Source organism: Streptomyces sp. 8N114 (assembly GCF_052245835.1).
Lineage (GTDB): Bacteria > Actinomycetota > Actinomycetes > Streptomycetales > Streptomycetaceae > Streptomyces.
On sequence record NZ_JBQQBT010000003.1, the window covers coordinates 225,516 to 279,363 of the forward strand.

Consider the following 53,848-nt stretch of genomic DNA (forward strand, 5'->3'; position numbering starts at 1 on the left):
TTCCTGGACTACACGACGGTGACGGCTCGCCGGGTCGCGTGCGAGCGCGAGATCGCCCTCAACCGCCGCTTCGCCCCCGATGTCTATCCGGGCCTCGGCGAGATCCACACCCCCGGTGCTGAGGCGCCCGAACCGCTCGTGGTGATGCGCCGCATGCCTGCGGACCGCCGCCTCTCCCGGCTGGTACGAGAGGGGGCCGCTGTCGATGACGTCCTCCGGGCCGTGGCACGGCAGCTCGCCGCGTGGCACACGAAGGCGCCCCGCGGCCGGGAGGTGGCTGAACAGGGCACGCGGGACGCGCTGTCCTCGCGCTGGGAGGCCGGCTTCGCGCAGGTCCGCCCAATGGCCGCCGAGGGTCTCGTTCCCGAAGGAGTGGAGGAGATCGAGCGGCTGGTACGCCGCTATCTCGCCGGCCGCAGAAGGCTGTTCGACTCCCGTATCGAGCAGGGGCGGGTGGTCGACGGCCACGGCGATCTGCTCGCCGAGGACATCTTCTGCCTCGCCGACGGCCCCCGTATCCTCGACTGCCTGGAGTTCGACGATCAACTCCGCTACGTCGACGGCCTGGATGACGCCGCCTTCCTCGCCATGGACCTGGAACAGCTCGGCGCCCCGGAGGCCGCGGCGTACTTTCTCGCCCAGTACAGCGAGTACTCCGGCGACTCCGCGCCCTCTTCCCTGCGGCATCACTACGTCGCCTATCGCGCGTTCGTCCGCGTCAAGGTCTCCCTGATCCAGGCACGCCAGGGCGCGCCTGGCGCGGAGGGGGCGGCACGACGGCTGGCCGCGGCTGCGCTGCGTCACCTGCGCACCTCCGCCGTCTGCCTGACGCTTGTGGGCGGACTGCCGGGCAGCGGGAAGTCCACCCTCTCCGGTGCACTGGCGGACCGGTTGGGGGTCACGCTGCTGAGCAGCGACCGCCTCCGCAAGGAGCTGGCGGGTATCCCCGCGGAGCAGTCCGCTGCCGCCGACTACGGCGAGGGCCTGTACACGCCGGAGTGGACAGCCAGGACTTACGCCACCCTGCTCGACCACGCAGCCACCCTGCTGTCCTCCGGCGAGTCCGTCGTGCTGGACGCCACCTGGTCCGATCCGGGACAGCGCGAGGCGGCACTGCGGGTGGCCGAACGTACCAGCGCCGACCTGGTGGCCCTGCACTGCCACGTGCCGGACGACGTGTCAGCGGCCCGCCTCAGCACCCGCACCGCCGGACCGTCCGACGCCGACCTCGACGTGGCCACCGCCATGGCGGCCGGGGAAGCGCCGTGGCCCGAAGCGGTCGCGATCGACACCAGCGGTCCGCTGGAGTCCGCAGTCGCCCAGGCCCTGGCAGCCGTACGCCTATGGGGCACCAGCCAGGCCCCGGTCTTCCGCCGCCCCTACATGGAACCGGACTGAGGCAGCCGGACCACGACCGGGCCCCTGAGCGCGCGCCCGCCCTCGGCGGCCTCGGCACCGGTCGGCAGAGTCGGCAAAGGAAAAGGCAAGGAGAGCTCTCTCCTTGCCACTCTCAACGTATAGCGCGCTGGGGGACTTGCCGCAAGACCCGGGTCACGGAGCAGAATCGTCGGCCGATGCCACAACCTGCGGCAATGGGGGAACGACGTGCGTGAGTTGTTGTCGACGTATGAGGGACGCGGTGACGTCGAACCAGCGGTGGGACCGGCAGTGCAGTTGCGGGTGCTCGGCGCGGAGGTGGAGGGGTGCGCGCCGCCCAAGAGGGCGGAGCGGCCGGCCGACTCGTCAGAGGGAAGGCCACCAGGCGTGAGGACGTGCCCGACACGAGGTTCGGCAGAGTTGGAGGCGCCGGTTGTTCGATCGGCCACCGCAGTGCAACGGAGGACGGCGGCCGCGGAGGTAGCGCAATGATCGAGCAGTACGTGTTGGATCTTCAAGAGCTTGACGAGGCGCAGGTCGCGGTCGTTGGCGGCAAGGGCGCGCAACTGGGCGGGCTGTCGCGGATCGAAGGCATCCGCGTGCCGGGTGGCTTTTGCGTGACGACGGACGCCTTCCGGCGGATCATGGCGGAAGCGCCGTCGATCGACGATCGGCTCGATCAGTTGTCGCGCTTGAACCCGGACGACCGGGAGGCGATCCGCACGCTCAGCGCGCAGATTCGCCGGACCATCGAGGGGGTCGCTGTCCCGGGCGATCTCGCGGCGGCGATCACCGGCGCGCTCGCCCAGCTCGGCGAACAAGCCGCCTACGCCGTACGGTCCAGCGCGACGGCAGAGGACCTGCCGACGGCCTCCTTCGCCGGCCAGCAGGACACGTACCTGAACGTCGTGGGGCCGACGGCGATCCTCCAGCACGTCAGCCGGTGCTGGGCCTCGCTGTTCACCGAGCGGGCCGTGACCTACCGACGGCGGAACGGCATCGACCACCGTGCGGTCCACATGGCCGTGGTCGTGCAGCAGATGGTCTTCCCGCATGCGGCCGGCATCCTGTTCACGGCCGACCCCGTCACGGGCAACCGGAAGGTCGCCACCGTGGACGCCGGCTTCGGCCTCGGTGAGGCATCGGTCTCCGGCCTGGTGAACCCGGACGTCTTCAAGGTCCGACACGGCGAAGTCGTCGCCAAGTCGATCGCCGCCAAACAGCGTGCCGTTCGCGCCCTGCCGGCCGGCGGTACGCAGGAAGTAGTGATCGACTCGCAGCGGCAGGAGCAGCCGGCGCTGACGGATGCGCAGGTCATGCAACTCGTGCAGCTCGGGCAGCGGATCGAAGCGCACTTCGGCCGCCCGCAGGACATCGAATGGTGCCTGGTCGACGATGGCTTCCGGATCGTTCAGAGCCGGCCGATCACGACGCTGTTCCCCATCCCCGAGACCGGCGACCAGGAGAATCACGTCTACGTCTCCGTCGGCCATCAGCAGATGATGACCGACCCCATGAAGCCCTTGGGGCTCTCCATATGGCAGCTGACGGCCATGGCGCCGATGCACGAGGCCGGTGGGAGGCTGTTCGTCGACGTCACCCGGCGCCTGGCCTCGCCAGCGAGCCGCGCCGGCCTCCTGGACGTCATGGGGAGAGGCGATCCGCTGGTCAGGAACGCGCTGGAGACCGTCCTCGACCGCGACGATTTCCTCCCGTCGCTCCCGGACGCGGGTCCCGGCGGGCCTCCCCCAGGCCCGGGGGGCCAGGGAGGTACCCCCACCAGCGGTGCGTCCGCCCCGATCGAGACCGATCCGGCCCTCGTCGCAGAGCTGATCGAGCGCAGTCGGGCGTCCATCGCCGCCCTGGAGCGCGACATCCGGACGAAGACCGGACCGGCGCTGTTCGACTTCCTGCTGGAGGCCTTCGAGGAGCACAAGCGAGTCCTCAGTGATCCGCCGAACCTTCAGGCGATCACGGCGGGGATGGAGGCCACATGGTGGCTCAACGACAAGCTGCAGGAGTGGCTGGGGGAGAAGAACGCGGCTGACACGCTCACGCTGTCCGCCCCCGACAACGTCACTTCGGAGATGGGACTGGTGCTGCTCGACGTCGCGGATGTGATCCGCCCGCATCCGGAGGTGGTGGCGTTCCTGCAGAGCGTCGAGTACGTCGAGGACGAGGACTTCCTGGACGAGCTGGCGAAGCTCGCGGGCGGGACCGAAGCGCGCGACGCCATCGAGACCTACCTCGACCGGTACGGCATGCGCTGCGTCGGCGAGATCGACATCACGAGACCACGTTGGCGCGAGCGCCCCACCACGCTCGTGCCCGTGATCCTCGACAACGTCAGGAACTTCGAACCGGGCGCCGCCGAGCGGCACTTCGAGCAAGGACGGCAGAAGGCGCAGAAGAAGGAACAGGACGTGCTGTCACGCCTGCGGGCCCTGCCGGACGGGGGCCGGAAAGCCGACGAGACCAAGCGGATGATCGACCGGGTCCGAACCTTCATCGGGTACCGGGAGTACCCGAAGTACGGCATCGTCAGCCGCTACTTCGTCTACAAGCAGGCCCTGCTGGCGGAGGCCGAGCGCCTCGTGCAGGCAGGCGTGCTTCCGGCGAAGGAGGACATCTTCTACCTCACGTTCCAGGAACTCCACGACGTCGTACGCTCGAACCAGGTGGACGACCAGCTCATCCAGCAGCGCAAGGACGCGTTCCGGTCGTACCACGCACTCACACCGCCCCGGGTGCTCACATCGGACGGTGAGGCCGTCACCGGGGCGTACCGGCGCGACGACGTGCCGGCCGGCGCCCTGATCGGCCTACCGGTTTCCGCCGGGACCATCGAGGGAAGGGCCCGCGTCATCCTTGACATGGCGGAGGCCGATCTCGAAGCGGGCGACATCCTGGTCACGACCTTCACGGACCCCAGCTGGTCGCCGCTGTTCGTCGGGATCGCGGGCCTGGTGACGGAGGTGGGCGGCCTGATGACCCATGGCGCAGTGATCGCCCGGGAGTACGGCTTGCCGGCCGTCGTCGGCGTGGAGCAGGCCACCCGGCTGATCCGGGACGGGCAGCGGATCCGCGTGCACGGAACCGACGGGTACGTCGAGATCCTGCCTTGACCGACCACACCGAGAAGCCGAGGGACGGCGGTTGGACGTCCACGGTCGCACGACGACCTGCACCCCGGCGTGCCGAGGCCGGCGGCTGTTCCACCGCGGTGTCCCATGCGGTCTGCGGCGGCGGGCTCCGCAACATCTCCCGCGGGTAGGCTTTGCCTGATCAGGCAAAGTCGGCGGGGACGAGGCATGGGCGGGGTCGAGAAGACGCGGGGTGGCGGGGCTGAGCGGGCGACCTCGCGGGATGTCGCCCGGCTTGCCGGGGTGTCGCACACGGCCGTGTCCTTCGTCTTCAACGGGCGTGCCCAGGGCAACCTCTCCGCCGAGACGCAGGAGAAGATCCGCAAGGCAGCCGCACAGCTCGGCTACCGGCCGAACGCGGTCGCCCGTGGCCTGCGCCGACGTCGTACCGCCGTGATCGGTCTGGTCACGGACCAGATCGCCACATCGCCGTTCGCCGGGCGGCTGCTGCGCGGGGCCATGGACATGGCGTGGAACAGCGAGCATCTGGTGCTCACCGTCGACTCCGGGCAGGACCCGGTCACCGAGGACGCGGCCGTCGCCGAACTGCTCGACCGGAGGGTCGACGGGATCATCTACGCCGCGCTGTCGTTGCGCCGCGCCCGAGTCCCCGAAGGGCTGCACCGCACGTTCGCCGTGCTCGCCAACTGTCTCCCCGAGGACGGCTCCCTCCCGGCCGTCATCCCCGCCGAGCGGGCCGGTGGCCGCAGCGCCGCGCGCGTCCTCCTCGACGCGGGCCACCGCCGTGTCGCTGTGGTGGGTGGTCTGGACGACATCGCAACCGCAGAGCGGCTGCGCGGCTTCCGGGACGCGCTGCGGGCGGTGGGGCTGACCGCCGAGAAGGACTGGATCCTGCGGACGGGAGGGGAGATCGCCGCCGGGTACGAGGGAGCGCTGCGGTTGCTGGACCGTGTTCCCGCCGACCGGCGGCCCTCGGGGATCGTCTGTTACAACGACCGGGTCGCCGCGGGCGTCCTCCACGCTGCCGCGCGCCTGGGCCTTGATGTGCCCGCCGATCTGTCCGTCGTCGGCTACGACGACCAGGAGCACATGGCCGCATTCCTCAGCCCGCCCCTCACCACGGTCGCGCTGCCCCATCGCGCGATGGGAGAGACGGCCGCCCGCCTGCTCCTGGACGCCATCGACAGCGGGACCTCGCCGCCCCTCACCACCCGGCGGCTGGAGTGCCCCGTCGTCATGCGGGGCTCGGTGGGGCCAGCGCCCAGCCCGTGACCTCGACGTCCGTCCCCGACACGGCCAGCTCCGCGACGTCGTCGTCGCGTCGGTACACCCGTTCCGTGGCCATCGCCCGGTCGCCCGCGAACAGTTCCAGAAGGGAGCCGTCCACGAGGATCCGTACGGTGAGGGTCTCGCCCGGCGGGGTCGGCAGGATAAGGGGGGCCGTGCCGTCCGGGCGGGAGCGTGGCCAGGCCGTGCGGTCCAGGGTCACCACGCCGGACACCGGGTCGAGTCGCACGGTCAGTTCGGCTCCGGACGCGGCCCGCAGCAGACTCACGTTCGCCGCCGACCGGGCGGTCACCAGCAGATCGTACGAGAGGGGGAGCGGGTGCGGTCCGGGTGCGGACGTGAACGGGACGGCCGCTCGAAGCAGTTCGAGCTCCGCGGCCGGTGCGACTCGCAGCGTGCCGTCCTCATGGGTGTCCACCACGCGTGGCGCCGTGAGAACTCCGGACCAGCCCACGCGGTCCACGTCCTCGCGAGGGCGTGACTCCCAGGACCAGCCCCAGAGCAGGGTGCGGCCGGACTCCGTGTCCTGGAGGACGGAGGGGGCGTAGAAGTCACGGCCGAGGTCCAGAGGGCCGCCCGTACCGGCCAGGAACCTCAATCCGCCGTCCCCCTCCTCCACCAGATGCCCCGTAAGGTACGCGGTGCTCAGCGGGTCGCCGTCCCACAGCGCCACCGCCAGCACCAAGTCACCCCCGGCGGTCTCCCACATCTGCGGGCACTCCCAGCCGATCGCCCGCGTACCGAAGGCGCGGGCCGCCGCCGCGTCCCGGCCGTCCAGCAGGACCCCGGCGAACCGCCATGCGTACAGGTCCTCACAGTCGTACACCAGGACGGATGGGGTGCCGTCGGCGTGGCCGGAACCCACCAGCGCCCAGCGGCGTCCGGCGAAGCGGAAGACGAACGGGTCCCGGAACATCGTCACGTCCAGGCCGGGTGGCGGGCCGACGACCACCGGCACCGGCAGTTGCTTCCACTCCTGAAGGCCATCGTCCTCCGCCACGGCGAGACAGATCGCGCTCAGGGCCTGGCGGTCGTGGTCGATCCCGGAGTACACCGCTGTCGGTACACCACCGTCGTCCACCACGCAGCCGGACCAGCAGCCCGCCTCGTCCGGGCCGCCGGGCGTCGGCCGCAGGGCGATCCCGTGGTCGTCCCAGTGGGCGAGGTCGGGGCTGGAGGCGTGGCCCCAGTGGACGTTCGCATGGACGGGGGCGTCGGGGTTGTGCTGGTAGAAGAGGTGGTATCGACCGCCCCAGCGGAACGGCCCGTTCGGGTCGTTCATCCAGTTGGCCGGCGGGCGGACCCGGAAGCGCGGGCTGTGGGCGTCGGTCGACCGGCTCACGGAACTCAACGATTGACTCCTGCGGATGTGATGCCCTCGCGCAGAGGGCGTTGGCCGACGACGAACACGACGACGGCGGGAATCATGGAGAGAACGACTCCGGCGAGAACGACGGAGACCGAGCCGGTGCCGAGGTTGCCCTGGAGGGAGACCAGGCCCAGTGGCAGCGTGAGGTTCTCGGTGGAGGTTTCGAGGATCAGCGGCCGGAAGAACTCGTTCCAGTGGTAGTTGAAGGCCAGTACGCCGACGATGGCGAGACCGGGTGCCGCCAAGGGGGCGTACACGGACCGGAAGACGCGCCACGGGCCCGCGCCGTCGATCATCGCCGCCTCGCCCAGATCCTTCGGCATGCCCAGGAAGTACTGACGCATCAGAAAGGTGCCGAAGGCCGTCGGGAAGGCCGGGACGATGAGGCCGAGCAGGGTGTCGGTCAGACCCATCGCCTTCAGTTCCAGGAAGACCGGGACGATCGTGACCTGCAAGGGAACCATCATCGTGGCCAGGACCAGCGCGAACAGCGGCTTCTTGAAGCGGAATTCGAGGCGGGCGAAGGCATAACCCGCCAGGCCCGCAGTGATCATCTGACCGACCGCGATCAGCGCGGTCACCAAGGTGGAGTTCAGCGCGTACAGCCAGACGTCGATCTGGTCGAAAACCCCGCGGTAGGCGTCGACGGTGGGGTCCGCGGGGATGATCTTCGGCGGCAGGTCGAAGGACTCCGCCGGCGTGCGCAGTGACGTCGACACCGTCCAGATGACCGGGCCGAGCGTCAACAGGGCGCACAGCGCCAGGCCGGCGATCCGGGCCCAGAGCGCCAGGCCGTGCCGTACGCGTGACGCGGTGGGGCTCGTGCGGGGACCCGGCATCGAATCCGATGCCAAGCCCGACGTCGAACCCGAGAGGGAACTCGTACTCATTGGGGCTCTCCTTCGTGGATACTCCCGGCTCCAGCCTGGGGAGGAAACGTGGCTCCCGCGGAGCGGGGCAGGGGAAGGTGAATCGCCTTCAGGGTGGTTCGGCGTCCGCCGACCGCTACCCGACCCTTTCGCTCACATGGAACCTGATAAAATGTGAGACATGACGCAGCAGGTCAAGCGGGCGTTCAAGTACCGCTTTTACCCCTCGAATGAGCAGGCAGCTGAGCTGTTGCGCACGTTCGGCTGCGCTCGTCTCGTGTACAACAAGGCTCTGGAGGAGCGCACTCGGGCGTGGTACGGCGAGCAGCGCCGGGTCTCCTACGTGCAGTCCTCCGCCGCGCTGACGGAGTGGAAGAAGACGGAAGAGCTGGCCTTCCTGACGGAGGTCTCCTCCGTCCCGCTCCAGCAGGCGCTCCGCCATCTTCAGACGGCGTTCGGGAACTTCTTCGCCAAGCGGGCCAAGTACCCCCGGTACAAGTCGCGGAAGAAGTCCCGTGCGTCGGCCGAGTACACGCGCAGCGCGTTCAAGTGGCGTGACGGGCAGCTGACGCTGGCGAAGATGGCGGAGCCTCTGGACATCCGCTGGTCGCGTCCCCTGCCTGCGGGTGCGGAGCCGACCACGGCGACCGTCTCGCGTGACGCGGCGGGCCGCTGGTTCGTCTCGATGCTCGTCGAGGACACCATCACTCCGTCCCCCGCCACGGACTCGGCGGTCGGCCTGGACGCCGGGATCACATCCCTGGTGACCCTGTCCACCGGGGAGAAGGTCGCCAACCCGAAGCACGAGCGCCGTGACCGCGCCCGCTTGGCCCGCGCGCAGCGGGAGCTGTCCCGCAAGGCGAAGGGCTCGGCGAACCGGGAGAAGGCCCGCTGCAACGTGGCCCGCGTGCACGCGCGTATCGCCGACCGGCGCCGGGACTTCCTCCACAAGCTTTCGACTCGTCTCGTCCGTGAGAACCAAACGGTCGTGATCGAGGACCTCACCGTCCGTAACCTGCTGAAGAACGGCAAGCTCGCGCGCGCCATCTCCGACGCGGCCTGGACGGACCTCCGCATGATGCTGGAGTACAAGTGCGCCTGGTACGGGCGCGAACTCGTCGTGATCGACCGCTGGTTCCCCAGTTCCAAGCTGTGCGGGAACTGCGGCACGGTCCGCGGGAAACTGCCGCTGAATGTCCGCGAGTGGACGTGCGGCTGCGGCACCGTGCATGACCGCGACGTGAACGCGGCACGCAACATCCTGGCCGCCGGGCTGGCGGCGTCTGCCTGTGGAGACGGTGTAAGACCTCAACGGGAGTCCTCCCGGACGGGGCAATCGTCGGTGAAGCAGGAAACCCAGCGGGCGACCGCTGGAATCCCCCGCCTTTAGGCAGGGGAGGAAGCCAACTGACTCACCCGGCTCACTGGTAGTGGACGTAACGCCGGCTGAGCCGGAACTGGAGTGCGGTAACCGCCATGATCAGGGCGAAGAGCAGGACGCCGACGGCGGACGCCTCGCCGAAGCGGAGCTGCTCGAAGGCCGTCTCGTAGATGACCATCACGACCGTGCGCGTCGAGTTGCCGGGACCACCGGCCGTGAGAACGTACGGCTGCTCGAAGACCTGGAGGGCGTTGATGATGCCGACCACGGACGCCACCAGCAGCGTGGGCGACAGCAGCGGCAGGGTGATGGAGAGGTGCTTGCGCACCCCGCTCGCACCGTCCAGCGAAGCCGCCTCGTGCACCTCTCTCGGGATGTTGTTCAGTCCGCCGACGAACAGCAGGAACGAAAAGCCGAACTGCTGCCAGACGTACGCCACGACCACGGCCGCCATCGCCCCGTTCTCCGAGGTCAGCCAGGGGACCGAGGGGATACCGACCGTGCCCAGCAGCCAGTTCACGGGGCCGAAGTCCTGATTGAACAGGTACTTCATCACCACCGAGATGGACGCGGCGGACAGCACCAGAGGGAAGAAGAACGCCGAACGGAACACGGACCGCAGCCACTTGGGCATCCGGCCGTTCACCGTGATCGCCAGCACGAGCGCGATCAGCAGCTGCAGCGCGACCGCGAGCACCATGAAGACTAGCGTGTTGCGGAAGGAGACAAGGACCGTCGAGTCGGTCAGGATCTCACGGTAGTTGGTCCCTCCGGCCCACCGCGGGTCCTCGATCACGTCCCACTGGAAGAGGCTGAGGACGACCGAGCCGACGATCGGTACGACCGTGAAGACGACGATGCCGACGACGGTGGGCGCGAGGAACAGTATGGCGAGCAGGCGGGCGCCCCGGGTGCGGGCGGTGGGGGCCATGGACTCGGACGACTTACGGGTCTGACGGGTCGTGCGGGTACGGGCGGGCTCCGGTCTTACGGGCCTGATCTCGGTGTTCGTCACACTTCACGCTCCATGGCCTTCTCCAGGTCCCCCTGCAGCCGGCGCAGCGCGGGGCGCACCGCGCCGGGGCTCGCAAGGGCGGTTCCGGTGTGCTTGATCAGCAGCTGCTCGACTTCGTTGACCTGCGGCGGGGCCGGGATCGGGCCGGTGGTGGGGATCTTGTCGAGGGTGTCGTAGAAGACCTTCCAGTGGGCCGGGCCGGTCTCCCGGTAGCGGGCCCCGTCGACCATGGAGCGGCGGGCCGGAGTGGTCTGGTTGGCTGCGAAGAGCCGGGTCATCGCGTCCTTGCGGACGGTGTACTTGATGAACTCCCATGCCTCGTCCCGCATCTTCGACGTGCGCAGCAGCGCGTACCCGGCGGCGCCGAACTGGTGACGTCGCGTGCGCCAGCGCGGGAAGTACCGGACGTCGTAGTCGGTCGGTTTCATGCCGGCCTGATGCAGGCCGCCCGCCCAGAAGCCGCCCGCGGGCGTGACACCGACGCGGCCGGTGGAGAAGACGCCGACGAGGTTCCGGCCGTCGCCGCCCTCCGGCCGGGTGCACAGGTCCTCCTGGATGAGGGAGGCGAGGTAGTCGTAGACCTCCGCGACGCGGTCGGAGTCGGCCTGGGGTGCCGTCCACCGGTAGCCGCCACCCCGGCCGCGCCGCTCCGCCTCGGGGTAGAAGGAGTTCCAGAGCCAGTCGCCCCCGGGGGCCTTGGACTCGGCGAGGAGGTTGGTGCCGTTGGCGAAGAGCCAGGGGACCACTCCGCCCCACAGACGGTTGGTCCAGAAGTACGGGGTGAACCGGGCGCCGTTGCTGCGTTTCATCCCTCTCAGCAGCGCGGTGAAGTCGTCGCGGGTCCAGTCGTCGTCGGGGAGGTCGGCGCCCGCGCGTTCGAGTACCCGGTTGTTGAGGTACATGTCGGCCGCGTTGAACTCGACCGGCAGCTGGTAGAGGCTCCCCTCGTACATCATCGACTCGACCAGCGAGGGATGGACGTCGGCGAAGTACGCGCGCAGCTCGGCCGCATCCCGCTTCGCCCACCCGTCCAGCGGTACGCCGAGCCGCCGGGCGAAGAGCTGCACGCCCTCGGTGGCGACGTACACGAGGTCGGGTGCTGTGCCCGCGGCGATCTGAGTGAGGATCTTGGAGAAGAAGTCCGCCCAGTCGTAGGCCTGTACGGGGTTGATACGGATCTTGATGTCGGGGTGGACCTCGCGGAATCCGTCGCGCAGGGCGCGTTGCGCCTCGGGGTTGAAGGCGGAGCCCATGGTGGCGATGACGAGCGAGCCGTCGTCGCGGCCGGGGATGTCGGCGGCGGTGAGGCGGTCCCAGCCGGCCGCGACACCGGCGAGAGCGGCGGCTCCGGCGCCGTACGCGCCGTAGCGCATCAGGGCCCGGCGGGGGAGGAGCGAGTCGGTCATCGACGTGCCTAACTCGTGTTAGCCGAAGTTTTGTTCCCCGATGATGAGAACCCCGTCAGGGCTCTGTCAAGGGAGGTGTGCCGATGGGAAGTTACGTGGACGGACGGTGCACGAGGGCTTGACCTTTAACGAGTTAGGTATACGGTCCGGTCCACATGAGCCGCGTCCCGACGACGACGTCGGGGAAGGGAGCCACACATGCGTGGCATGAAGAGGAGTTCGCTGGGTCCAGGAGGGACTCTGTCCAGGCGGTCGCTGCTGACGGCCTCGGCTGTCGGCGCCGCCGGTGCTCTGCTGCCGGATCTCGTGAGACCGGCGGTGGCGGTGCCCCGCGAGGCGACGGCCGCGTGCACGGGCAGCTACCGCGCCGAGTACCACTTCACGGTCCCCGATCAGTGGATGAACGACCCGCAGCGCCCGATCTGGATCAACGGCGAGTACCACTACTACTACCTCTACAACCCCGACTACTTGACGGGCGGCACGACGGCCGGCACCACCTGGCGCCTGGCCACCAGCACCGACCTCGTCTCCTTCACCGACCGAGGCGTCGCCGTGCCGAAGGACACGACCCCCAACGGCGATGTCTGGTCCGGCTCGGCGGTGGTCGACACGGACGACACGGCGGGCTTCGGCGCCGGCGCGGTGATCGTCATCGCCACCATGGCGCCCGACGAGATCAACCAGGCGCAGTACCTGTACTACTCGACGGACGGCGGCCGCACCTTCACGAATCACGGCACCGCCCCGGTCCTCCCCAACCCCGGCGTACGGGACTTCCGCGACCCCAAGGTGATCCGCGACGAGGAGCGCGGGCGGTGGGTGATGGCGCTTGCCGAGAACGACAAAGTGGGCTTCTACCACTCCGCCGACCTCAAGGCGTGGACGTACGTCAGCGGCTTCATCAAGGGCGGCATCGGCGTCCTGGAGTGCCCCGACCTGTTCCGCATCAGGGCGGACGACGGGACCTGGAAGTGGGTACTGGGCGTCAGCGCCAATGGCAAGGGTTCCGGGCTGCCGAGCACGTTCGCGTACTGGACGGGTTCCTTCGACGGCGCGACCTTCACCGCCGACGCGTCCGATCCCCAGTGGCTGGACCACGGCTGGGATTGGTATGCGGCGGTCACCTTCGACAAACGTGACGCGAACGGGGTCCTGGACCCGGCCGCACGGTACGCGATCGGATGGATGAACCACTGGGACTACGCGAACACCACACCCACGATCGAGTGCGACGGCTTCAACGGCACCGACTCGATCGTCCGCGAGGTGCGGCTGAGGCACGCGTCGTCGGATACGTACTACCTGGCGTCCCAGCCGGTGGCGGCCCTGGATGACCATGCGTCGCGCACGGTGAACCTCGGCGACATCACGGTCGACGGCACGCGGCTGCTCGACTACACGGGTACCGCGTACGAGCTGACCTGTGAGATCAGCTGGGACCAACTGGTCGGCGCCGGGATCCAGTTGCGGCGGTCATCGGACGGAGAGCGGCACATCGACGCGGGGATCTACGGCGACTACGCGTTCGTCAACCGCGGTTACACCGTCAGTCCCGACACCTCCGGCCGCTGGCAGGAGAGCCGGACGCCCTTCGACCTGTCTGCCCGTACGGTCCGCCTGCGTATCCTCGTCGACCGCACGTCCGTCGAGATGTTCGTCGGCGACGGCCGGTACGTGCACTCGACCGAGGCTTTCCCCGACCCGTCCGACACAGAACTGGCGCTGTTCACGATCGACGGGCAGGCGGTATTCCGGAACACGGTGATCCGGGAGTTCACGGTCTGATCCGACGTGAGGTGGCCGGGGGGACAATGACGGAGGCCCGGCGTACCCGCCTGACCAGCAAAGACGATCAGGTTGGATGCATATGCGACGCCGGGCGACAGCGACCGCTACCCAAATACCCCCTCGACGAGAAGAAGCCGCCGTTCCGGGGCTGCCTTCCGGACCTCAAGCGCCTCCGCATGCTTGGAAGACGCGTACCACTCCTTGACCCGATCGGTATCCGGGAACTCGACGACGACCACTCGCTGAGAAGAGGGCCAGGTACCCTCCACGGCTTCGGGCAAAGCACCGCGGACGGCAGAGCGACCGCCGTAGCGACGAATGGAATCCTCCGCCAACCTCCGGTAGCTGTCCGCGAGTTCCTCGTCCAGCACCTCAACCTCAGAGATCTCAAAGCGCTGGCTGATCACGGGAGTACTCGGGTGCACCGGGCGAAGGTTTCGCCTGGGCGGCTCGCCCCTCGGCGAGAGTGACTGTGGTGGCGACCACCGCCAGCACGGCAGCGGGAAGGCCTAGCAGGGTGACCGACAGCCAGTCCTGGGAGAAGCCGCCAAGTACGCCACCCACCGCGACGCCCACGTAGATTGCGGAGGAGTTGAGGCCAAAGAGCATTGGTGCTGAGGCCGGCGCGATCGAGATCAGCCGGTGTTGTTGAACCACCGAAGCCATTCCATCAGTTGCTCCCCAGACGGCGGCCCAGACGGACGCGATCGTCAGGTGACTCACGGTGAGTGGGCTGATCGCGAGCAGCACTGTGCCGCCGGCGAGCGCGGCGATTGCGACCCCGAGCGCCGGGCGCTTGTCCACCAGGTAGCCGGCGAAGAAGTTGCCGGCCAGGACTCCGTCGCCCCAGGCGAACAGGATCAGGGTGAGGGCCTGGGGGAACGATCCTGTCGTGGCTTCGGCGGTCATTGCGCCGATATAGGTGTAGACGGTGTAGTGGCCGGCCATCACGAGAAGCGTCGCCACCAAGATGGTGAGCACCTTGGGCTGCCGCAGTGGAGCCAGGCGGGCGGTCAGGCTCGTCGCGGGCAGCACCACCGTGGGCAACGACACTGAGATGCCGATCGCAGCAACGACGCCCAGAGCGGCCACAGCCCACAGCGTGAGGCGCCAGTCGACGCTACCGATCAAGTTGCCCAGTGGCATGCCCAGCGCGGTGGACAGGGTCAATCCACCGATGACCAGCGCCATCGCACGCCCCCGACGCTCCGCGGGCGTGATCGCGACGGCTGCGCTCGAGGCGGTGGCCGTGATCGTGGCCGCCCCGAGCGCGGCGAGAATCCGGGCCGACAGCGCGATCGGATAGTTCGGGCTCAGTGCGGTCGCGACATTGCCAAGGACGAACACGATGAGCGCCAGCTGCAAAGCCTTACGGCGATCCAGCGGGCTCAGAAGCCAGCTCAGAACCGGCGCCGCGACAGCAAGCGTCAACGCGAATGCCGTCACCAGCTGCCCAGCAGCCGGGACGCTCACCCCTAGGTCACCGGCAATGGCAGGCAGGAGCCCGGCCATCACGAACGCGTCGGTACCCACCGCGAAAGTGGCTAACGCCAGTGGAAGCAACAGCCTCACCGCGTGACGGGACCCCTGTTGCACCGCCACACCGTCATCGGTGCGATTCACGCTTGGTCCCCTGCCTCTTGGGACAGGCTGAACTTCACGCCCTGAACATCGGTGCAGTGAGCGTACGCACCGGATGGGATGGTGACCGGGTCCTCTGCCGTACCGCCGAGTTCGCGTACCCGGGCGACGGCGGCCTCGATGTCGTCGACGGCGAAGAAGATCCGCGGGTGTCGTGACGAGTCATCGTGCGGGGAGCCGCCCATCGGCTCGGGCCCCTGGATCATCGAGTAACCCGGGAAGTTGCCCTCGTAGAACGTCCAGCCGAACAGCGAGCCCCAGAACCGCTGGGTCGCTGCGATGTCGCTGCTCGGCAGCTCGAAGTACGTGACTTGTCCACTCATGCCTGTGCCCCTCATGTCAGTGTTCTGACATCCACCGTATGTCAGACTGCTGACATGGAGCAAGCAGAGACGGTTGGCGACCTTGAACTGTCGGTGGGCTACGTCCTCAAGCAGGTGCACGCCTCACTGCGCACCGCGATGGACGAGGCCCTGCGGCCGCTGGACCTGACCGTCCCCCAATACGCATGCCTCGAACTGCTCGGCCGGCATCCTGGGCTGTCCAACTCCGAACTCGCCCGCCGCGCATTCGTCACCCGCCAGTCGATGAACCTCGTCGTTCGCCGACTACAAGAACGCGAGCTGCTCACGCGGCCTGATCAGGCGCCCCAAGGACGAACACTGCCGACCACGCTTACTCAGGACGGACAGACGACGCTGCGCAAGGCCAGCGTTGCCGTGCGCGCCGCAGAAAAGCAGCTGTTCTCGCCGTTGTCCCATGAGCAGCAACGCCGACTCCGCGAGGACCTCGCCGCCTGCGTCTCCACTCCCACCACCTAACCCCTGACAGGACCACGTCTTCACACCGCCGGTGTCGAAACTCGCCGACATTCCCCTGCGCGGATGTTCTCCTGGTGTCGAAACTGATCGACACTCGGTGTCACACCTGACCGATACCTGCACGTCATGGACGCGCGGGGCGACGTGGAGATGCCGGAGTACAACGGCCGCGAGGAACTGAACCTCACCAACGCCGAAATGCTGCTTACCGGCGTCGGCGAGGAAGCGCGCGCCGCCGTCCACGGCCGCGAAGACGCCCGCTGCTGGACGCGCGCTCCAGCTGGACATGCGGTCCAGGCCGGTCTGCGGTTCGCCCCTGGGGCAGTGACGGGGCCCTGCTTGATCGTTAACGTTTGGCGCCATGGGAGCGATGGGGGTAGCTGAGGAACTGTACGGGCGGGTGCTGGACGCAGTTGCTGGGACGCCGTACCGGATGGTCCGAACAGAGCGAGGGTTCGATCTGACGGTGGACGTCCACGAGCCGCGGCGGACCGAGAAACAGTGGACGTATCGTGTCCAGTTGCGTGCGGAGGGAAAGGTCTACACGTTGACGGACGTGGTGCGCACAGTTGAGTACGGGCCGGGGGGAATGCGGAAGCGAACGGAGACGTCCGTCGGGCGCAGCCTGTACAAGACCAGATACAGAGCGGTGGACGGAACCGAGTACAGCTTCTCGTCGGCCGATGGGCACCGCCTGATCCGGGGTATCGCCGAGGAGTTGGGGTGGCAGGAACAGCGGCCGGCGAGCGTGACGGGTGCTCTTTGGGCCGGGGTCGCCGGCGGGGTGGTGGCGTTGGGCGTCCTGATTGCCCTCGCGGTCGCTTACCTTCTCGGGATGTTCTGATGGGCAGGTCTGCCTGAGACGGTCCGCTCTTCGACTTCCCACCCGGCTCGAAGAACCGCCGCTCAGCGAACCGCCACGACGTGGGCCGCGTCCTCGCGGCGGCGAAGCAACCCTCACCCGGCCGCCGACTGCCTTCCAGGACTTCCTGGACCAGCACGCAGATCCCTCGACCGAAGTTCAGGTGAGCCGGCAGCCGCTGACATCGACAGATTCAAGGTCCCCGACAGAGTCAAGCTCAGTGCCGAGTGTGTTTTGTGTCCTCACCAGCGATCAGGGCCGCGCGCAGTCGTTCGTATGTGGGAGCCAGTCGACGCAGACCAGCCGCGAGCGCCTTGTCGTCGCCTGACACGAGCGCCCCTTGCAGGCCACCGACGATACGAGCCTGCTCTGCGGCGATGGCCGCGCCGGCGTCGAGGTCGAGGGAAAACAGGCAGGCTGCCAGGTCGTTGTGACGGCGGGCGCCTACCCGCACCGCGAATGCCTGCCACAGTAGCCTGATCTCGGGATCCAACCCGTCCTCCACCAGCCGGGCGGTGCGCTCGGCGGCCTCGGCCTGTCCCAGCGTGCCGGGAGTGGTCTCCACGTCCGTCCGTCCGGCCAGCCAGGCCAGCCCGCCGGGAAGGGCGCGCAGCAACGCCTCCTTCGGGGTGACCTGCTGGCGCCGCGTGAACCTGTGCCGCATCCGGAAGGGCCGCCCCAGATAGGGGATCAACTCCCCGCGCCATGCCTGGGTGAAGGCATCGACCGGAAGCGTGGCATACGGGTAACCCTGCGGGTCGTGTACGAGCACGGTGTCGTCGCCCACCTCCAACACCACCAGGTAGTGGTCGGCGCCAACTGCCTTGCCCGACCCGGGTTGGTATGACAGCAGTCCGAGCTCAAGCGGCCCGGCCAGCACAGGGCCGTCCTGACAGGCCTGCCGCAGCCGATCGAGAGCATCCGAGACCGTCCCCCCGTCCACGCGATCGCACTCCCAGCCGAGTAGGCCGATTGCGTCGCCGAGCCCAATCTCGGGGTCCCAGCCGAATGAGTCGAACAGTGGCAGCCGCCCACCGATCAACTGCATCCCGTACGGGGAGCCCGTCAGGACCTCGATCACAGCCGGAGGCGGCGCCTGGCCGGCGAGGATCATCGCCAGGGAGTTGGCGTAGCAGTACGGACCGGACCCAACATAGGTGAAAGACATGCCCCGCACTGTGGCGCCTGACGTTGTGTGAGGGTCAAGCCGTCCACCTTTCACGATGTCGATTTGGGAGGTGCGGGTATCGGCGAAGCACACGGCATCTACGCCCCGCTCGCCCACGAGGTCCACGCCTTGGCCCGGACCCGCACGGAGGCGACGAAAGGCGCGGTGCACCCGGCGTCCGTCAGTCGGCGTCGGTGCCGTCTGCGAACTGCCGGATGACCTCACGCCGCTCGGATACGAGACGGTCGCCGCACGGCCACGCTGACCACACCCGGTGCGGTCCGGATGTGGCGGTCGGCCTCCAACTCGTAGAACTCTGCATCGATCGACGACTCCGGCAGGCACTCCGCGTCGGGAGACAATCGTGCCCCTCAGCCCTTGGACGGGCACTGATGATCTCGCAGAGAATTCCGCCCACTTACGGAAACTCGCCTTCCGGCACACCTGGTGTCCCGGAGTCGAATGACCGGCATTCCATGCCTCCTTCTCAGCGGAGCGATGAGTCGACTCCGAGAAACCCTGGATGCTTCGAACTGTCACTCTTTCAGGAGTCGCCGATGCAACCCCCGATCGCGACGTTGATTGACTGATATGGCATGGTCAGGAGGAGAGCAACCCCGTAAAATATGAGTCATGGCTAACGATTTCTGCGAAGTCATGCTCCTTCCGTCTTCCCAGTGCGACCACTGCCGCTCAGCCCAGTCGAACCTTCCGCGAAGGGTGTACGTCACCAAGGGCGGCAGTGTTTATCACCGCACACCAAACTGCGAGGGACTCAAGGACGGGCAACAGTACGCCCGATGGAAAGGGCACGATATTCACGACATCGAGTGCGTTCCGCGCAGCGACGTCCAGGCCAAGCTCGGCGCCTGCGAGGTATGCCGCCCCGACCTGCCACCATCCTCTGTTGCTGGCCGGCCTTTCTGAGGAGTGGGGGTGACAGGCGCCATCTGTATTTCCACTGGGGTGCACCATCTGCTGCAGGGCTGTTGTGCTGGGGGATTGGGATTGAGATTGAGGGTGCTGGTGGCGGGGTGGTGAAGTCGGGTGTGGCTTCACGGTGTAGGGGGACGACGCTCGTGTAGCTGCGAGCGTACGAAAGGCTGGCTGCACCGGGCGGCCGCTGCTGTACCGCCGAAGTGGCCGAGCAGTTGGAGGTGCGCGAGACCGACTTGAGGCATCTAGACCATGCCGGCTACCTGACCCCCGCGCAGGTATGTCCTCAGTAGCTGGCAGCGCCGAGAAGTCCCCCCAGTTCCGCTCTACCGGCTCGGCGACGTCCTCGCGCTCCGCGGCCTCGGATGAGCGTGAACCGGACATCACGCGACTACATCGAAGCCCTGGCTCCCGGACCAGTGATGACAGGAACCACGGCTGCGGTGTCAGTCTGCTGAAGTATCCTTCCCGCCGCCGCACATCGACTGGGAGGACCAAGAGAATTGACTGGCCTGTCTGCTTTCCCGCTGCCCTTTCATGCTTCCCGTTCCATATCGTTCGCGACCCCCCGAACGCTGCGGGAACTTCAGATGATGCAGTGCAGCTCACACATTCGGGCGAAGCCGGGGTGGTTCGACAAGATGAACGATGCCGACATCGTCGCCAGGTGGACGCAAGAGGCGGTCGCCCAGGGCCTCACCGAAGCGCAGGTTCGTTACGTGCTTGCCGAACTCGCGCATTACGCCGCACTGCGGGACGGACGAACCGGCGTCGAGGTGTCCGCCGTCGACGGGGTGTGGCAGTCGGACACACTGGTCGACGACGAGCTCAGATCCCGGCTGCGTGAGGCGGTTCGGGTTCTGGAACAGGTCCCCGAAGCGGAACAGGACTGGCATCCCGGATCCGACGGCCAGGTACTGGATCTGGTTCATCCCTCACTGTTCTGCCTGGTGAGAGAGGTGAGCGGGGCGCCGGAGCGAGCTTGGCAGAACCCGACGGACCGCTATTCGCGGTACGAATTCTCGGAGAAGTTCCAGTGGCTGCCCACGGACGTCGACGTCAGTGACGACGGCGATGTCGCCTTCCGTTCGTACGTCAACAACGTCCACCCCGAGGCTCATCGCGAACTAGCCTCCGTCCTGCCGGACTTGTTCGCGCGCATGCGCCCACTGCTGGAGAACGTGCTCACCGATCTGCGCCATCCGCGGCCCCTGCGGATCGAGGCCGATCCTTACGGGTGGTACGACTCGGAGCCGGAGTATCCGGACGACTCCTCCTACAGTGATGATGAGGCCTACGAAGAAGCCTTCCATGCATGGGAACAGGCCCGAAACGACTGGTGGGAAAACCGCCGCCCGGTCATCCCGGACGCCCCGGCCTTCACCCCGCCCGAGTTGCCCGATGACTCCGCCCGAGTCGACCTGCGCGGCCGCCGTCTCCAGGTCATCGTCAAGCTCGCCACCATTCATCTCACCCCGGAGAAGCCCGAATACCCCGGCGGTTCCTGGCATGTCGAGGGGATGATGAACGAGCGGATCGTCTCGACCGGCATCTACTACTGGGACAGCGACAACATCACCGAAAGCCGGCTGAGTTTCCGGGCGGCACTCGACGACCCAGGGTATGAACAGAACGACGACAACGGCATGCGTGAGGTCTACGGCCTGGAGGACGAAGACGCACTGAACCAGGTGCTGGGATCGGCATCGACCCCAGCTGGCCGCTGCCTGGCGTTCCCGAACATTCTGCAACACCGCGTCGGCTCATTCCGCCTCACGGACCCCACCCGCCCGGGATACCGCAAAATTCTCGCGTTCTTCCTGGTCGACCCGTCGGAAAAGATCGTCTCGACATCCGATGTGCCACCGCAACAGCCATGGTCCGACACCTCGACCATGACCCTGGAGCAGGCCAAGAGCTACCGCGAACAACTCATGCAGGAACGCAAGTTCTTCGTCGACGAACACAACGAGCAGCTCTACGAACGAGAGTTCTCCCTCTGCGAGCACTGAACCTCTTCTATCCTGAATACGTGCAGGTCAGGAGGGTGCGTACGGCCTGGACGATGGTGCCGATGCGGCGGGTGGGCGCCTGGGGCCGACGCCCCGAGCGCCCCGCTGTCATCGACGGCCTCCTTGCCGGGCCTCCGATCGCGGGACGGAATGCATACAAAGCCGTGGGGCGGGGTCGTTGCTGTAGCTGAAGTCCCACTTCTCGACGCCTGCTCGGCCCACTGTCGCGGCTGGACCTGACTCGTCCGTGCGTGCGCTTGCCGTAGGGCGGTGAGGTGACCACCAGCGCGACGCGGCCGTGTTGTTCGGGTGGGATCAGAGTGGTGAGGTTACGGGCGTCGGCGCAGATGACCTGGCCAGTGCCGGTAGCGCCACCGTGCAGGGGAGTGGCGGCGTTGGGGCGGCGAGGTGGGCCCGGCGCGGCTCGTGTTCGATGCCGATTGCGTGCCGTCCGAGGTGCTGGGCTCCTACGAGGGTGGTGCCGATCCCGCACATCGGGTCGAGCACTGTCCCGCCAGGCTGGGAGTAGGTGGCGATGGCGTGTGCGGCCAGGGCGGAGAGCATCTTGGCGGGGTGGGCGGCGGATCCGGGCACGTAGCGGCGGGCGCGGCGCTGGTGCGGGGCGGAGGTGGGCGCGGTGTTCCAGACCGAGTGGGCCAGGCGCGGGGGCCACGGTTCATGCGGCTCTGGCGTCAGCCCGCGGCGATAACCTCGATTTCGACAAGCCAGTCGCTGACAAGGTGGTGGCGATGATCGCGGTTGTTGGGACGGGCCTGCCGCCGAGTGCGGCCATGCGGGCGGCGGCGTTGGCCTCGGCGTAGTCCGGGTCTCGCAGGTAGCTGGTCAGGCGCACGATGTTGTCGACGGTCATGTCGGCAGAGGCGAGGATGGCGCGGATGTTCGACCAGATCAGTTCGAGCTGTTCCTCCAGGCCGGTCCCGGGCTTTCCGGCCGGGTCCAGGCCCATGGTGCCGGCGACGAACAGCAGCCGCGCGGCGCCTTGGACCTCCATGGCGTGCACGTAGTCGTCAGTGGCTGCGTAGATGCCTTCGGTCGGGTTGTGGGGCACGAAGTTCCATCGACTGCCTGGCCTCGCTCTCTGGACGGTCGCGCACGACTGCGGGCCATCATCGGGCACGCTCGGGGTGTGGGCGTAGCGATTTCTGGGTGCACCTCATCAACCGTGGCGTCCCCACCCGTGCACATTCCAACAGCAGTTGGGCCGCCCCGGTCACAGCAACTGCGGCTGCAGTATGCAGTATTAGGCCAGGGCGAGCGCGGTGCACAACGCGGCAACGGCGATCGCCTGCAGGGAGAGGCGGAACGGAACCACGCTGTCCCAGCGGCGTTGCAGAGTATGGGCGTTGGGCAATGCCGTTTTCTCGGCGGCTGCGGCCCTGAAGGCACGATTGATCGGCGCGCTGACTCGGAGGTAGATGCTGATCCAGCAGAGGAGGGCCGCCACCGCGAGCATGCTTGCCAACGCGACCGCCGTGCGCCCGGCCACCAGCGCCGCTACCGCACTGAGGACGCTTGTGGCGACGCTGAGGACGAACGGGACAGGCAGCCGCTGGTCGCCGTACTTGTGAACGCGGCCCATCATGGTGGTGAGGGTCCGATCATCGACTTCGGACAGCGCAGACCGAAGGACAACGGCCGCGAACAGATCGGCTCCGTATACGGCCGAACAGGTGAGCACGGCGATACCCGGGAGCACCTGTATCAGGATGTTCATGCTTGACCAACCCAAATCGTGTCAGATGACTGGACTACAGCTTGCCCGTCCGCGTACATGTGTTCCGGTCGGCCGGTTGCTGCCCGAACTGCACCGCCAGCTGGGCCCGTTCGTGCGCGACGAGCGCAGGCCCTCAGCTTTCACCACTGACGACGGGGAGCACCCCGGAGCATCGTCAGGCAGGCAGTACGGCTTCGACGGCGCTGATCACTTCGGCCGCGTCGGGCTCGGTCCGGGGGCCGAAGCGGGCGGCGACGGTGCCGTCGGGAGCGATGAGGAACTTCTCGAAGTTCCACCGGATGTCGCCGGAGTGGCCCTCCGCGTCCGGGGTGTCGACGAGCGCGGCGTAGAGGGAGTGCCGGTGTTCGCCGTTGACGTCGATCTTCTCGGTCAGTGGAAAGGTCACCCCGTAGGTCGTCGAGCAGAAGTCGGCGATCTCCTCGGCGGTGCCCGGTTCCTGGCCCATGAACTGGTTGCACGGGACGCCCAGTACGGTGAACCCGCGCGGGGCGTACTGCTCGTGGAGCTTCTCCAGGGCCGCGTACTGCGGGGTCAGGCCGCACCGCGAGGCGACGTTGACGACGAGGACGGCCTTGCCGCGGTACTGGGGGAGGTTCGCCGGGCCGCCGGTGAGCGCGTCGATCTCCACGTTGTGGAAGGACATGTGGGCTCCTTGCGTAGGTGCGTAGGTGCGTAGGTGCGTAGGTGCGTAGGTGCGTAGGTGCGTAGGTGCGTAGGTCATCGGTGCAACGGCTGGTTCTCACGCAGGGTAGTGCGTCGTCATGGCGAGGCGTCCGGCGGCCGGTCTTGTCGCGTTCAGTTATCAGTCGTGCCGGAAACGCGCCTCATGGGAATCCCGTGATTTTGCCCAGCGCGTTTATCCGGGCGGGTCCGGGGGACCGCGTAAAGCACATCGCGGGGCCGCGTGAAGCGAATCGCATGGGAAAGCCACCGGGAACGCGTGAGGTTGCGGATGTACCACCGTGGCGGCTGAGGAGAGGGCCGGCCCGCCCCTTGGGGGAGTTGCATCAGCTTCAACGAAGGCCCGAATCCCGCTGACACTGTGGAGCCGGAAGAGCACTTACCGGGCAGCGCGATCGAGCGCTCCGCGTTGCTGGGCGCGGTCATCAGTGCCAGCCATCTGTCATCGCTCGAAGAACTGCTGCGGCAGCTGAGCGCGCAAGCCGCCCGGGTCGGGCTGACCGATGTCGTGATCTACCTGGTCGATCTGCAGCAGGAGCTGCTGACGCCGTTGACCGCCCATCCTCCGCGGCCGGAGACCACGGCCTGCGGCCGGAGGAGATCAGAGTGGAGGGAACCGTTGCGGGGGGTGCTTTCAGCACGGTGAGGTCCTTCCCGCATCGCCCGCCGATCACGATCATTGGTGGATTCTCCTGGTGAACGGCACCGACCGGTTGGGAGTGCTGCGGGGATGCCGATGTTCGGTCCCGCGCCTTGCGACGGGACGGCGTGGGCCGCCCCGGTCGGGGCCACGGTCGTGGCTGCGAGCGCGGCGGTCGCCACTTTCCCGCGCAGTACGTTTCTGCGTGTCGTCGAATGCCTCATGGCCCGGGGTCTTCTGCCTCAGCACGACGCGCGCAGTCGGCATGTCCGGCATCCTGCGAATTCTGTCGCCCGTGACCCCGTAGTGGTCAAGGAACGCCTGCCGCAGCGTCTCCGCCGACCCGAACCCGCAGCGGCGGGCAGATCGCCGTCATGGACAGTCCGCTGGACCGCACCAGGTGTGCCGCCGCTTCCGTGCGCGCCACGCTCGCACGGCTCGGGCGGGCGTGGTGCCGAGGTGCGCGGTGAACAGGCGGGTCAAGTGCCGAGGGCTGACTAGACTCCTGCCCGGGCGGCCAAGGCGGCGGGCGTGAGATCGTCGGCAAGATGGCCGGCGATATGGCCCACGAGGTCCCGCACCAGCCGGTCCTCCGGCGGTGGAGCGGCCAGGAACATGGAGATCTGCGCCTGGTCGGCCGGTCGGTGCAGATGAGTGACGAGTTCGCGGGCGACGGCGCGGGCGAGGGTCGGCCCGTGGTCGTCCTCGATCAGCGCCGGCGTCAGGTCGAGCGCGCTGGTGACGTCGGCCGAGGTGTAGACGTTGCCGTCACGTATGTAGAGAGGCCTGACATCCACGGCCACGGCGGGGTGGCGGTCGGCAAGCAGTTCCCCCCATACCTAGTGGCTCGTCGCACGCCGGTGGTCCAGCAGTCCGGCGGCGGCCAGGGCATAGGCCCCGGTGCAGACGGAGGCCACGCGTCGGCTCTGTCCGGGCAGCCGGCGTATCTGGCCCAGCAATCGCTGGTCCGCCGCCGCGTCCTAGCAGCCGACGCCGCCCACGACGAACAGTGTGTCCAGCGATCCCGCGACCGCCTCCAGTCCTTACCCCGCTCCCACCAGGATTCCTGCGGAGCTGCGAGCGGCCCGAACGGCCGAGGGTGGCCAGTTCGATGGAGTACGGCGGTTGCGCCCCGTACCGGTTGGCGATGTCCAACGCGCCGCTGGGGCAGGCGATGTCGAGGATCTGCGCGTCGTCATAGGCGACGATGAGGACGCGCCGCTTGGTGTCCATGCCCTGATACCGGCCCCTCCCTCATCATCGCCCCCCACGAATTCCCCGCCATAGCTGTCAGGGACGGCACGAATCCAGGGCACGCGGTCGTCATCCGGCGGCCACGATCCCGCGGAGGCGGCACGACTGCCATCAGCAACCTGCAGCCCGTGGCAACGTTGTGCCGGAATTGCCACTACGGCTGTCCACAGCTCTTTGGCGACCGGAAAGTGCGGTCCGCAGGAGCGACGAGGACAGCCAACTCCAACGGCGCGCCATGATATGCGCGGGCCCGTCATGACATACGCAGCAATCAGCCGCACGTGCCGTCCGGATGAGGCACCCTGCTGCGACGGAGTTTGGACTCGCGAGTCTCCGCCGACGCTGACGTCGCACGGTGCCCCAGCCCCTGGCCCTACCCGGAGACGCAGCACATCGCCGTGCGTCGACTCCGGGGCGGGCCTGAATTGCACGACGACCGGGCCTGGCCAGTGCCTGATCATTCGTTGGCGAGCGTGGCCGGCTGGGTCGCCGCTTGGGGCGAGACCGTGATCCGCCGGTTACTGAAGATCACTGCACGAGTCGTCCCCCACCACCCGACCGTGATCAACCATCAAGGGCTCGACGTCTGCCTTGACCACTGCCCCCGTGCGACTGGGGGTCGCCAGATCAACCGCGCACCGGCTTCTCGCCATGCTCGTCTACCGCGATTGCGCGGGTCCAGCGCGAAGACCACTCCTACGCGGCAGGCTCGGTTCTGGAGATCGCTGCCCACTCGCGGTCCATGGCCGCTCAGCTCCGGGAGGCCGGGCTCCCGCATCTTCAGCGGCTCACCCATCTGCTGCACGAGTCCGCAAACCTCACGATTCGTGCAGGCGATACCGCCCGGTTCATCGCCAGCATCGAATCGGACCAGCTCCTACGTGTAGGGTCACGCGAAGGAATGGTGTTTCCCGCCCATCGCACATCAGGCGGGATGCTGCTGCTGGCCGAACTCGGCGACCAGGAGTTGGACGAGCTGTATGCCGAGGAAAGATACGCCGACCGGCCCGGAGAGTGGCCGGATCTGAACGCTCTGCGCCGTGATCTGGCGCGCGTATGGCAATCGGGTTTCGCCCTCAACAAGGAGCGCTCTGAGCGAGGGGTGGTCGCGCTCGGAGTGCCGATTCGGTCGGCTGACGATCAGATGCTGGCGGGACTCTCGATCTCCATGCCGACCGTCCGGTATGAGAGCGAGAACCTCATCTCCTACCTGGCCGCACTCAAGGCGGCGGCTACTCGCCTGGAGGCCGACCTCGCTGCACAACGATGACCGCTCGACCGTTGTTGGTCGTCCTCGGTTCATCGGCAGAGGCGCAGGGCATCGTCCAGCCGACAGCGCTCAGGCCCGTTTATCCAGGCGGCCTGACCGCTGCCCTGTAGGCGCCCCTTTTCTGACCCGGGGCCAAGCGATGGTCTCGGCGCTGTCGCCGCAGGGCCTGGCGGGACTCGGGCCTGGCCGAGCAGTGCCAGGACGTGACAGTGCTCGGCGACGGCGCGTACATCAACACCGGCCTGGTGGTGCCACACCGCACACGTCCCGGACGGCCGTTGGTGGACCTCGGGCATCCAGCGCAAGGTCCTCCAGGTCCAAGGGCACGGGCTGTCGAACCGGAACTCGACGTCTTTCGTCACCCCCTCACCGAGATCAGCCATCGGACCCGGCGCGGGCGGAGAGCACCAGGACACGCACCCTTGTAGGGTCCGGCCTGCTTCGGACCACCTCTGCGGCGAGCGGGGGAGCACGGCCCGAGCCGCTGCCGAAATCCCGCACCTCTGCAGCCGGACCACCTCCACGCGCTCGGAGGTGGTCCGTGTCGACCTGGGGAAGCGGCCCAGAGGGCGGCTACTTCGGCGGGTGGAGCTTGCGGAAGTACGTCCAACTGGTCTCGTTCGGCTCGCTCCACTTCTCCGGTGCATGGGCGAACTCCGGGTGGTGGTCGGCGATGTAGGCACGGGTCCGCTCGGGGACTTCGGCGTACGAGTCGAGCTTGCGACCCCGGCAGTGGAAGGTGAGGCCGCCGGGCCGCTGGCCACGAGCCATCCACGGGAGCCACGGGGACATCCGCGTCCACGACATGGAGGCCGGGACGCTGGGCACCGGGCCGGCCAGGTCGGCGCGGTCGGCGAAGAACTGGAAGCACTCCAGGGCCTTGTACGTGTCGCCGGCCGAGTGGACGGGGTACTCGGCGACGGGCAGCGGCGAGGGGTAGGAAAGCGGGATCTCCAGGCTGAAGCAGACCTGCCGCCCGAGATCGGTCGTCGGGACCGGGAAGGGGCGCCATTTCTGGTTCGCCGGGTCGTTCCAGATGTGCACCACCGGCAGGTCCTGCCAGGTCTCCAGGATCTCGCGGCTGGCGGGGTCCAGGAAGAAGGCGGCCTCGCGGGTGAGCAGTTGGTAAGCGTCCGGCCCGGCTTCGGCGTCCTGGAGGAGGCGGGCGACGTTGAGCCCTTCGAAGCCGAAGATGCGCTGGTAGGGCTCGTCGGGGGCCCAGGAGTACACGTCTCCGGACCACCAGTACGTGACCTCCTCACCGTCGAGCGAGGCACGGGTGCGGGCGAAGGAACGGAGTAGCTCTGCGGGCGTCGTCATAGGGACTACCCTGCACGGCCGGCTGCCCCCGGCCGAGCAGTTCCAGGCCGGAGCGGGGCCTTTCCGCCAACCGCAGCCGCCAGGGACGCGCCACGCTGGACGTTACCGCTGCGATCCCACACCAGCGCCACCAGCCTGGCGAACTGCACCTTGGTCAGTCGGGAGAACGGCTCCATCCACTTCGGATCATCGCTGAGCGCACCGCAGGACAGGCACAGGACGGGCTTCCAAGTGGCGGGGGAGGGGGAGTGCCGGTGAGTGTGTCCGGAAGTTGGCCGTGCGGGGCACGGCGCGCCGGGGCCGCTGGCAGGTTCCCCGCATCCGCGTGATGCCAGTTGCGTCGGCATGTGAAGGCGAGAGTGAGCGGTGCTGAGCGAGGTGAGCCGCCCGTGGCGGTGTCCCGGTCGGGCCCGTCCGGCCGTTCGCAGTTCACCTTGTGGAGGGTGAATCCTGCGGCTGCCGGGGGAAAGCGTTTCGGTGGTCGCTCGGGGAGATTCCGATCTGTTTGAGGAAGTGATGGCGCAGGTTGTTCGCGGTACCGAGACCGCTCAGCTTCGCGATCTGCTCCATTGGGAGGTCGGTTGATTCCAGCAGGCTCTGCGCCCGGGCAAGACGCTGGTTGAGCAGCCACCGGAGCGGAGTCGTGCCGGTGGCCTGCTGGAGACGCCGATAGAAGGTCCGCCGGCTCACCATGGCGCGTCGCGCCAGGTCCTCGGTCGTCAACGGCTGGTCGAGGTGGGCTCGTGCCCAGTCCAGCACCGGCGCCAGCCCTTGATCGTCGGTGGCCGGTACCGACAGGTCGATGAACTGTGCCTGACCGCCGGGCCGGTGCGCGGGCACGACCATCCGACGGGCCAGCTGGTTGGCCACGTGTGCGCCGAGATCGCGACGGACCAGGTGCAGGCAGAGGTCCAGCCCGGCGGTCATCCCGGCGCTGGTGAGTACGTCGCCGTCGTCCACGTAGAGCACGGAGTCGTCGACCTGCACCTTCGGATAGCGCTCAGCGAGCTGGGCGGTGTGCATCCAGTGCGCGGTGGCACGGCGGCCGTCAAGCAGTCCCGCCTCGGCAAGCGCGAAGGCACCGGTGCACAAAGACACCATCCGGGCGCCCGCGTCGTATGCGCGACGCAGCGCTATGACCAGCTCGGGCGGCACGGGCTTGCCCTCGTCGACAACTTCCTCCGGCACCGAGGAAACGATGACGGTGTCGGCGCCGGCGATGTCGTCGAGCGTGTACGGGGTCCGCAGCGCGAACCCTGGGGGAGCTCCCTGGGCATGCTCGCCGGTCACGCACATCCGCAGGTCGTACCAGGGGTGGGCGAGGTCGGGCTGCGGCATCCCGAAAACGGTAGCGGGGATGCTCAACTCGTACAGGTCCCAGAACGCGACCCCGATCTCTGCGGGTACGACAAGGGCGACCGAACCAGCGCTCATGACCGCCATCGTATGGCACGAATTTGGTGCTGCTGGTCACCAGTGTCACTGGCCACGGCAGCCTCGCGTCGCGAACCTGGATGCATGAGCACAACACCCGAACCGGTCACCGTCATCGGACTTGGCAACCTGGGCCGTGCGCTGGCCGAGACGTTCCTGCGCAACGGCCATCCCACGACCGTCTGGAACCGTTCCCCGGCCAAGGCGGAGGCACTCGTCGCGCGCGGCGCGACACCGGCGGCCACGGCTGCCGAGGCAATTGCGGCCGGCGAACTCGTGCTCGTCGCCCTGCTGGATCCCGCAGCCGCCCGGGAGGTGCTTGCCGGTGCGGCTGAAGCCATTCGCGGGCGCGTGCTGGTCAACCTCACCTCCGGCGGCCCCAAGGACGCGCGGGAACTCGCCGACTGGGCGGCTGAGCATGAGGCGCAGTACCTCCACGGGGCTGTCTACGCGGTGCCACAAACGATCGGCACCATCGAATCGTCGGTCAACTACAGCGGTTCGGCGGAGGCCCACCGGCGGTGGCAGACCCAGTTGGGTCTACTGGGGAAGGGCACTTTCCTCGGCACGGACGCCGGCCGCGCCTCGGGCTATGACGTGGCCATACTCGCCGGGATGTACGGCATGCTCGGCGGCTTCCTGCACGCCACGGCCATGGCACAGGCCGCCGGAGTCAGTGCCACCGAGCTCACCCCAATGCTGGTGTCATGGCTGACGGACTCGTTCCCGGCATTGTCCACTTTCGCCAAGGAGATCGACAACGGCGACTACTCCACCGAAGAGTCCAATCTGGTCATGAACCAGGCCGGGTTGGCCACGATCATCCAGGCCAGCCAGGCGCAGGGCGTCCCGGCTGTCACCCTCAACCCGGTGAAGGAACTGATTGACCAGCAGGTCGCGGCCGGCCACGGCGCGGCCAGCCTCGCGCGCGTCGTCGAATCGCTCCGGAGTGAGCCATGAGCACAGCAGTTCTCGACTTCAGCGATCTGGAAGCCGAATTCAACTCGTACATCGGAGCCATCAACTACGCCACCATGGTCACCGTTGACGCCAAGAACCGCCCGCGGACCCGTGTGCTCATCCCAGTGTGGGAGAACGTCGATGGTCAACCGCTCGGTTGGCTGGCCACCTACCGGACGCCGGTCAAGGCAGCACATATAGCGGGCAACCCGCACGCCACCTTCTCCTACTGGCAACCAGGAAACAACTCGGTCGCCATCGATGCCATCGCCGGATGGGACAACGCATTGCCGGCCAAGGAGCATGTGTGGGATCTCTACCGCAAGACCAGCCCTCGCGGCGCCGGCTACCACCTCGGCAACTTCGGGAAAGCACCGTCGGATCCGCAGTTGCATGTGCTCCGCCTGACGCCATGGCGCATCCAAGTAATCCGAGGCATCGACCTGCGCAGCCGAATCTGGAGGGCAGACCGAGCCTGAGAAGTCATTCTCATTTGGCTGGCTCGGTGGGCTGTCGGTCGTGGTGGGGGGTCGTTGAGCGGCTGGTGCCGGAGGAGTTCGGCGATCGTGTCGATCACCCGTCGGTGATCCCATCACCGGCCATCCCGCTTCGGTCGCCGGTCCGGTGGCCAGGGCTCGATCCGTGCCCGCTGCGCAGCAGTCGACGACGCACCCGGACCAAGGATCAGATGATCCGAGAGGGGTGCCGTTGTGCGGGCGTGGGCGGGGAGGGGCGAGCTCGTGACCCTGCCACCAGGGCCACGGCGACCGCGGCCAGTGCGGCCCAACCGGCGTTCGCCAGGAGCAGGAGCACCACCGCGCAGGCCGTTCCGGCCGCGAGGCGTAGGGCGCCGGTCAGGATGCGTGCGGCGGACGCCATGCAGCCCAGGTAGACGACCAGGAAGAGCGTCGTGGGTACGGCGACGAGCTGCGCGGTCGTCACCGGTCCAGCGCCGACCAGACCGAGCAGGAGCGCGCTGACGGCGGCGATGGCCACGACGATGCCGACCGAACTGTGTCGCTCGTTCCGGACCGCATGGTGCTTGCCGTACTGCGTACTTCGTCCCGACCCCGCGCCGCTGAGCAGGGCAGCGGCCATTGTGGTGGCGCCCGTCAGGTAGGCGTTGGTCGCGGCCAGGGTCAGTGCGATCGCGCTCGCGGCGGCCAGCCCGGGCCCGTACTCGCCGATCGCGACGCGCAACAGGTCGGCCAGCGGCACCGACCCGCCGGCTCCGGGTCCGAGGACCGCGACGGTGGCGCCCGCCATCGCCAGGTAGAGGACCGCCGTGACGGCGAAGGCGACTGCGACGACTCGCGGAAGTTGTCTGCGTGGGTCGCGCAGCCGGGCCGTAAGCGGCGCCGCTGCCTCCCATCCCACAAAGGCGAGCATCAGTGGTGAGGCCGCGCGTGCGGCCCCGGACCACCCGTTCGGGGCGAACGGCGTCCAGTTGGCGGCCCGCGCCTCGGGGGCCGCACCGGCCACGGCGAGCACCACCAGGATGACGAGCACGGCCACCAGCACCAGTTGGAGTCCGGTGCCCGTTCGCACGCCGACCAGCCGTATCGCCAGGACCAGTACGAGCAGGCCCATCGCTGCTGCGAACGCTGCCCTTGGGCCGGCCCCGAGCATCTCGGCAACGTACGCGCCACCGATGAGGCAGACCACAGGTGCTCCGGTGACGACCCCGGCCAGGAAGCACCAGGCAGCGGCACGCCCGGCGCGCGGACCGAGTCCGGCGGCGGTGTATCCGGCGACGCCGCTCGTCGATCCCATCCGGGTGCCGAGGCGACTGAAGACGACGGCTATGAGGCCGGAGAGCACGAGCAGCGCCAGCCAGACCAGCAAGGAGGTGGGCCCGGCCGCACGGGCGGCGAGTCCGGGCAGCAACAGCATGCTCGGGCCGAGCAGGGCCCCGATGTACAGGGCCGCGGCTCCGGCTGTGGACAGGCGTGACTGAGGTGCGAGCGGTGTGTCGGACATGGGCCGAGCATGGCCTGGACGGCGCGGCACGCGATGGCGAGTTGTGGGCCTCTGAGCGCGTACGGTGAAAGATCGTGCGGGCAGTGGGGTCATATGCTGCATAACATGCCGAGCTCTCATTATGACCGTATCGATCGTGCGATCCTGGAACACCTGCAGTGCAACGGGCGGACGGCGAACGTGGACCTCGCCGAGGCCGTGCGCCTCTCTCCGTCGTCCTGTCTGCGGCGCACCAAGGCGCTGGAGGCCGGAGGCATCATCTCCGGCTACCGCGCCGAGCTGGACCGGGACCGTGTCGGGCTGGGCCTGACGGCCTTCGTGGCGCTGACAGTCGAGCAGCATTCCCGTGCAACCTCCCGAATGATCGAGGAAGCCCTGACCGCGATCCCGGCCGTCGTCTCCTGCCACGTGGTGTCGGGAGAGGCCGACTTCCTCGTCGAGGTGGTCGTCCCGGACTTGGCCACCTACGAGCAGGTGCTGCTCGATGAGATCCTCGCGATCGGTCCGGTACGCGATGCCCGAAGCACCTTCGCCATTCGTACGGTGCTCAACCGCGGCCCCCTGCCGGTGGACCACTGGCCACCCCGACGTTGAGAGCGCGGAGGGAGGGCGTCGTAGCTTGATGGGCGGGCAACGCCATGACGCCCGCGCTCCACTCGGCGGTAGGAGGGGGGATGCGGGGCTCCGCCGGACCCACCTGTGCACCCATGCGCCTGCAGCGGACGGAGCCGTCCGCTGCAGGCAGCACCGCAGGCCGGCGGGAGGGAGCCCCATGGCGACCGACTCTTTGTGCGCTGTGCGCTCGTAGGGGATGAAGGAGAACGGAAGGAGAACTGTCGGACAGACGCGAAGCTCCCGGAGATTCTGCTGCCTTTGTTCGGTAAAGCGCCTGACAGGAGCTTCGTGTGCCAGTGATCTGCTTGACCGACCCGCTACTTCTCCCACTCGTAGAGCCCGAGGACATTGCCGTCGGGGTCGGTCACGTAGGCGAAATAACCCGCCGCAAGAGGCAGGTGAACCTTTTCGGCGACGATGCCGCCACCTGCGTTGACCAGTTGCTTGAGCTTATCGTCGATGCTGTCGACTTCGATGAGAATGGTAGGCTGCGTGATGCCGATGTCACGCGTCACCACGCCGCCGTTGACCGAACCGGGCCGCAGCGGAGTCCAGTTGTCGCCCGTTTCGCCCGTGAAGGCCATTCGGAAGCTGAGCGCGTCGTTCCCGTCCTTCGGGTGTCTTGGCTGAATATCCCAGCCGAATACTTCGTAGTACCAATCCGAAGCGCGGTCTATATCGTGCACCGGCACGTCGAACCAGAATACCTTGTTCATCTTGCTCGCCTTTCTCGGCCGTTCATCGTTCGTGATGAAGCCTAGATAGGCACAGAGGTGACCGACAAGTACTGACTTTTCTGTAAGCGCCTACACAACGGTTAGGGAGAGAAGGCGATGGCACGGCAAAACTCTGCGGCTTGCGGTCTTGGCACCGCCCTGGCGGTAATTTCCGGCAAATGGAAGGCGACCATCCTCTGGGAGGTTCATAGTCGGCCAGTTCGCTTCGGCGAACTGCGAAGGCGAATCCCCGGCATCAGCGAGAAGATTCTCTTCGAACAGCTCCGGGCGATGGAGGCGGACGGTCTCATACGGCGTGATGTCTTTGACGAAGTGCCGTCCAGGGTGGAATACGCGGTGACCCAATCCGGCGCTTCACTCAACGCCGCGGTCCACACCTTGGCTGAATGGGGCCTCGATCACGCCTCCGACGTCGGAGGGGCCGCTGCAGGGACGCGCTGATCGCGCAGTACTTCACGATCGATCCCGCCCAGGCTCAGCAAGTCCCGGAAGAGACCCAGTCGTCGTTGTTTCGATGCCGGTCCAGTCCAACGGCCTCGAATTCGTCCTCGCCCAGGCTCCTCCTCGTGCCGAGTTGCCGAAGAGCCTGTGAGATCGGGTTGACTGCATGCAAGAACCGCTTTCGCGTCGGCACGTCGAGCGGTCCCGACACCAGGGCTCCATCGGCCCAGACGGCAGGTCGTTGCTCGCCGACGCCACCGAAGTACTCGGCCTCCACGTGGGCGACCGGTCCTGCGGTGGACCTTGTTTGCGCATTGGACGATCGGGGAAGAGCGGCGGCTTCCAACAGTCGGCTGAGGACCCTTCGGGGACTTCGGCGACGGGCAGGGGCACGTCTACTGGCCGGAGGGTGCCGGGGTGAGGCCGTCCGCGACCAGGCCGGCAAGGACTGCTTCGCCGAGCGCGTGGACGGCGGACTGAGGGCGGACCATGACGGTGAACTCCTTGATCCGGCCGTCGTCGTCGAAGTGCAGCAGGTCTATTCCGTGGATCTCCTTGCCGTCCACCCTGGCGCGAAAGAGCAGCACCGCCGACTCGGTGAACGTGTTGTCGGTGCTGCTCTGCGCGGTGCCGGTGTAGTGGCCGATGTAACGAAAGTCCTTGAACGTGCGCATCAGGACCCCGAAGAGGCCCAGCACCATCGGCTTGCCCTCGAAGGGGGTGAACTTGACCGGGCTGCAGAAGCGGATGTCGTCGGTGAACAGGGCGTCCAGGGCATTGAGGTCCCGGCTGTCGATGGCGCCACGGAAACGGTCGGCAGCGGTCATGGCGCACCCCTTCCATAGTCATGGATGTGAGTAGTCATTTTCATGACTATCATGGGGTGCGCGTCCGGCGATAGAGGCATGAAGGAGACGATCCGATGGCGCTACGGCACGCCGTACTTGCGGCGCTGCTCGACGGGGAGCTCAGCGGATACCAGCTGACCAAGGCGTTCGACCTCGGCGTGGCGAACTTCTGGCACGCCCAGCCCCAGCAGCTCTACGCTGAACTGACCCGCCTGGAGAAGGACGGGCTCATCGCAGGCCGGGCGGTGGTCCAGGAGACCCGCCCCACCAAGCGCCTGTTCCATGTGACCGATGCCGGGCTGGCGGAGCTGGAGGAGTTCACGGCCGCCGCAGCGAAGCCCTCCTTCATCCGCGACGACCTGCTCGTCAAGGTCCAGGCCGCCGACCACGTCGACACCGAGGCCCTGGTCGCCCAGCTCACCGAGCGTGCCGCCTTCGCTCAGGCCAAGATCGACCTCTTCGGCAAGCTGCTGCGAGGCATGCGTGGGAACCGCACGGAGGAGGAGTTCCTACGCAGTGGCCACCGCATCGGTCCGTACCTGACGTGCCTGCGCGGCCTGGCCTTCGAACAGGGCAACCGCGACTGGTGCGAGCACACGATCACGGTCCTTCGGGAGAGGCAGCAGACCCATGCCCGGCACTGACGCGGCGTACAGCCGCTACGTCGCGCTGGGCGACAGCCAAACCGAGGGCCTGGGCGACGGCGACGAGACCACCGGCCTGCGCGGCTTCGCCGACCGCCTCGCCGAACACCTCACCTGCGCCAACCCCGGCCTCGGCTACGCCAACCTCGCCGTACGAGGCCGCCTCGCCGCGCAGATCCACGCCGAGCAGCTCGCGCCCGCCCTGGCCCTCCGCCCCGATCTGGCCACCGTCGTCGCCGGCGTCAACGATCTCCTCCGCCCGCGCTTCGACGCCGACCACGTCGCCCACCACCTTGAGGCGATGTACGCCGCGCTCACCGCCCAAGGCGCCCATGTCGCCACGCTGACCTTCCCCGACCCCGCCCGCATCATCCCCCTGGCGCGCCCCCTCACCTCGCGTGTCACCGCCCTGAACCAGCGCATCCGCGAAGCCGCCCGCCGCCACGGCGTCACCGTCGCCGAAACGGGCCACCACCCCGTCGTCACCGATCCCCGTCTGTGGAGCCCCGACCGCCTTCACGCCAGCCCCCTCGGACACCAGCGCATCGCCGCCGCCCTCGCCCAAGCCCTCAACCTCCCCGGCGCCGACGACACATGGGCCCACCCCCTGCCCCCATCGACGACACCCGCGCCCACCGGGTGGCGCGCCGCCACAGACGAACTCCGATGGACCGCCACCTTCCTCGGCCCCTGGCTCACCCGACGTCTCCGCGGCCGCTCCTCCGGCGACGGCCACACCGCCAAGCGCCCGCACCTCACCCCGGCGCATGCCAAGGCGTCCGCGCCGAAGTCTCACGGCGAGCAGGTCGGAGGAAGTCCGTAAGACAGGGCGGAGATCTTCAAGGAGCGCCAACACGGCGAAGCTTGACCGCCTCGATCGCCTCCCGTAGTGGGGGGTATCGAACGACGACGCCAGGGAACCGCGCGATGCCAGGACAACGTCTGCGGGGGAGCGAGCTGAGGTGGCGACAGAACTTTTAGGGGCAGAGTGCAGCCAGACCGCGGACCAGATGTCGGTCCCAGCCCGAGGGACGTAGCCGCCCTTCTGCTGGACAAGATTCGACAGGGCATTGACTACGCCCGCGGCAAGAAACAGCGGTTCAGTCGAAGCGCCTCCGTCACCAAGGTGGCGACGCTTGTACTGTCCGCCGCATCCACCGTCATTCTGGGCCTGCAGAATCTCAACGTGTGGGCTGGCCTCGCCTTGGCGTGTATGGCGCTGGTGACACTGCTAGGAGCCGTCGAACCGTTCTTCAACTGGCGCTCCCGGTGGGTCTTGATGGAGGACGCGCAGTACCGGTTCCAGCGGCTTGCCGATGACCTCGAATACCTCGTTGCATCGACGGCCACCGACGACCTCACATTCGATCAGCTCGCCGAGATCTTCGGCCGGTATCAGACGATCTGGGATGACCTGAGCCGCACCTGGCTGGAGCATCGCCGGGAACCCGCGCCGTCGACCAACGCCTAGGCCGGCCCCGCAATCCCGACCCGCCCAGCGCTTTCACATGGCAGTCACGCTGCGCGGATCCATTGGTCCGCGCAGGCGGATTGCAGTTCGTCGCATCGCAGGTTAAGTACGCAGGTCAGGGCATTGCGGCAGCGGACCGCATGATCGCGGCCGATACTGCACAGGTACGGGTTGGGCGCCGGCCGGGAGCAGCAGATCCAAAGGGCAACCTCCGTCGCGACGGTTCAGCGAAGCAGTGCTGCGCGCAGGGTGATGCCGTGCCGCGTACGCAGCCGCCGCAGCTCCCACATCGCCACGGCGGTGACGGTCAGCGGGGCTCCCAGGATGAAGGCCACCCGCACTCCGAACGGCACACCGTCGTAGGCACCCCGGAATACGTCGAAGAGAGCGACTTCCCAAACGAGCAGCGTCGCGAGCAGCGGTGGAACCGTCTCGTGGAGGTCGGCTGTCCGGAAGACGTGCACGAGTGACTGCGCAATGCCGTAGAAACCAAAGGGGGCGAGCCACAACGCGAAGGCGCCCAGGGCGAACAGCAGCACCACCCGCCCTGCCGACGCCGTCCAGTTCGTGTCCTCGTCCACGTAACCCAGCCCCGTGATCAGTCTTGGCACAGCGAGCGTGACGACCAACGCGAGCAGCGCCCCGGCGGGCTTGGCCACGCGGCGCAAGAACAGGCGCCGGTTGGGTGGGCGGGCCGCCGCGATGAAGGCGGCGACGGCGACCGGGAACGTCACCCCCAGCGCAATGAGGGTGGTACGGATCTGGCCGAAGCGGTCGTCCAACACGGAGTCGGCGTCTGACGCCAGCCCGTAGGACAACAGCATCCACGTGACAGCGACCAGGCCGACGACCGTCCGCAAGACCTGCACCCTCTTCACTACCGGGTCGTTCACACGGTCCGGCCGGGACGGCGTGAACACCACACGCCCCACAGCGATCGGATTGAAGAGACGTCCGAAGGTCAGCCGGCGCACCGGACCCGGCGGCCACGGGCCCGCTGGCGGCACGGGTGGTGAACCGGGTCCCGGCGGTCGTCCTCCTCCGTATGGATTCCACGGCGCCCCGCCCCCGCTCCCGCTCATCCCCGCGTCCTTCCTTTCGTCGTTTCCAGAGGTCACGAGAAGAATCGCAGATCTCAGCGCGTGAAAAGGCCTGGTTCCCACTGCGGTTGCGCTGCAGTTGTGTGTCGACAGCCACCACGCCACCACCGCTGGGACACTCGAACGCACCATGGTCCGGCTCACCGACTGCCGTCGGCCCCACCAACGCTACGAGTACAAAGGCCGACGGGGCAGCGTGGTGGCCGTCAGCGGGCACGATGGTCAGTCTCGTTTGCATCGGGCCGTCCCGGCTCTGTCCGCTCGGTTGGTTGTCAGCCTGGGGTTCCGATCGAGGTTCACTACGACGGACAGACCCAGAATGCCCAGGCGGTTGTGGCCGGGTTGATGAGGCCGGGGTAGCGACTCCGGCCACGACCCTGCGGTCGCAGCAGCCGATGGCCTATGCCGAGTTGTCGCCATCAATGTTGCAACGGCTGACCGGAGTGCCGCTGAGCGAGGTGGACGCGGGCGGCGTCAGCGCCGATGCCGTCCTGCCGTGGGTGAACTCGCTGTGCGAGGAGTTGGCCGACCACGGTCAGACACGGCGAGACGTGGGCCAGGCACTCCGGGTCGATCTCCCAGCCCTCCTCGGCAGATGGTGGCCGACTGCGTGTGATTGAGCTCGGCGGCCGCCGCCGACAGCGACCCGAGTCGGCACACGGTCACGAAGCGCCTCGGGGCTGGATGCCGAGTTCGAGCGTGGAGTACTCGCCGAATCGATTGATGTGCTCGACCCGAAGCTCGACGTCGAGTTCGCCCCACTGCGCGAACCGGACCCGGCCGCGGTCGGCTTCGGTCAGGGCGCCTGACTCCCGACGGCCTCAGCCCACTGCCTTCTTGACGAGCGCGCTGATGCGCTGTTCGTCGGCTGTGGTCAGCTCTTTCAGGGCGTAAGCGGTCGGCCACATGGCACCGTCGTCGAGCGCCGCCTGGTCGCTGAATCCGAGCGTGGCGTATCTCGACTTGAACTTCTGCGCGCTCTGGAAGTGGCAGACGACCTTGCCGTCTCTGGCGTAGGCGGGCATCCCGTACCAGAGCTTGGGCGTGAGATCCGGGGCGGCGGCCCTGACGATGGTGTGGATCCGTTCGGCAAGGACCCGGTCCTTCTCCGGCATCTCGGCGATCTTTGTGAGCACGTCCCGCTCCGCTGCCGCCTCCTTCTCCGCCCTCGAACCGCGCCGCGCCGCCGCCTTCTTCTGCTCCTGCGCGTGCTCCTTCATCGCGGCCCGCTCCTCGGCGGTGAATCCGTTGTGCTGCTCGGCAGCCGTGCCGGAGTTCTCGGCAGACGACTTCGTGTGCTGCATGGCAGTTTTCCTCTCGTACAGGGGATGGGAAAGGACGAGGCGTGGGTTCAGGGCTGGGGGTCAGGACTGTGCAGCCGTCGTGGACGGCGCGGGAGTGAGCGGTGTGGTGGCCTCCCAGGCGAATCCGTCCGGGTCGGTGAAGGTGCCGGTGGTGCTGCCGAGGACGATGCAGTGCGATCCGGTGCCGTCGGCGGGGACTCCGAGGTCCTTTGCCAGGCCGCGACGCTTGTACAGCGCCAGCTTGACGGGGCTGGACTCGCCGGAGGCGAACTCGGCGTACTTGCCGCCGAAGCTCCTGGCCACGGTCAGGCCCTGGCCGACGTAGAACTGCTTGCTTGCTTTCACGTCCTCGACACCGAGCAGGAGGACGATCTCGTCGACGTCGCCGGTGGCCGGGCCGGTGTCCTTCTTCGCCGAGGTCGCGACCTTCCAGATCGCCCCGTCCGGCGCCTGGACGACGCCGCCGTAGCCCCACAGCGACTTCGCCGCGGGCTTGAGCACCGTGGCGCCGGCGTCCACGGCGGTGCCGAGGAAGCTGTCGACGGTGGCCGGGCGAGACACCGTGAGCGCCAGGGTGAAGCCGCGGAATCCGGTGGAGCGCGCCTCAGACGACCGCAGGCGTATGTGCGTGTCCACTCCGAAGGCGGTGTAGAAGCGGTGGGCGGCCTCGGGGTCGGCCACCTCGAGGGTGACGGACGCGATGGATGCGGTGGATGTGGTCGTTGCCATGGCCATCACGCTAGGGGCTGCCCGGCGGCCGGGGCTTCTCGATTCCTGACCGGTCTTGTCACCTGCTTCGCCACACACGCCGGCATCCCCTCCACCGTGACCGCCGGCCCCGTATCACCGGCCGTGCTCGCGGCATCGGCACGGTCGGCCGCAGCATCCGCGGCGCGGCGCCGGAAGGCCCCGGGAGGCATGCCGACCAGTTCGGTGAAGCGGGTGGTGAACGTGCCCAACGACGCGCAGCCGACCGCAAAGCAGACCTCGGTGACGCTGAGGTCGCCACGCCGCAGCAGTGCCGTCGCGCGCTCGATACGACGCGTCATCAGGTACGCGTACGGCGACTCGCCGTAGGCGGCCCGGAACTGTCGGCTGAGATGACCGGCGGACATGTTCACACCGCGGGCAAGTGCCTCCACGTCCAGCGGCTGCGCGTACTCCCTGTCGATCCGGTCGCGGACGCGGCGCAGCCGCGCGAGATCGGACAGACGCTGCGCCTCGACGCGCGCACGCCGCCATTCTGGTTGACACATGGGCGGACTCCCCCTTCTTTCTTCTTCCAACGGCACCTGTGAGCGCCTGGGTGCCTGCCGAGGCGGTCACCCAGGCGCTTGATGTTGAGGACCGGCCGACAGGGCAGGCACGGCCGCACCGATACCCGTAGGCTCAGCGAAGCTCCTGGATGCGGACCAGGTTGCCTGCGGGGTCGCGGAAGGCACAGTCACGGATGCCGTACGGCTGCTCGGTCGGCTCCTGGACAACCTCGACGTCACCGGCCTGCACCTTCTCGAAGGTGGCGTCGAGGTCAGGGGTGGCCAGCAGGATCCAGCCGTAGGTGCCCTTGGCCATCATTTCGGTGATGGTGCGGCGCTCATCCTCGGTGACTCCTGGATCGGCGGACGGCGGCGCCAGAAGGAGGGACGTGTCAGGCTGGCCGGCCGGGCCGACCGTGATCCAGCGCATCCTGCCCTGTCCGACGTCGCTGCGGACCTCGAAGCCGAGGACGTCGCGGTAGAAGGCGAGCGACGCGTCCGGGTCGTCGTGCGGCAGGGAGCTCGTATGAATGGTGATGTCCATGACGTGCAGGGTAAAAGCGGCACCGCGTTCCGTACTTCTCGATTCGTGATCGATTCGGCCACGCTCGGAATTTCACGTCAAGTATCGGTCCGAGCCAGACCGCACAGTTGCCTCCAGGTACGTGAGGCACCATCCCGGCCGGGTACAGCCCTCCCTCTGGGAAGATCGCCAATGTTCAGGCTGCGGGCCGAATATGTGATGCGGGCCATATTGGCCGGCCTATAGGGTTGCGCCCATGCCGATGACTGCCTCGTCATTGTCCGCATATCCCCCGTTGAACGTGCAGGTGCACACGCCCCGTCTGTCCTTGCTGGGGGCGACAGATGAGCTGCTGGAGCGCCTGGTCCCGACGGTTCGCAAGGGCGTGGTCACGGAGCCTCCGTGGCCCTTCGACGATCCGATGTCCCTCTATGAGGACAGCCCCCAGCGCGAGTGGGGCTGGCTGCAGGGGGTGTGGCGCGGCCGGGGGCGGGTCAGCGCGAGCTTTTGGCGCCTGTACTTCGTCGTGGTCATCGACGGCGAGCCGGTGGGCATACAGGATCTGATCGGCACCGACTTCGCCGCGTTCGGTACGGTCACCACCTTTTCCTGGCTCAGCCCGGACGTTCGTGGTGACGGCTTGGGCAAGGAGATGCGGCAGGCGGTGCTGCATCTGGCCTTCGATGGGTTGGGAGCCCGCGAGGCGAGCAGTGATGCCTTCTTCGACAACCATGCCTCGAACCGTGTCTCCGAAGCTCTGGGGTACGTGCCGAACGGCGTCACCTGGGACACTCGGCGCGGCGAGCCGGCGGAGATCAAACAGTGGAGGTTGACTCGCGAGCAGTGGATCAAGCGGCGGCGCGACGACATCGAACTCGTCGCCGTTGGTGACTGCCTGCCAGTCCTCGGGATCGACCCGCCACCAGCTGGCTGATCACCTAGCCACTCCGGCGAAGACCCGCTCTTTCCGGCGCAGTTGCAAGTGGTGAGCCGCAGGTGATCCGGACGGGCAGGTTCCGGACACCGGCCGCTCAACGCCGAGAACGGGCCCGCATTCGCAGCGAGAAGGGCATTCGCTGAGGCGGACGCCCGCTCGATGGCGCGGCCTGACAGCACTTCGTGCACATCGCTTCCGACCCGACGAAGGATCCAGAGGTCACACTCGTGAGCATCCGTACGACTGATCGCGCTCTGCTGAGCCGTCTGCTGCCCGACGACAAACCAGACGACCTTGCAGTACGTCAGGGGCAATTCCACATGGTGGTCATGGGCTCAGAGCGTGTTGTGTGCCTGCCTCGCACCCGGGCAGCGGCCGCCCGGTTGCCCGAGCGGGTGGCCGCACTACACGCACTCGCCGGCCTCGACCTCGGCTTCCGCACGCCTGAGCCGCTGTTCCAGGGCGGCGCCCACGGCACCGACGAGGTGCCGTTCCTGGTACTCAGTCGCATTCCCGGGGAACCGCTGGAGACCGACGCACTCAACGATGCCCAAGTGGTCGAGACCGTGGCGGCGCAGTACGCCACGCTGCTGTCCGGTCTGGCCCGTGCCGGCACTGACGAGACGGTACGAGCGGTTCTCCCTCAGGCACCAGAAGGACGGTGGCGGCGGTTCGCGGAGAACGTGCGCGCGGAGCTGTTCCAGCTCATGTCCGACAGCGGGCGCCTACGGGCCGAGCGGGAACTCGCAGTACTCGACAGCCTTCCCCACGTCACCGGAGCAGTGGTGCATGGCGACCTCGGTGCCGAAAACGTCCTGTGGGAGTGGACGCACGGCCTGCCGCACCTCTCCGGCGTACTCGACTGGGACGATGTCACGCTCAGCGACCCGGCCGAGGACCTCGCAGCCATCGGCGCCGCCTACGGCCGTGAGCTCCTGGAGCGGGTGCTCGCCCTGGGCAGCTGGCCAAACCACGGACTCCTGACCCGCATCGCCGCGATCCGCGGCACATTCGCCCTGCAGCAAGCCCTCTACGCAATCCGCGACGGCGACGAAGAAGAACTCGCGGACGGCCTGGCCGACTACCGCTGAGGCATAACAGCACATTCGCTTCATCGGGCACTTCATTTCAACAGCAACCCGGCGAACCCATGCGGTCACAGCACTATGGCGTGTATCGGAAGAGGATCCCTAGTTCGGGGTGCCGCCGGTGTTCCGGATCATCTGCTGAAGCACCTTCAGCGTGGTGACGTAGTCGGCATCGTCAATGCCCTGGTGAATACGGCTCCGGATGGACGGGGCGTGCTGTTTGAAGCTGGCACGTGCCTCGTCACCCGACTCGGTGATCCACAGCCGTCCCTCTGCGTCGCGGGTGAGCCACCCGCGCTCCAGCAGGGGCTCTGCTTCCGCCTCCAGGTCATCCTCTGATCTGAGGTAAGAGCTCATGGCCTGCTGGAGTTCGCTGATCGTCATGCCGCGGCCGTCGGTCGAGATGTCGTTCTTCGACAAGTTGCGCAGCAGCCAGTACTGAGGCTGGGTGAAGCCCAGTGCGGACTGCTGGGCCCGGGTGAACGAGATGAGTGCTTCGTAGGCGACTCCGGTCCAGTACGCAGCCGGCTGCGAAGCCAGTTCGGCATCGGAAGTGCGCTGGGTCGTCATAGGTGCTCCTTGCGAACGATCAGGGACATCGACACCGTAGAACTTCAACCTAAGTTGAAGTCAACGCCAATCCGTGCGCAGCACTCGCTCGACCAACGCCGACCACTTCCGCACCGCCCGCACTCTGCGCCAAGGTCTGGTTCGCCGCCCACGGCATAACCCACATCCACCGGATCATCACCGACAACGGCGCCTGCTACCGATCAGGCGACTTGGCGCGGATCGACGGGACCGCGTTCCCGGCACCGGAAGACCAAGACCTCTACCTCCGCGGCACAACGGGAAGGTGGAGCGCTATCAGCGCATCCTGGCCGAGGAGCTCCTCTGCGCCCGAGTTCACCAGCGAGGACGCGCGCTCATCCGCGATCGCGGTCTGGAACATCCACTACAACTACCACCGCCCACACAGCGGAGCCGGAGGCCGACCCCAGCCTCACGACTGGGGGCCGGCGTCACCAACGTCCAGCCCTCATACACCTGGTCTCTTCATCTCGTACACCGTGAAGATCACCCGGCAGTGCGGGGCGTGGGCCTTGATCTCAGCGGGCGGTGGCGAGCGCCGCCTCGAACTGCGGGCGTATGCGGACGCGGGTGCTGATCTTCTCGCTGAAGATCTTCTCTCGCGGGATGCCGTGCCCGGCAAGCGCGTTGGGCTACGACTGGAGCTCTTGGGCGAGGGTCGAGCAACCTGCGTAGCCGACGCGGATGTCCGCACTCGGGGTGTCCGGATCGATCGGCGCCGGGGGCGGGGTGCCCGGCTGCCACGGCTGCCCCGGCCCCCGGCCGGCCGGGGTCGCCACCCGTTGTGCGAATCGATCCGTCTCTTCCCGTTCCTTCCCCCGGCGACTCTTATCGATCTTGCTCGGGCAAAGGACGTTTGTGAGAAGCCTGGCCGGACGGCTGACCCGCCCCGAGCGTCTGGTCCGGCGATCTGCGCCACACCGCCCTGACAGGTCGGGACGTTCTTCGTCTTGGCCCCTGGGGACAGAACGAGGTCACATTGGCGGCCCCTCAGTCGATACAGAACTCGTTGCCCTCGATGTCCTGCATCGGGATGCACGAATCATTGCCGTCGTACAGTGTTCGCACGTGTACCGCGCCGAGTGGGACCAGTCGCGCGCACTCGGCCTCAAGTGCGGCGAGGCGCTCTTCACCCACGAGTCCGGTGCCGACCCGTACGTCAAGGTGCAGCCGATTCTTGGCGGCCTTCCCTTCGGGAACGCGCTGGAAGAACAGTCGCGGGCCCACACCTGAGGGATCAACGCATGCGAACCATGAATCCTGCTGCTCGGGCGGCAGCGAGCGCTTGAAATCGTCCCAATTGGCAAACCCCTCCGGTGGCGGCGGTACGACGTACCCCAATACCTCGCACCAGAAACGAGCGAGGCGCTCAGGTTCTGCACAGTCGAAGGTGACTTGGAACTGCTTGATCGACGTCATCGGGCCACTTCCCTCTGGTGTGTGTGACGTACGGTCGGGCGCGGTCAGTCGGCGACGCGCAGTAGCAACTTGCCCGTCGATGTGCGCCCGCCCATCAGCCGGTGGGCCCCGGCAGCGTCGGACAGCGCGAACTCCGCGGTCACGGGCAGCGACACGGTTCCGTCTGTGGCGCTGTGGAAGGCACGTTCGGCCAGTGCTCGCAGCGCGGCGGGGGCGGCCTGCGCCAGAGCCAGGATGGAGAAGCCCCCGATGGACCGGCCCTGCGCGTACAAGGCGGGCTGCCCGACCTGCCAGGGCGGCGCCCCGCTGGCGTTGCCGAAGGACACCAGCCGTCCGAAGACGGCGAGCGCGTCGAGGCCGCGGCGAAGGGTGTCGCCGCCCACGGGGTCGAGTACCAGGTCGACGCCCGCGCCGTCGGTGGCGCGGCGGACGTCGTCGGTGAAGGAGTCGGTGAGGAACACCTCGTCGTAGCCGTGCTTGAGGGCGTACTCGGCCTTGGCCGCGGTGGAGACCACTCCGTACACCGCACCGGCACCGGCTGCCCGGGCCAGTTGCCCGGCCACCGTCCCGATCCCACCAGCGGCCCCGTGCACCAGCACGCTCTCACCGGAACGGAGCCGGCCCACCTCGTGGAGCAGGGCGTGGGCGGTCGGCAGCACGGTAGGGAGCGTGGCGGCGGTGCGCAGGTCCAGGCCCTCGGGGAGCGGGAAGACGGTGGCCGCGTCGGCGACGACGACTTCCGCGTAGGCGCCGCCGTCAACGAGCGCGGCGACCTCCTGCCCGGGACGCAGCCCCTCGACGCCGTCCCCGACAGCGCGGATCCGCCCCGAAGCCTCCAGTCCCGGCCTGAACGGCAGCCCGCCCACCCGATACCCCTCGGCGCGCGCCTTCAGGTCGGCGAAGTTCACGCCCACGTACGCGGCGTCGATCGTGACCTGCCCCGGCCCGGGCTCAGGAGTGTCGGTTTGTACGACCTCCAGCACCTCCGGACCGCCGTACTCCCGAAACTCGACTGCACGCATGGCAGAACGCCCCCTTCGACAGGTGTTCAATCAATATCGAACACTGAGAGCGTATGATGAGCGTCGAACACTAAGCAAGTGACGAGGGTCGTTCCGGTGCGTCCCACCACGTGCCGAGCAGCGAGGAGCGGGGTATGTCGGACCAGGCCACCGGAGGAAGCCACCGCCCGGCACCGGTCCACACGCATCCCGACGAGGTCTCTGTCCTCACCGCGCTGTCGGCGGTCGCCGATCCCGTACGCATCGAACTGATCCGGGAGCTGGCCTCGTCTCCCGAGTGGACGCGCAGTTGCGGCAGCTTCGACGTACCGGTCGGCAAGGCCGCGAAGAGCCACCACTTCACGGTCCTGCGCGGCGCCGGGCTGGTCGAGCAGCGCGACGAAGGGCCCAAGCGGGTCAACCGGCTGCGCCGCGAGGAGTTCGACGCACGCTTTCCCGGCCTGCTCGATCTGATTCTGCGCGCCGACAGCGTCACGTGAGGCGGTAGCCGAACGTCTCCAGTGGTGCTGAGTTGGCCCTGATGCTGGTGAAGTGGCAGGCCCACGACCGTACGGCGTCCGGGATCGCCCGTCCCCGCGGCCGCCGCTACGACTGACGGCACGCAGGATCTGTCTCAGTACTGCGTCAGACCGGGGACATCGGCGAGGGAGAGGCCGGGACGGGCGCGGTTCCGGCGTGCGGAGTGCCGCCAGTGGCCGGAGGCATCGCGGGCGACGTCGAAGCCCTTCCAACGCGGATTGAGAAACACGACGCGTGGGCTCAGGCGTCTTCCCGGCCGTGCACGAACGTCTGAAGCCGACCGTCGCCGCGGTCCCGCCGGGCACTCCCGCTCAGCCGTTCATCGACGCCCTGGAACTGGTCCAAGTGCAAGCCGGCCCCGACGGCTTCGTCGTCCCGCACCGCTGAGCGAAGCTCTTGGAGCGCCACCGCCTGCCCCGGTTCCCCGGCCCGATCCCAACTGTTCCCGCTCGTCACTTATCACCGAGGCATGGCCCAGGGACCGCGGGAATGGCCACCCGTACGGCCCCCCGGGCCGTCCCCGTCAAAGACACCCAAGTTTCAGGCGTCCTCAATGACAACGCGTTACCGATAACCCCACTTGGAGACCTCCCCGCCTCGCTTGGCACACCATCGGGGGAGTACGCAACGTGAGGAAACGATGGCGCTATTCGATAGCCATGCTCGCCATCTGCCCAGGCAGACCGGGGTTGTTCGTGGAGGAAGCCGGACCAGGGGCGATACCGGGATCCCCTTGGCCTGCATTGGGAGCCGGCCGCCGGCCCGCGGCCCTTCAAGGTCAGGCTGAGGTCTCCGGCTCTGCCCGGGTGCGTAGTTCCTCGTTGATGCGCTGGGCTTCTTCGAGTTGGTCTTCGAGGATGACGATCCGGCAGGCGGCTTGCACCGGGGTGCCGGCGTCGACCAGTTCGCGGGCGCGGGCTGCGATGCGCAGCTGGTACCGGGAGTAGCGGCGATGGCCGCCTTCCGAGCGTAGGGGGACGATCAGGCGGTGCTCGCCCAGGGAGCGGAGGAAGGCGGGTGTGGTGCCGAGCAAGGCGGCGGCCCGGCCCATGGTGTAGGCGGGGTAGTCGTCGTCGTCGAGGCTGTCGACGGGGCGGGTACTGCGAGGGGGCATAGACCTCTTCTTTCGGGGCGCATCGAGGGGCCCGGGTGCCAGTACCGGCACCCGGGCCCGAGCTTTCAACACCATCTACCGGCTCTTGAGCCGGGCTTCAGTTTCCGCTGCTCCGCCCGCCGGGGCGAAGGTGCGGGGATCGCGGTGTGTGACCGGGGACCACCTTCCCATCCGGGGTCTTCGGTACCCGGGCGGTTTCGTCCTCGCCCGGGCGATCCTGATGGCGTCTGCTGCTCCTTTCCTCTTTCCGATCTCTCCGGTTGTGCCGGACTTGCGGGTGTTGCTGACGGCCCCGGGGGCCGCCCGGCCCGGCAGTCGGTGAAGGGGACCCAGTACGGCCCCGTCACTCTCCTGCCGTTCCGCCTTGCCTGCACGGCAGTTCATGTCTGCCGTGCCCTTCTGTGACCCTGTGCTTACAAGAGAACGCTAACGCCGGCAGAAGTCAATGTCTACCCTCGACACGACAGATTTCCAGCAGCGGCAGCAGCGGAGAAGCTTCCTCGCATACGCCCAGAAGAGTTACCTGACTGGTTGAAGACTGCCTGAGCGGGGCACAAGACGGCCCGTCAAGACAACCGACCAGGCCGGGTGACAGCACAGAGCGAAACGGAGACAACCCGCACCCCCCGCACCCCACCCCCGCTCGCCCTCGAAGGCGACAGCCCCGCCAGCGTCCCCCGCGCACGCGGCATCGCCCGCGCCTTCGCCGAGAACCTCGCCCCGCGCCCGGACCCCGGAACGGCAGAAACCCTCGCCCTCGTGGCCTGCGAACTCGCCACCAGCGCCCTGCGCCACGGCGGCGGGCGCTACACCGTCGAACTCGGCGTCACCCCCACCCCCAAAGCGGTCAGCGTCGCCGTCAGCGACCGCAACCCCCGACCCCCACGCGCACGCACCCCCGACCTCCACGGTGGCACCGGCGGCTTCGGCTGGCCCATGGTCCGCCGCCTGGCCAGCAACGTCACCATCACCCCCCGGCCCCGACGTGGCAAAACCATCCGCGCCCGCCTCCCCGGCCAAGAACCCCTGACTGAATGAGCTTTCGAGTCAGGAGTCGATCTCCCAGTGGAGGGCGCCGGCTTGAGCGGGGGACTCCAACGCCTCCACCAGGGCTGCCGGATTGGTGCCGGGGGCGAGGTCCACTGCGAGGTACATGCCCTGCAGCCATTCATGGGGCAGCTCGGCTCGGGCGACCTTGCCGTGCAGGAGTTCGTGCAACTGGTCTCGGTCCCGGTGCCCCGCGACGAGCGCGACACGAAGGGTCCGGTGGCCGGACTTCTGCACCACGGCGGACATCAGGTGGTTGCCGTCGATGGTCACCACATCGCGGTAGCAGACCCCGTACGTGAAGAAGGGCAGACACGCCACCTCGAACCTGTCCCCGGTGAGCTGGCGGGTCCACAACTGCTCACGCCAGCCGTCCTCCCGGTCTGACAGGTCGGCATGGATCATGCAGTTGGAGGGCCCCCGGCCGATCGGGTCCTCGTGCGTGATGATCGTGATGGAGCGCCTCCCGAAGCTGGGTCCCGACCTCAAGATCCTCCAACAGAAGCCTCCGCCGACACACGCCGGGGCGCGTTCAGGCGGCGCCAGCAGATGAGTGCGCATCCGAGGGTGAGGAAGGCTTCGTGAATGTCGTCGCGGATCTCCAACGGATCCGCAAGCGGCGGAACCAATGCAGGTGAGCGAACGCGCGCTCCACGATCCAGCGTTGGGTGCCCAGTCCGGAGCCATGCTCGGTGCCCCTTCGGGCGACTAGTCCCCCCGAGCGCCTATACGAGGCGGCGGTACTTGTCGTGGTCGTAAAGGGGTCCCTTGGGAGGCATGCAAGGACCCCTCATAGATCTGCGGATGGGGACGGGGGTGTGGGGCCGCGACGCAATCCGCGCGTGCGCGATTCCCCCCGCCCGCCGCCTGCGCTTCTCCCCAAGGGCTGTCCCGCAACTCGCAAGTACCCCTGACACGGGGTAGATCGCCCATATCTGCGGCTTTCGATCCCATGGGGCAATCGAGGTAAATCGCTCCGAGTTGGCGGCGAGAGCCGCCGCCCAGGGGTCGCAGGCGGGATTGCGGAACAGCCCTGGCGAGTCGTGCGGGGTGCGGTGGGGTGGGATAAGGCGCGAGCGAGCTTGGAAATGGATGTCATTTCTATTAGCTTGTTTGGCAGCCCATGGAGGAGTAGCCGCACAAGGTGCCCCGTCGGTTCGTCCTGGCGTACGAGCGCGGCCCGCTCACCTCGGAGGACTGACACCAACGACAGGAGGGTTGTCCTCGGATGGCCGCACCGCACACCACCATCGGCGCGGTCTTCAGCGCCGGTGCGGAGGAGTTCCACCGTTGGTCGCCACTGCTCTGGGATCCGGTCGGGGAGGCGACGGCGGCCGTGGCCGCTCCCGTACCCGGCGAGCGGGTGCTCGACGCCTGCTGCGGCGCGGGGGCGTCGGCGCTGCCCGCCGCGCGGGCGGTCGGCCCCGGGGGAGTGGTCGACGCCGTCGACCTCTCCGGCTCCCTGCTCGCCATCGCCGAGCACCGGGCGCACCTGGAGGGCCTGCGCAACATCCGCTTCCACCAAGGCGACGCGACGGCGTGGAAGGCCCCCGAGGGCGGCTACGACCTGGTGCAGTGCGCCCTGGGGGTGTTCTTTTTCCCGGATATGGACCGCGACAGCTGGGCCCTCGCCGGCCGGCTGCGCCCTGGCGGGCGGCTGGTGGTGACCGTGTGGGAGAAGGGAGCGCTCGGTGGCTGGGGGCAGGCTTTCAAGAGCGCCGTCGAGACCGAGCGCGAGTGGCCGCCCTCCCCGCAGTCGGCGCAGCTGGCACGGATCGACACGGCCGAGGCCCTGGCCGCCTGGCTGGAAGGTCTCGGCTTGAACGGCGCCCGCGTCCAGCGTCGGCAGCTCGATGTTCCGCTGACCCCCGATAGTGCTTGGGACTTGGCGATGGGCAGCGGAACACGTGCCCTGGTGGCCGGGCTGACGCCCGCCGCCATCGAGCGGGTGCGTCAGCGGTTTACGGACGGGCTCGCCGAGGCTTCGGTGAGCGATCTGGACGTCCGGATCCTGACCGGAACGGCCCTCGCATGAAGAGTGCCGAGGGCTTCACCGCAGCGGTCTGCCGGGCGGAGGGCGGCTGCGGCGCGGTCGAGGAGAGCGTCGTCGAGCCTCTTCGTGCCGCCGTGCGGCGATCCGTCTTCGGTGTGCTCGTCAGCACCGGCTGCCTGGCGAGGCACCTGTCCTGCCCGCACCATGAGGGCAATCGCGTACCACGCCCGGGGATCCGCGTGGTCGTCCAGCCCTGTGCGCGGGACCGTACGCCCTTCGGCCCCGCGATCACGTTCGGGCCACTCACCGTTGTCTCGCGCGCCGAGGACCTGGCCACCTGGTTGACCAACGGCCTGAGCCGAGGCTGCCGTCCGCCGAGGCACCTCCTGGCTGTACGTCCGTCCAGCCGCCGCCCGGTCCCCGGGCCGCCCGGCGGGTGAGCCCGATCATCGAACGGGGAATGCCCATGGAAATCGATCACGTCGTTCTTGCCGCCCGGAACAAAGCCGACGCCGAACGTGAGCTGAGCCGCGCCGGCCTGGGCATCGCGCGAGGGCGGACCATCCCCGGCCTGGGGCTGTCCAACCTCGTCGTACCGCTGGGGCGGTCCCTGCTGGAGATCCAGTACCCGAACGGCGAGTCACCCGCGCCGGGCGCCCCGCCGCTGGTCGACATCGACCGTCGGGCCTTCGCGGCCCACCCCTCGACCCCCTTGATCCCGGTGGCCTGGCTCGTACTGGTCGAGGACGCGGAACGCCTGCGACAACTCGCTGCCGACAACAACGCCCCGGTGACCGAGGCAGCCGCCGAGGGCCCCGGTTTCCCGCCGTACGCGCTCGCCGGCTTCGGCGCGACCTTCGACCGGCCATGGCTGCCGTTCCTGATCCACTGGCCCGTTCCGGAGGACGAGCGCCCGGCCGCGCTCACGGCCCCGCACCAGCGCCGGCCGACGGGAATCACCCGCGTCGACGTGGCAGGCCCCGTCGACGACATCCGGCGCTGGTGTGGCGATCACCCCCGTGGTCTGCACGCCCTCCCCGGCACCTCCGGCCCACGACGCGTGGAGGTCGGCTTCGCCGACGGGTCGACCGTCACACTCGGTGTCGCCGACTGACGGGGGTACCTGACCTGCCGGGCAGGCTGTGTGACCGCCCGTGGGGCCGGGCGGTTCAATGTGGGGATGAACGGTTCTCCATACGGTCGACTCTCGGCCGGGGACCAGCGGGAGGTGGACCAACTGGTCACTGCGGGTCGCCACATTCAGGCCATCGCGCTGATGCGTGAGCGCGCCGGCCTGCCGCGGCCAGATCTCCATGACTGCGTTGACCTCCTGGAACAACGCGCCAGTGTCCTGCGGGGCTAGGTGGGGGCAGGCGGTGGCGCCGTGGCCGATCAGGTGTCGCGCCAGTTCGGAGTGGTTCGCGGGTGAGGCGGCGGCTTTGAGGTCGACCATCGCTGGCTTGATCATGGCTTCGGAGCGGTGTGGATGGGTTTCGTAGTCGCGGGGGAGGAGGCGGTGGTGGTGCATGAGCCAGCCGAAGGTGCGCCGCTCGACGACCCAGCGCCGCGGGATGGTCTTGAAGCCATGATCCGCCTCGCGGTGATCGACCGATGAGCCGCAGGCTCACCCGTGAATCAACACCGATCTGGCGGTATGCCTGAACTCCAAGTGCTTCAGTACAGCGGGTGGGACCGCTGATGACGATCAGGCGCGGCAAAGCTCAGCCCGTTCTCGTCGAGAGCGTTGAAGACGGTCACCCGGCTCGTCTCGAAGACGAAGCTGACGTCGACATTTCCCTGAGCCAGATCCCTCCAGGTCCATTCGAGCAGTTCGACCCCCTTGAGGGACTGACCCCGCACAGCGTGGAGACCGGGAAGTGGCTCGTGTCGCCACTCCAGGTCGAAGCCGGGCCATCGGACCGGGCCACTGGGGTCGATCGTGTTCCACGTGACGGAGAGATCGTCGAACTTGAAATGATTGATCTCGACTTGCTCGCCCTCGAAGTCGAACAGGACCGGGCAGTCACAGAACCACTCGTCATCCTGACGATCCCAGACCACCCAGACTCTCGTCAGAGTCCGGCCGGCGAGACCCCGCAGACGATGCGCGTGCTCCCGCACAACGTCACTGCGGCGGCTCAACCACACCGGCTGGTATCCCGCGATGCCGAAATCGAACATCGCCACATCTTGTCAGTGCTTCCTCACGCCAGCTCGGCACAGGCCCAAGCGGTAGCCGACGACCGACCAATTCTCAAACACACCCCTGCCGGAACAAAACGCTCTTCAAGGAGCCCCAGCGAAACCGCGCTGCGCCCCTATGGCCTTCGCCGGCGGTGAGGGCCTCCGCCGCCCGCCCGAACAACTCGCCGTCGGCTACGTGGTCGCGGATCCCAAGTCCCAGCAGAGTCAAGTCCCTCGCGGGCCTCTGGGCGCATCGGCCAGCTCATCGATGACGCCCCTGCCCATGCCCGGCAGCGGCCGTCCTGCGGTGATGGCGCCAAGGGCCTGCGCGTCTACGACTGGGTCGCGGCCAAGCTGCCCGGCAACCTGATCTTCGACCCCGACCCATCGACCCGTCACCGCTGGGTGATGGCCTGCCGCAGCCAGCGCAAGGTTATCCAGGCCCAAGAGGCTGTCGAACCGGAAGTCGACGGCGATCGTGGCCCTCCCCGTCGTGGAGTGGCGCGGCCCCGTCGTGGAGTGGCGCGCCCCGTCGTGGAGTGGCGCGGCGGTATCCGTCATCGGCCGTCCTGCGGCGGGTCGGGCAGGGCCAGGCTCAGCGCGTCCAGGGCGGCCGCGAAGGCGTGGTCCGGTGGGGTGCCGTAGCCGATGACCAGGCCGT

At 68.0% G+C, this 53,848-nt stretch carries 56 protein-coding genes and 7 pseudogenes (2 of these 63 only partly in view); 28 read left to right on the forward strand and 35 right to left on the reverse strand.

Features of this window, described 5'->3' with window-relative positions; genetic code table 11:
- The 3 genes from ACTWQF_RS09130 to ACTWQF_RS09140 form a co-directional block, all read left to right on the forward strand.
- On the forward strand, window positions 1-1,398 hold the 3' portion of the coding sequence (locus ACTWQF_RS09130; RefSeq protein WP_443278683.1) for a bifunctional aminoglycoside phosphotransferase/ATP-binding protein. It extends 132 nt beyond the left edge of the window; 1,398 of the gene's 1,530 nt are visible here — the last part of the coding sequence; its start codon lies beyond the left edge, outside the window; its stop codon occupies window positions 1,396-1,398.
- 467 nt (window positions 1,399-1,865) lie between these two features.
- A complete protein-coding gene (gene rph, locus ACTWQF_RS09135) occupies window positions 1,866-4,502 on the forward strand; it encodes a rifamycin-inactivating phosphotransferase (protein WP_443278684.1) in 2,637 nt (878 codons plus the stop codon).
- Between the two features lie 186 nt (window positions 4,503-4,688).
- On the forward strand, window positions 4,689-5,753 hold the full coding sequence (locus ACTWQF_RS09140) for a LacI family DNA-binding transcriptional regulator (RefSeq protein ID WP_443278685.1): 1,065 nt from the start codon (window positions 4,689-4,691) through the stop codon (window positions 5,751-5,753).
- On the opposite strand, the gene ACTWQF_RS09145 is transcribed toward ACTWQF_RS09140, so the two are convergent.
- Complete coding sequence (locus tag ACTWQF_RS09145) at window positions 5,716-7,110, reverse strand: glycoside hydrolase family 32 protein (protein ID WP_443278953.1); 1,395 nt, start codon at window positions 7,108-7,110, stop codon at window positions 5,716-5,718. The two genes, ACTWQF_RS09140 and ACTWQF_RS09145, sit on opposite strands and share 38 nt — an antisense overlap.
- 5 nt (window positions 7,111-7,115) lie before the next feature.
- Window positions 7,116-7,976 (reverse strand): carbohydrate ABC transporter permease, encoded by an 861-nt coding sequence (locus ACTWQF_RS09150; RefSeq protein ID WP_443278954.1) that lies wholly within the window; start codon window positions 7,974-7,976, stop codon window positions 7,116-7,118.
- Window positions 7,977-8,187: 211 nt separating this feature from the next.
- Here ACTWQF_RS09150 and ACTWQF_RS09155 point away from each other — a divergent pair, with 211 nt between their 5' ends.
- Complete coding sequence (locus ACTWQF_RS09155; RefSeq protein ID WP_443278686.1) at window positions 8,188-9,396, forward strand: RNA-guided endonuclease InsQ/TnpB family protein; 1,209 nt, start codon at window positions 8,188-8,190, stop codon at window positions 9,394-9,396.
- Window positions 9,397-9,427: 31 nt separating this feature from the next.
- On the opposite strand, the gene ACTWQF_RS09160 is transcribed toward ACTWQF_RS09155, so the two are convergent.
- The gene (locus ACTWQF_RS09160; protein ID WP_443278687.1) at window positions 9,428-10,402 is read right to left on the reverse strand and encodes a carbohydrate ABC transporter permease; all 975 of its coding nucleotides are present in this window, start codon (window positions 10,400-10,402) and stop codon (window positions 9,428-9,430) included.
- The gene (locus ACTWQF_RS09165; protein WP_443278688.1) at window positions 10,399-11,808 is read right to left on the reverse strand and encodes an extracellular solute-binding protein; all 1,410 of its coding nucleotides are present in this window, start codon (window positions 11,806-11,808) and stop codon (window positions 10,399-10,401) included. The genes ACTWQF_RS09160 and ACTWQF_RS09165 overlap by 4 nt, the downstream gene beginning before the upstream one ends.
- 198 nt (window positions 11,809-12,006) lie before the next feature.
- Here ACTWQF_RS09165 and ACTWQF_RS09170 point away from each other — a divergent pair, with 198 nt between their 5' ends.
- Window positions 12,007-13,596, forward strand: a complete 1,590-nt coding sequence (locus tag ACTWQF_RS09170) for a glycoside hydrolase family 32 protein (protein WP_443278689.1) — start codon at window positions 12,007-12,009, stop codon at window positions 13,594-13,596.
- Window positions 13,597-13,703: 107 nt separating this feature from the next.
- On the opposite strand, the gene ACTWQF_RS09175 is transcribed toward ACTWQF_RS09170, so the two are convergent.
- The 3 genes from ACTWQF_RS09175 to ACTWQF_RS09185 are packed head-to-tail and all read right to left on the reverse strand — an operon-like array spanning window position 13,704 to window position 15,563.
- On the reverse strand, window positions 13,704-14,006 hold the full coding sequence (locus ACTWQF_RS09175; RefSeq protein WP_443278690.1) for a DUF1330 domain-containing protein: 303 nt from the start codon (window positions 14,004-14,006) through the stop codon (window positions 13,704-13,706).
- Complete coding sequence (locus tag ACTWQF_RS09180) at window positions 13,987-15,222, reverse strand: MFS transporter (RefSeq protein ID WP_443278691.1); 1,236 nt, start codon at window positions 15,220-15,222, stop codon at window positions 13,987-13,989. The genes ACTWQF_RS09175 and ACTWQF_RS09180 overlap by 20 nt, the downstream gene beginning before the upstream one ends.
- Entirely contained in the window at window positions 15,219-15,563 is a 345-nt protein-coding gene (locus ACTWQF_RS09185) for a VOC family protein (protein ID WP_443278692.1), read from the reverse strand. Before ACTWQF_RS09185 ends, ACTWQF_RS09180 begins: the two co-directional genes overlap by 4 nt.
- A 54-nt stretch (window positions 15,564-15,617) precedes the next feature.
- Between ACTWQF_RS09185 and ACTWQF_RS09190 the strand changes: the two genes are divergently transcribed.
- The gene (locus ACTWQF_RS09190; RefSeq protein ID WP_443278693.1) at window positions 15,618-16,061 is read left to right on the forward strand and encodes a MarR family winged helix-turn-helix transcriptional regulator; all 444 of its coding nucleotides are present in this window, start codon (window positions 15,618-15,620) and stop codon (window positions 16,059-16,061) included.
- A gap of 361 nt (window positions 16,062-16,422) precedes the next feature.
- Window positions 16,423-16,905, forward strand: a complete 483-nt coding sequence (locus ACTWQF_RS09195) for a hypothetical protein (RefSeq protein ID WP_443278694.1) — start codon at window positions 16,423-16,425, stop codon at window positions 16,903-16,905.
- A gap of 235 nt (window positions 16,906-17,140) precedes the next feature.
- Here ACTWQF_RS09195 and ACTWQF_RS09200 read toward each other — a convergent pair whose 3' ends face one another.
- Both ACTWQF_RS09200 and ACTWQF_RS09205 read right to left on the reverse strand, forming a co-directional pair.
- A complete protein-coding gene (locus tag ACTWQF_RS09200) occupies window positions 17,141-18,091 on the reverse strand; it encodes a hypothetical protein (RefSeq protein ID WP_443278955.1) in 951 nt (316 codons plus the stop codon).
- Window positions 18,092-18,139: 48 nt separating this feature from the next.
- Window positions 18,140-18,441, reverse strand: a pseudogene (locus ACTWQF_RS09205) (DEAD/DEAH box helicase); the annotation flags it as partial.
- Between the two features lie 283 nt (window positions 18,442-18,724).
- Here ACTWQF_RS09205 and ACTWQF_RS09210 point away from each other — a divergent pair.
- Window positions 18,725-19,018: a hypothetical protein gene (locus tag ACTWQF_RS09210; protein WP_443278695.1), complete on the forward strand. Its 294-nt coding sequence runs from the start codon at window positions 18,725-18,727 to the stop codon at window positions 19,016-19,018.
- Window positions 19,019-19,530: 512 nt separating this feature from the next.
- The gene (locus tag ACTWQF_RS09215; protein WP_443278696.1) at window positions 19,531-21,039 is read left to right on the forward strand and encodes a DUF4246 domain-containing protein; all 1,509 of its coding nucleotides are present in this window, start codon (window positions 19,531-19,533) and stop codon (window positions 21,037-21,039) included.
- A gap of 315 nt (window positions 21,040-21,354) precedes the next feature.
- On the opposite strand, the gene ACTWQF_RS09220 is transcribed toward ACTWQF_RS09215, so the two are convergent.
- The 4 genes from ACTWQF_RS09220 to ACTWQF_RS09235 form a co-directional block, all read right to left on the reverse strand.
- On the reverse strand, window positions 21,355-21,768 hold the full coding sequence (locus ACTWQF_RS09220; RefSeq protein WP_443278956.1) for a DNA methyltransferase: 414 nt from the start codon (window positions 21,766-21,768) through the stop codon (window positions 21,355-21,357).
- The gene (locus tag ACTWQF_RS09225; protein ID WP_443278697.1) at window positions 21,716-22,108 is read right to left on the reverse strand and encodes a RidA family protein; all 393 of its coding nucleotides are present in this window, start codon (window positions 22,106-22,108) and stop codon (window positions 21,716-21,718) included. Before ACTWQF_RS09225 ends, ACTWQF_RS09220 begins: the two co-directional genes overlap by 53 nt.
- A 192-nt stretch (window positions 22,109-22,300) precedes the next feature.
- Entirely contained in the window at window positions 22,301-22,774 is a 474-nt protein-coding gene (locus tag ACTWQF_RS09230; RefSeq protein WP_443278698.1) for a DUF1772 domain-containing protein, read from the reverse strand.
- Between the two features lie 175 nt (window positions 22,775-22,949).
- Window positions 22,950-23,438, reverse strand: coding sequence for a glutathione peroxidase (locus ACTWQF_RS09235; protein WP_443278699.1), 489 nt, complete (start codon window positions 23,436-23,438; stop codon window positions 22,950-22,952).
- A gap of 399 nt (window positions 23,439-23,837) precedes the next feature.
- Between ACTWQF_RS09235 and ACTWQF_RS09240 the strand changes: the two genes are divergently transcribed.
- Complete coding sequence (locus tag ACTWQF_RS09240) at window positions 23,838-24,122, forward strand: hypothetical protein (RefSeq protein ID WP_443278700.1); 285 nt, start codon at window positions 23,838-23,840, stop codon at window positions 24,120-24,122.
- Between the two features lie 222 nt (window positions 24,123-24,344).
- On the opposite strand, the pseudogene ACTWQF_RS09245 reads toward ACTWQF_RS09240, so the two are convergent.
- Window positions 24,345-25,349: pseudogene (locus tag ACTWQF_RS09245) on the reverse strand (GlxA family transcriptional regulator); the annotation flags it as partial.
- Between the two features lie 763 nt (window positions 25,350-26,112).
- On the opposite strand from ACTWQF_RS09245, the gene ACTWQF_RS09250 reads away from it, so the two are divergent.
- Window positions 26,113-26,640: an IclR family transcriptional regulator gene (locus ACTWQF_RS09250; protein ID WP_443278701.1), complete on the forward strand. Its 528-nt coding sequence runs from the start codon at window positions 26,113-26,115 to the stop codon at window positions 26,638-26,640.
- A gap of 573 nt (window positions 26,641-27,213) precedes the next feature.
- On the opposite strand, the gene ACTWQF_RS09255 is transcribed toward ACTWQF_RS09250, so the two are convergent.
- A complete protein-coding gene (locus ACTWQF_RS09255; protein ID WP_443278702.1) occupies window positions 27,214-27,960 on the reverse strand; it encodes a DUF1838 family protein in 747 nt (248 codons plus the stop codon).
- Between the two features lie 429 nt (window positions 27,961-28,389).
- Window positions 28,390-29,394, reverse strand: coding sequence for a GlxA family transcriptional regulator (locus tag ACTWQF_RS09260; protein ID WP_443278703.1), 1,005 nt, complete (start codon window positions 29,392-29,394; stop codon window positions 28,390-28,392).
- Between the two features lie 84 nt (window positions 29,395-29,478).
- Between ACTWQF_RS09260 and ACTWQF_RS09265 the strand changes: the two genes are divergently transcribed.
- Both ACTWQF_RS09265 and ACTWQF_RS09270 read left to right on the forward strand, forming a co-directional pair.
- Window positions 29,479-30,354 carry an NAD(P)-dependent oxidoreductase gene (locus ACTWQF_RS09265; RefSeq protein WP_443278704.1) on the forward strand — a complete coding sequence of 292 codons (876 nt, stop codon included), beginning with the start codon at window positions 29,479-29,481 and terminating at the stop codon, window positions 30,352-30,354.
- A complete protein-coding gene (locus ACTWQF_RS09270; protein WP_443278705.1) occupies window positions 30,351-30,833 on the forward strand; it encodes a pyridoxamine 5'-phosphate oxidase family protein in 483 nt (160 codons plus the stop codon). Before ACTWQF_RS09265 ends, ACTWQF_RS09270 begins: the two co-directional genes overlap by 4 nt.
- Before the next feature lie 205 nt (window positions 30,834-31,038).
- Here ACTWQF_RS09270 and ACTWQF_RS09275 read toward each other — a convergent pair whose 3' ends face one another.
- Window positions 31,039-32,334, reverse strand: a complete 1,296-nt coding sequence (locus tag ACTWQF_RS09275) for an APC family permease (protein WP_443278706.1) — start codon at window positions 32,332-32,334, stop codon at window positions 31,039-31,041.
- A 105-nt stretch (window positions 32,335-32,439) separates the two neighbouring features.
- Between ACTWQF_RS09275 and ACTWQF_RS09280 the strand changes: the two genes are divergently transcribed.
- Entirely contained in the window at window positions 32,440-32,928 is a 489-nt protein-coding gene (locus tag ACTWQF_RS09280) for an Lrp/AsnC family transcriptional regulator (RefSeq protein WP_443278707.1), read from the forward strand.
- Window positions 32,929-33,266: 338 nt separating this feature from the next.
- Here ACTWQF_RS09280 and ACTWQF_RS09285 read toward each other — a convergent pair whose 3' ends face one another.
- On the reverse strand, window positions 33,267-33,665 hold the full coding sequence (locus tag ACTWQF_RS09285; protein ID WP_443278708.1) for a VOC family protein: 399 nt from the start codon (window positions 33,663-33,665) through the stop codon (window positions 33,267-33,269).
- Window positions 33,666-33,782: 117 nt separating this feature from the next.
- Here ACTWQF_RS09285 and ACTWQF_RS09290 point away from each other — a divergent pair, with 117 nt between their 5' ends.
- On the forward strand, window positions 33,783-34,127 hold the full coding sequence (locus ACTWQF_RS09290; RefSeq protein WP_443278709.1) for a winged helix-turn-helix transcriptional regulator: 345 nt from the start codon (window positions 33,783-33,785) through the stop codon (window positions 34,125-34,127).
- 395 nt (window positions 34,128-34,522) lie between these two features.
- Here the strand turns inward: ACTWQF_RS09290 and ACTWQF_RS09295 are convergent, their stop codons facing one another.
- Window positions 34,523-34,954 (reverse strand): nuclear transport factor 2 family protein, encoded by a 432-nt coding sequence (locus ACTWQF_RS09295; RefSeq protein WP_443278710.1) that lies wholly within the window; start codon window positions 34,952-34,954, stop codon window positions 34,523-34,525.
- A gap of 95 nt (window positions 34,955-35,049) precedes the next feature.
- Between ACTWQF_RS09295 and ACTWQF_RS09300 the strand changes: the two genes are divergently transcribed.
- The 3 genes from ACTWQF_RS09300 (at window position 35,050) to ACTWQF_RS09310 (ending at window position 37,090) form a co-directional block, all read left to right on the forward strand.
- Window positions 35,050-35,619 (forward strand): PadR family transcriptional regulator, encoded by a 570-nt coding sequence (locus tag ACTWQF_RS09300; RefSeq protein ID WP_443278711.1) that lies wholly within the window; start codon window positions 35,050-35,052, stop codon window positions 35,617-35,619.
- Window positions 35,606-36,442, forward strand: a complete 837-nt coding sequence (locus ACTWQF_RS09305) for an SGNH/GDSL hydrolase family protein (protein ID WP_443278712.1) — start codon at window positions 35,606-35,608, stop codon at window positions 36,440-36,442. Before ACTWQF_RS09300 ends, ACTWQF_RS09305 begins: the two co-directional genes overlap by 14 nt.
- A 165-nt stretch (window positions 36,443-36,607) precedes the next feature.
- A complete protein-coding gene (locus ACTWQF_RS09310; protein WP_443278713.1) occupies window positions 36,608-37,090 on the forward strand; it encodes a DUF4231 domain-containing protein in 483 nt (160 codons plus the stop codon).
- 224 nt (window positions 37,091-37,314) lie between these two features.
- Here ACTWQF_RS09310 and ACTWQF_RS09315 read toward each other — a convergent pair whose 3' ends face one another.
- The 6 genes and pseudogenes from ACTWQF_RS09315 to ACTWQF_RS09340 form a co-directional block, all read right to left on the reverse strand.
- Window positions 37,315-37,959 carry a hypothetical protein gene (locus ACTWQF_RS09315; protein ID WP_443278957.1) on the reverse strand — a complete coding sequence of 215 codons (645 nt, stop codon included), beginning with the start codon at window positions 37,957-37,959 and terminating at the stop codon, window positions 37,315-37,317.
- A gap of 827 nt (window positions 37,960-38,786) precedes the next feature.
- Window positions 38,787-38,907: pseudogene (locus ACTWQF_RS09320) on the reverse strand (helix-turn-helix domain-containing protein); the annotation flags it as partial.
- Between the two features lie 104 nt (window positions 38,908-39,011).
- Window positions 39,012-39,494 carry an iron chaperone gene (locus ACTWQF_RS09325; RefSeq protein WP_443278714.1) on the reverse strand — a complete coding sequence of 161 codons (483 nt, stop codon included), beginning with the start codon at window positions 39,492-39,494 and terminating at the stop codon, window positions 39,012-39,014.
- Between the two features lie 60 nt (window positions 39,495-39,554).
- Window positions 39,555-40,229, reverse strand: a complete 675-nt coding sequence (locus ACTWQF_RS09330; protein ID WP_443278715.1) for a glyoxalase — start codon at window positions 40,227-40,229, stop codon at window positions 39,555-39,557.
- The gene (locus tag ACTWQF_RS09335; RefSeq protein WP_443278716.1) at window positions 40,229-40,750 is read right to left on the reverse strand and encodes a helix-turn-helix transcriptional regulator; all 522 of its coding nucleotides are present in this window, start codon (window positions 40,748-40,750) and stop codon (window positions 40,229-40,231) included. The genes ACTWQF_RS09330 and ACTWQF_RS09335 overlap by 1 nt, the downstream gene beginning before the upstream one ends.
- A gap of 133 nt (window positions 40,751-40,883) precedes the next feature.
- Window positions 40,884-41,294 carry a VOC family protein gene (locus tag ACTWQF_RS09340; protein ID WP_443278717.1) on the reverse strand — a complete coding sequence of 137 codons (411 nt, stop codon included), beginning with the start codon at window positions 41,292-41,294 and terminating at the stop codon, window positions 40,884-40,886.
- A gap of 235 nt (window positions 41,295-41,529) precedes the next feature.
- Between ACTWQF_RS09340 and ACTWQF_RS09345 the strand changes: the two genes are divergently transcribed.
- Both ACTWQF_RS09345 and vph read left to right on the forward strand, forming a co-directional pair.
- Window positions 41,530-42,207, forward strand: coding sequence for a GNAT family N-acetyltransferase (locus tag ACTWQF_RS09345; protein ID WP_443278718.1), 678 nt, complete (start codon window positions 41,530-41,532; stop codon window positions 42,205-42,207).
- Between the two features lie 230 nt (window positions 42,208-42,437).
- Window positions 42,438-43,301, forward strand: coding sequence for a viomycin phosphotransferase (gene vph / locus ACTWQF_RS09350; RefSeq protein ID WP_443278719.1), 864 nt, complete (start codon window positions 42,438-42,440; stop codon window positions 43,299-43,301).
- A 99-nt stretch (window positions 43,302-43,400) separates the two neighbouring features.
- On the opposite strand, the gene ACTWQF_RS09355 is transcribed toward vph, so the two are convergent.
- A complete protein-coding gene (locus ACTWQF_RS09355; RefSeq protein WP_443278720.1) occupies window positions 43,401-43,868 on the reverse strand; it encodes a MarR family transcriptional regulator in 468 nt (155 codons plus the stop codon).
- Window positions 43,869-43,996: 128 nt separating this feature from the next.
- On the opposite strand from ACTWQF_RS09355, the pseudogene ACTWQF_RS09360 reads away from it, so the two are divergent.
- Window positions 43,997-44,346: pseudogene (locus ACTWQF_RS09360) on the forward strand (integrase core domain-containing protein); the annotation flags it as partial.
- 533 nt (window positions 44,347-44,879) lie between these two features.
- Here ACTWQF_RS09360 and ACTWQF_RS09365 read toward each other — a convergent pair.
- Both ACTWQF_RS09365 and ACTWQF_RS09370 read right to left on the reverse strand, forming a co-directional pair.
- Complete coding sequence (locus ACTWQF_RS09365) at window positions 44,880-45,308, reverse strand: VOC family protein (RefSeq protein ID WP_443278721.1); 429 nt, start codon at window positions 45,306-45,308, stop codon at window positions 44,880-44,882.
- Between the two features lie 44 nt (window positions 45,309-45,352).
- Window positions 45,353-46,330 carry a quinone oxidoreductase family protein gene (locus ACTWQF_RS09370; RefSeq protein WP_443278722.1) on the reverse strand — a complete coding sequence of 326 codons (978 nt, stop codon included), beginning with the start codon at window positions 46,328-46,330 and terminating at the stop codon, window positions 45,353-45,355.
- Window positions 46,331-46,464: 134 nt separating this feature from the next.
- On the opposite strand from ACTWQF_RS09370, the gene ACTWQF_RS09375 reads away from it, so the two are divergent.
- Window positions 46,465-46,809: an ArsR/SmtB family transcription factor gene (locus ACTWQF_RS09375; RefSeq protein WP_443278723.1), complete on the forward strand. Its 345-nt coding sequence runs from the start codon at window positions 46,465-46,467 to the stop codon at window positions 46,807-46,809.
- 134 nt (window positions 46,810-46,943) lie between these two features.
- Here ACTWQF_RS09375 and ACTWQF_RS09380 read toward each other — a convergent pair whose 3' ends face one another.
- Complete coding sequence (locus ACTWQF_RS09380; protein ID WP_443278724.1) at window positions 46,944-47,078, reverse strand: ATP-dependent DNA ligase; 135 nt, start codon at window positions 47,076-47,078, stop codon at window positions 46,944-46,946.
- 29 nt (window positions 47,079-47,107) lie between these two features.
- Between ACTWQF_RS09380 and ACTWQF_RS09385 the strand changes: the two genes are divergently transcribed.
- Entirely contained in the window at window positions 47,108-47,236 is a 129-nt protein-coding gene (locus ACTWQF_RS09385; RefSeq protein ID WP_443278725.1) for a hypothetical protein, read from the forward strand.
- Window positions 47,237-47,627: 391 nt separating this feature from the next.
- Here the strand turns inward: ACTWQF_RS09385 and ACTWQF_RS09390 are convergent, their stop codons facing one another.
- Window positions 47,628-47,963 (reverse strand): MerR family transcriptional regulator, encoded by a 336-nt coding sequence (locus tag ACTWQF_RS09390; RefSeq protein WP_443278726.1) that lies wholly within the window; start codon window positions 47,961-47,963, stop codon window positions 47,628-47,630.
- Between the two features lie 588 nt (window positions 47,964-48,551).
- Here ACTWQF_RS09390 and ACTWQF_RS09395 point away from each other — a divergent pair.
- Window positions 48,552-49,001, forward strand: coding sequence for an ATP-binding protein (locus ACTWQF_RS09395; RefSeq protein WP_443278727.1), 450 nt, complete (start codon window positions 48,552-48,554; stop codon window positions 48,999-49,001).
- A gap of 9 nt (window positions 49,002-49,010) precedes the next feature.
- Here the strand turns inward: ACTWQF_RS09395 and ACTWQF_RS09400 are convergent, their stop codons facing one another.
- Together ACTWQF_RS09400 and ACTWQF_RS09405 are read right to left on the reverse strand one after the other, a co-directional pair.
- The gene (locus ACTWQF_RS09400) at window positions 49,011-49,499 is read right to left on the reverse strand and encodes a DUF4265 domain-containing protein (protein WP_443278728.1); all 489 of its coding nucleotides are present in this window, start codon (window positions 49,497-49,499) and stop codon (window positions 49,011-49,013) included.
- Window positions 49,496-49,722: pseudogene (locus tag ACTWQF_RS09405) on the reverse strand (transposase); the annotation flags it as partial. The gene ACTWQF_RS09400 and the pseudogene ACTWQF_RS09405, both read right to left, overlap by 4 nt.
- 516 nt (window positions 49,723-50,238) lie before the next feature.
- Here ACTWQF_RS09405 and ACTWQF_RS09410 point away from each other — a divergent pair.
- The 3 genes from ACTWQF_RS09410 to ACTWQF_RS09420 are packed head-to-tail and all read left to right on the forward strand — an operon-like array spanning window position 50,239 to window position 52,117.
- Window positions 50,239-51,045: a class I SAM-dependent methyltransferase gene (locus tag ACTWQF_RS09410; protein WP_443278729.1), complete on the forward strand. Its 807-nt coding sequence runs from the start codon at window positions 50,239-50,241 to the stop codon at window positions 51,043-51,045.
- On the forward strand, window positions 51,042-51,443 hold the full coding sequence (locus ACTWQF_RS09415) for a hypothetical protein (RefSeq protein WP_443278730.1): 402 nt from the start codon (window positions 51,042-51,044) through the stop codon (window positions 51,441-51,443). Before ACTWQF_RS09410 ends, ACTWQF_RS09415 begins: the two co-directional genes overlap by 4 nt.
- A 26-nt stretch (window positions 51,444-51,469) precedes the next feature.
- Entirely contained in the window at window positions 51,470-52,117 is a 648-nt protein-coding gene (locus tag ACTWQF_RS09420; RefSeq protein ID WP_443278731.1) for a VOC family protein, read from the forward strand.
- 278 nt (window positions 52,118-52,395) lie between these two features.
- Here ACTWQF_RS09420 and ACTWQF_RS09425 read toward each other — a convergent pair.
- Window positions 52,396-52,594, reverse strand: a pseudogene (locus ACTWQF_RS09425) (IS5 family transposase); the annotation flags it as partial.
- Window positions 52,595-52,677: 83 nt separating this feature from the next.
- Window positions 52,678-53,184, reverse strand: coding sequence for a hypothetical protein (locus tag ACTWQF_RS09430; RefSeq protein ID WP_443278958.1), 507 nt, complete (start codon window positions 53,182-53,184; stop codon window positions 52,678-52,680).
- Window positions 53,185-53,362: 178 nt separating this feature from the next.
- Between ACTWQF_RS09430 and ACTWQF_RS09435 the strand changes: the two are divergent.
- Window positions 53,363-53,610 (forward strand): annotated as a pseudogene (locus tag ACTWQF_RS09435) (IS701 family transposase); the annotation flags it as partial.
- 134 nt (window positions 53,611-53,744) lie between these two features.
- On the opposite strand, the gene pdxR reads toward ACTWQF_RS09435, so the two are convergent.
- Window positions 53,745-53,848 carry the end of a MocR-like pyridoxine biosynthesis transcription factor PdxR gene (gene pdxR / locus ACTWQF_RS09440; protein ID WP_443278732.1) on the reverse strand. The gene runs 1,351 nt beyond the window's last position, so only the last 104 of its 1,455 coding nucleotides appear in the window; its start codon lies beyond the right edge, outside the window — the gene reads right to left on this strand; its stop codon occupies window positions 53,745-53,747.

Excerpts from the sequence above, each read along its gene's own strand:
- ACTWQF_RS09185 (WP_443278692.1), bottom strand. The coding sequence starts at position 15,563 with ATGAGTGGACAAGTCACGTACTTCGAGCTGCCGAGCAGCGACATCGCA.
- ACTWQF_RS09250 (WP_443278701.1), top strand. The coding sequence starts at position 26,113 with ATGGCCGCTCAGCTCCGGGAGGCCGGGCTCCCGCATCTTCAGCGGCTC.
- ACTWQF_RS09190 (WP_443278693.1), top strand. The coding sequence starts at position 15,618 with ATGGAGCAAGCAGAGACGGTTGGCGACCTTGAACTGTCGGTGGGCTAC.
- ACTWQF_RS09305 (WP_443278712.1), top strand. The coding sequence starts at position 35,606 with ATGCCCGGCACTGACGCGGCGTACAGCCGCTACGTCGCGCTGGGCGAC.
- ACTWQF_RS09235 (WP_443278699.1), bottom strand. The coding sequence starts at position 23,438 with ATGTCCTTCCACAACGTGGAGATCGACGCGCTCACCGGCGGCCCGGCG.
- ACTWQF_RS09270 (WP_443278705.1), top strand. The coding sequence starts at position 30,351 with ATGAGCACAGCAGTTCTCGACTTCAGCGATCTGGAAGCCGAATTCAAC.
- ACTWQF_RS09410 (WP_443278729.1), top strand. The coding sequence starts at position 50,239 with ATGGCCGCACCGCACACCACCATCGGCGCGGTCTTCAGCGCCGGTGCG.
- ACTWQF_RS09285 (WP_443278708.1), bottom strand. The coding sequence starts at position 33,665 with ATGAACAAGGTATTCTGGTTCGACGTGCCGGTGCACGATATAGACCGC.
- ACTWQF_RS09155 (WP_443278686.1), top strand. The coding sequence starts at position 8,188 with ATGACGCAGCAGGTCAAGCGGGCGTTCAAGTACCGCTTTTACCCCTCG.
- ACTWQF_RS09355 (WP_443278720.1), bottom strand. The coding sequence starts at position 43,868 with ATGACGACCCAGCGCACTTCCGATGCCGAACTGGCTTCGCAGCCGGCT.
- ACTWQF_RS09370 (WP_443278722.1), bottom strand. The coding sequence starts at position 46,330 with ATGCGTGCAGTCGAGTTTCGGGAGTACGGCGGTCCGGAGGTGCTGGAG.
- ACTWQF_RS09150 (WP_443278954.1), bottom strand. The coding sequence starts at position 7,976 with ATGCCGGGTCCCCGCACGAGCCCCACCGCGTCACGCGTACGGCACGGC.
- ACTWQF_RS09295 (WP_443278710.1), bottom strand. The coding sequence starts at position 34,954 with ATGACCGCTGCCGACCGTTTCCGTGGCGCCATCGACAGCCGGGACCTC.
- ACTWQF_RS09345 (WP_443278718.1), top strand. The coding sequence starts at position 41,530 with ATGCCGATGACTGCCTCGTCATTGTCCGCATATCCCCCGTTGAACGTG.
- ACTWQF_RS09365 (WP_443278721.1), bottom strand. The coding sequence starts at position 45,308 with ATGACGTCGATCAAGCAGTTCCAAGTCACCTTCGACTGTGCAGAACCT.
- rph (WP_443278684.1), top strand. The coding sequence starts at position 1,866 with ATGATCGAGCAGTACGTGTTGGATCTTCAAGAGCTTGACGAGGCGCAG.
- ACTWQF_RS09290 (WP_443278709.1), top strand. The coding sequence starts at position 33,783 with ATGGCACGGCAAAACTCTGCGGCTTGCGGTCTTGGCACCGCCCTGGCG.
- ACTWQF_RS09300 (WP_443278711.1), top strand. The coding sequence starts at position 35,050 with ATGGCGCTACGGCACGCCGTACTTGCGGCGCTGCTCGACGGGGAGCTC.
- ACTWQF_RS09415 (WP_443278730.1), top strand. The coding sequence starts at position 51,042 with ATGAAGAGTGCCGAGGGCTTCACCGCAGCGGTCTGCCGGGCGGAGGGC.
- ACTWQF_RS09420 (WP_443278731.1), top strand. The coding sequence starts at position 51,470 with ATGGAAATCGATCACGTCGTTCTTGCCGCCCGGAACAAAGCCGACGCC.
- ACTWQF_RS09260 (WP_443278703.1), bottom strand. The coding sequence starts at position 29,394 with ATGAGCGCTGGTTCGGTCGCCCTTGTCGTACCCGCAGAGATCGGGGTC.
- ACTWQF_RS09375 (WP_443278723.1), top strand. The coding sequence starts at position 46,465 with ATGTCGGACCAGGCCACCGGAGGAAGCCACCGCCCGGCACCGGTCCAC.
- ACTWQF_RS09275 (WP_443278706.1), bottom strand. The coding sequence starts at position 32,334 with ATGTCCGACACACCGCTCGCACCTCAGTCACGCCTGTCCACAGCCGGA.
- ACTWQF_RS09255 (WP_443278702.1), bottom strand. The coding sequence starts at position 27,960 with ATGACGACGCCCGCAGAGCTACTCCGTTCCTTCGCCCGCACCCGTGCC.
- ACTWQF_RS09265 (WP_443278704.1), top strand. The coding sequence starts at position 29,479 with ATGAGCACAACACCCGAACCGGTCACCGTCATCGGACTTGGCAACCTG.
- ACTWQF_RS09140 (WP_443278685.1), top strand. The coding sequence starts at position 4,689 with ATGGGCGGGGTCGAGAAGACGCGGGGTGGCGGGGCTGAGCGGGCGACC.
- ACTWQF_RS09390 (WP_443278726.1), bottom strand. The coding sequence starts at position 47,963 with ATGCCCCCTCGCAGTACCCGCCCCGTCGACAGCCTCGACGACGACGAC.
- ACTWQF_RS09325 (WP_443278714.1), bottom strand. The coding sequence starts at position 39,494 with ATGCAGCACACGAAGTCGTCTGCCGAGAACTCCGGCACGGCTGCCGAG.
- ACTWQF_RS09170 (WP_443278689.1), top strand. The coding sequence starts at position 12,007 with ATGCGTGGCATGAAGAGGAGTTCGCTGGGTCCAGGAGGGACTCTGTCC.
- ACTWQF_RS09200 (WP_443278955.1), bottom strand. The coding sequence starts at position 18,091 with ATGTCTTTCACCTATGTTGGGTCCGGTCCGTACTGCTACGCCAACTCC.
- ACTWQF_RS09335 (WP_443278716.1), bottom strand. The coding sequence starts at position 40,750 with ATGTGTCAACCAGAATGGCGGCGTGCGCGCGTCGAGGCGCAGCGTCTG.
- ACTWQF_RS09280 (WP_443278707.1), top strand. The coding sequence starts at position 32,440 with ATGCCGAGCTCTCATTATGACCGTATCGATCGTGCGATCCTGGAACAC.
- ACTWQF_RS09430 (WP_443278958.1), bottom strand. The coding sequence starts at position 53,184 with ATGTTCGATTTCGGCATCGCGGGATACCAGCCGGTGTGGTTGAGCCGC.
- ACTWQF_RS09230 (WP_443278698.1), bottom strand. The coding sequence starts at position 22,774 with ATGAACATCCTGATACAGGTGCTCCCGGGTATCGCCGTGCTCACCTGT.
- ACTWQF_RS09165 (WP_443278688.1), bottom strand. The coding sequence starts at position 11,808 with ATGACCGACTCGCTCCTCCCCCGCCGGGCCCTGATGCGCTACGGCGCG.
- ACTWQF_RS09340 (WP_443278717.1), bottom strand. The coding sequence starts at position 41,294 with ATGGACATCACCATTCATACGAGCTCCCTGCCGCACGACGACCCGGAC.
- ACTWQF_RS09330 (WP_443278715.1), bottom strand. The coding sequence starts at position 40,229 with ATGGCCATGGCAACGACCACATCCACCGCATCCATCGCGTCCGTCACC.
- ACTWQF_RS09210 (WP_443278695.1), top strand. The coding sequence starts at position 18,725 with ATGGCTAACGATTTCTGCGAAGTCATGCTCCTTCCGTCTTCCCAGTGC.
- ACTWQF_RS09195 (WP_443278694.1), top strand. The coding sequence starts at position 16,423 with ATGGGAGCGATGGGGGTAGCTGAGGAACTGTACGGGCGGGTGCTGGAC.